The 56,982-nt window shown below is 45.4% G+C and carries 55 protein-coding genes and 1 other RNA gene (2 of these 56 only partly in view); 24 read left to right on the top strand and 32 right to left on the bottom strand.

The features are described from left to right. Positions 1 to 2,075: the 5' portion of a hybrid sensor histidine kinase/response regulator gene (locus tag XMD530_RS02675; RefSeq protein ID WP_173506689.1), read on the bottom strand. It extends 34 nt beyond the left edge of the window; 2,075 of the gene's 2,109 nt are visible here — the first part of the coding sequence; the start codon lies at positions 2,073 to 2,075; the stop codon falls past the left edge of the window. A 148-nt stretch (positions 2,076 to 2,223) separates the two neighbouring features. Between XMD530_RS02675 and XMD530_RS02670 the strand changes: the two genes are divergently transcribed. Continuing rightward, positions 2,224 to 2,772, top strand: a complete 549-nt coding sequence (locus tag XMD530_RS02670) for a YaeQ family protein (protein WP_173498814.1) — start codon at positions 2,224 to 2,226, stop codon at positions 2,770 to 2,772. 27 nt (positions 2,773 to 2,799) lie between these two features. On the opposite strand, the gene XMD530_RS02665 is transcribed toward XMD530_RS02670, so the two are convergent. The 7 genes from XMD530_RS02665 to XMD530_RS02635 all read right to left on the bottom strand — a co-directional run bounded on the left by XMD530_RS02665 (position 2,800) and on the right by XMD530_RS02635 (position 9,208). Then, positions 2,800 to 3,159, bottom strand: coding sequence for an outer membrane protein assembly factor BamE (locus tag XMD530_RS02665; protein WP_173495647.1), 360 nt, complete (start codon positions 3,157 to 3,159; stop codon positions 2,800 to 2,802). 23 nt (positions 3,160 to 3,182) lie between these two features. Then, complete coding sequence (locus XMD530_RS02660; RefSeq protein ID WP_173506688.1) at positions 3,183 to 3,953, bottom strand: heme ABC transporter ATP-binding protein; 771 nt, start codon at positions 3,951 to 3,953, stop codon at positions 3,183 to 3,185. 2 nt (positions 3,954 to 3,955) lie between these two features. Next, positions 3,956 to 5,002 carry an iron ABC transporter permease gene (locus XMD530_RS02655; RefSeq protein WP_173480166.1) on the bottom strand — a complete coding sequence of 349 codons (1,047 nt, stop codon included), beginning with the start codon at positions 5,000 to 5,002 and terminating at the stop codon, positions 3,956 to 3,958. Beyond that, a complete protein-coding gene (gene fur, locus XMD530_RS02650) occupies positions 5,002 to 5,412 on the bottom strand; it encodes a ferric iron uptake transcriptional regulator (RefSeq protein WP_173480167.1) in 411 nt (136 codons plus the stop codon). The genes XMD530_RS02655 and fur overlap by 1 nt, the downstream gene beginning before the upstream one ends. Before the next feature lie 44 nt (positions 5,413 to 5,456). After that, a complete protein-coding gene (locus tag XMD530_RS02645; RefSeq protein ID WP_173480168.1) occupies positions 5,457 to 6,554 on the bottom strand; it encodes an ABC transporter ATP-binding protein in 1,098 nt (365 codons plus the stop codon). An 8-nt stretch (positions 6,555 to 6,562) separates the two neighbouring features. After that, entirely contained in the window at positions 6,563 to 8,020 is a 1,458-nt protein-coding gene (locus XMD530_RS02640) for an ABC transporter permease (protein WP_371731490.1), read from the bottom strand. Between the two features lie 180 nt (positions 8,021 to 8,200). After that, complete coding sequence (locus tag XMD530_RS02635; protein WP_173480169.1) at positions 8,201 to 9,208, bottom strand: Fe(3+) ABC transporter substrate-binding protein; 1,008 nt, start codon at positions 9,206 to 9,208, stop codon at positions 8,201 to 8,203. A gap of 222 nt (positions 9,209 to 9,430) precedes the next feature. On the opposite strand from XMD530_RS02635, the gene XMD530_RS02630 reads away from it, so the two are divergent. After that, positions 9,431 to 10,528 (top strand): enoyl-CoA hydratase/isomerase family protein, encoded by a 1,098-nt coding sequence (locus tag XMD530_RS02630; protein ID WP_173506687.1) that lies wholly within the window; start codon positions 9,431 to 9,433, stop codon positions 10,526 to 10,528. Between the two features lie 65 nt (positions 10,529 to 10,593). Here XMD530_RS02630 and XMD530_RS02625 read toward each other — a convergent pair whose 3' ends face one another. Further along, a complete protein-coding gene (locus XMD530_RS02625) occupies positions 10,594 to 11,577 on the bottom strand; it encodes a rhodanese-related sulfurtransferase (protein WP_173506686.1) in 984 nt (327 codons plus the stop codon). A 142-nt stretch (positions 11,578 to 11,719) separates the two neighbouring features. On the opposite strand from XMD530_RS02625, the gene gndA reads away from it, so the two are divergent. Beyond that, positions 11,720 to 13,231 carry an NADP-dependent phosphogluconate dehydrogenase gene (gene gndA / locus XMD530_RS02620; RefSeq protein WP_371731658.1) on the top strand — a complete coding sequence of 504 codons (1,512 nt, stop codon included), beginning with the start codon at positions 11,720 to 11,722 and terminating at the stop codon, positions 13,229 to 13,231. A 4-nt stretch (positions 13,232 to 13,235) separates the two neighbouring features. On the opposite strand, the gene XMD530_RS02615 is transcribed toward gndA, so the two are convergent. Both XMD530_RS02615 and XMD530_RS02610 read right to left on the bottom strand, forming a co-directional pair. Beyond that, positions 13,236 to 13,544: a DUF1330 domain-containing protein gene (locus XMD530_RS02615; protein WP_173482747.1), complete on the bottom strand. Its 309-nt coding sequence runs from the start codon at positions 13,542 to 13,544 to the stop codon at positions 13,236 to 13,238. Between the two features lie 71 nt (positions 13,545 to 13,615). Further along, positions 13,616 to 13,954, bottom strand: coding sequence for a DoxX family protein (locus tag XMD530_RS02610; RefSeq protein WP_173489026.1), 339 nt, complete (start codon positions 13,952 to 13,954; stop codon positions 13,616 to 13,618). Between the two features lie 666 nt (positions 13,955 to 14,620). Here XMD530_RS02610 and XMD530_RS02605 point away from each other — a divergent pair. The 6 genes from XMD530_RS02605 (at position 14,621) to XMD530_RS02580 (ending at position 21,625) form a co-directional block, all read left to right on the top strand. Continuing rightward, the gene (locus XMD530_RS02605; RefSeq protein WP_173506685.1) at positions 14,621 to 15,307 is read left to right on the top strand and encodes an SOS response-associated peptidase; all 687 of its coding nucleotides are present in this window, start codon (positions 14,621 to 14,623) and stop codon (positions 15,305 to 15,307) included. A gap of 891 nt (positions 15,308 to 16,198) precedes the next feature. Further along, a complete protein-coding gene (locus XMD530_RS02600; protein WP_173506423.1) occupies positions 16,199 to 17,191 on the top strand; it encodes an ABC transporter substrate-binding protein in 993 nt (330 codons plus the stop codon). 105 nt (positions 17,192 to 17,296) lie between these two features. Next, positions 17,297 to 18,292 carry a TAXI family TRAP transporter solute-binding subunit gene (locus tag XMD530_RS02595; protein WP_173506422.1) on the top strand — a complete coding sequence of 332 codons (996 nt, stop codon included), beginning with the start codon at positions 17,297 to 17,299 and terminating at the stop codon, positions 18,290 to 18,292. A gap of 28 nt (positions 18,293 to 18,320) precedes the next feature. Continuing rightward, positions 18,321 to 20,237 (top strand): TRAP transporter fused permease subunit, encoded by a 1,917-nt coding sequence (locus tag XMD530_RS02590; protein WP_173506684.1) that lies wholly within the window; start codon positions 18,321 to 18,323, stop codon positions 20,235 to 20,237. Between the two features lie 52 nt (positions 20,238 to 20,289). Next, complete coding sequence (locus tag XMD530_RS02585) at positions 20,290 to 21,162, top strand: DMT family transporter (protein WP_173506420.1); 873 nt, start codon at positions 20,290 to 20,292, stop codon at positions 21,160 to 21,162. A gap of 79 nt (positions 21,163 to 21,241) precedes the next feature. After that, positions 21,242 to 21,625, top strand: a complete 384-nt coding sequence (locus XMD530_RS02580) for a group II truncated hemoglobin (protein ID WP_173506419.1) — start codon at positions 21,242 to 21,244, stop codon at positions 21,623 to 21,625. Between the two features lie 57 nt (positions 21,626 to 21,682). Here XMD530_RS02580 and XMD530_RS11495 read toward each other — a convergent pair whose 3' ends face one another. From XMD530_RS11495 to XMD530_RS02565, 3 genes are all read right to left on the bottom strand, one after another. After that, positions 21,683 to 22,267, bottom strand: a complete 585-nt coding sequence (locus XMD530_RS11495; RefSeq protein WP_173506418.1) for an antibiotic biosynthesis monooxygenase — start codon at positions 22,265 to 22,267, stop codon at positions 21,683 to 21,685. Positions 22,268 to 22,393: 126 nt separating this feature from the next. Next, positions 22,394 to 23,557, bottom strand: a complete 1,164-nt coding sequence (locus XMD530_RS02570; RefSeq protein WP_217364142.1) for a Gfo/Idh/MocA family protein — start codon at positions 23,555 to 23,557, stop codon at positions 22,394 to 22,396. Continuing rightward, complete coding sequence (locus XMD530_RS02565) at positions 23,541 to 24,470, bottom strand: PDR/VanB family oxidoreductase (RefSeq protein ID WP_173506416.1); 930 nt, start codon at positions 24,468 to 24,470, stop codon at positions 23,541 to 23,543. The genes XMD530_RS02570 and XMD530_RS02565 overlap by 17 nt, the downstream gene beginning before the upstream one ends. Before the next feature lie 185 nt (positions 24,471 to 24,655). Here XMD530_RS02565 and XMD530_RS02560 point away from each other — a divergent pair, with 185 nt between their 5' ends. From XMD530_RS02560 to XMD530_RS02550, 3 genes are all read left to right on the top strand, one after another. Then, the gene (locus XMD530_RS02560) at positions 24,656 to 25,936 is read left to right on the top strand and encodes a Rieske 2Fe-2S domain-containing protein (protein ID WP_173506415.1); all 1,281 of its coding nucleotides are present in this window, start codon (positions 24,656 to 24,658) and stop codon (positions 25,934 to 25,936) included. Positions 25,937 to 26,030: 94 nt separating this feature from the next. Beyond that, positions 26,031 to 26,864 carry a carboxylating nicotinate-nucleotide diphosphorylase gene (gene nadC / locus XMD530_RS02555; RefSeq protein WP_173506414.1) on the top strand — a complete coding sequence of 278 codons (834 nt, stop codon included), beginning with the start codon at positions 26,031 to 26,033 and terminating at the stop codon, positions 26,862 to 26,864. A 22-nt stretch (positions 26,865 to 26,886) separates the two neighbouring features. Further along, entirely contained in the window at positions 26,887 to 27,342 is a 456-nt protein-coding gene (locus XMD530_RS02550) for a MarR family winged helix-turn-helix transcriptional regulator (RefSeq protein ID WP_173506413.1), read from the top strand. Positions 27,343 to 27,394: 52 nt separating this feature from the next. On the opposite strand, the gene XMD530_RS02545 is transcribed toward XMD530_RS02550, so the two are convergent. The 3 genes from XMD530_RS02545 to XMD530_RS02535 all read right to left on the bottom strand — a co-directional run bounded on the left by XMD530_RS02545 (position 27,395) and on the right by XMD530_RS02535 (position 29,406). After that, positions 27,395 to 28,135 (bottom strand): class II aldolase/adducin family protein, encoded by a 741-nt coding sequence (locus XMD530_RS02545; protein WP_173506412.1) that lies wholly within the window; start codon positions 28,133 to 28,135, stop codon positions 27,395 to 27,397. A 274-nt stretch (positions 28,136 to 28,409) separates the two neighbouring features. Beyond that, on the bottom strand, positions 28,410 to 28,904 hold the full coding sequence (locus XMD530_RS02540; protein WP_173506411.1) for a MarR family winged helix-turn-helix transcriptional regulator: 495 nt from the start codon (positions 28,902 to 28,904) through the stop codon (positions 28,410 to 28,412). A gap of 202 nt (positions 28,905 to 29,106) precedes the next feature. Next, positions 29,107 to 29,406, bottom strand: a complete 300-nt coding sequence (locus XMD530_RS02535) for a hypothetical protein (protein ID WP_173506683.1) — start codon at positions 29,404 to 29,406, stop codon at positions 29,107 to 29,109. Between the two features lie 271 nt (positions 29,407 to 29,677). Here XMD530_RS02535 and XMD530_RS11490 point away from each other — a divergent pair, with 271 nt between their 5' ends. Further along, positions 29,678 to 30,964, top strand: a complete 1,287-nt coding sequence (locus XMD530_RS11490; protein WP_173506682.1) for an HNH endonuclease — start codon at positions 29,678 to 29,680, stop codon at positions 30,962 to 30,964. 477 nt (positions 30,965 to 31,441) lie between these two features. Next, a complete protein-coding gene (locus tag XMD530_RS02525; protein WP_173506681.1) occupies positions 31,442 to 32,068 on the top strand; it encodes a hypothetical protein in 627 nt (208 codons plus the stop codon). A 735-nt stretch (positions 32,069 to 32,803) separates the two neighbouring features. On the opposite strand, the gene XMD530_RS02520 is transcribed toward XMD530_RS02525, so the two are convergent. The 5 genes from XMD530_RS02520 to XMD530_RS02500 all read right to left on the bottom strand — a co-directional run bounded on the left by XMD530_RS02520 (position 32,804) and on the right by XMD530_RS02500 (position 37,134). After that, positions 32,804 to 33,301 carry a hypothetical protein gene (locus XMD530_RS02520; protein ID WP_173506680.1) on the bottom strand — a complete coding sequence of 166 codons (498 nt, stop codon included), beginning with the start codon at positions 33,299 to 33,301 and terminating at the stop codon, positions 32,804 to 32,806. A 243-nt stretch (positions 33,302 to 33,544) separates the two neighbouring features. Next, entirely contained in the window at positions 33,545 to 34,966 is a 1,422-nt protein-coding gene (locus tag XMD530_RS02515; protein ID WP_173506679.1) for a phage/plasmid primase, P4 family, read from the bottom strand. Further along, positions 34,966 to 35,160 (bottom strand): AlpA family transcriptional regulator, encoded by a 195-nt coding sequence (locus tag XMD530_RS02510; protein ID WP_173506678.1) that lies wholly within the window; start codon positions 35,158 to 35,160, stop codon positions 34,966 to 34,968. The genes XMD530_RS02515 and XMD530_RS02510 overlap by 1 nt, the downstream gene beginning before the upstream one ends. 122 nt (positions 35,161 to 35,282) lie before the next feature. After that, the gene (locus XMD530_RS02505; RefSeq protein WP_173506677.1) at positions 35,283 to 35,960 is read right to left on the bottom strand and encodes a hypothetical protein; all 678 of its coding nucleotides are present in this window, start codon (positions 35,958 to 35,960) and stop codon (positions 35,283 to 35,285) included. Further along, the gene (locus tag XMD530_RS02500; protein ID WP_173506676.1) at positions 35,947 to 37,134 is read right to left on the bottom strand and encodes an integrase arm-type DNA-binding domain-containing protein; all 1,188 of its coding nucleotides are present in this window, start codon (positions 37,132 to 37,134) and stop codon (positions 35,947 to 35,949) included. Before XMD530_RS02500 ends, XMD530_RS02505 begins: the two co-directional genes overlap by 14 nt. A gap of 486 nt (positions 37,135 to 37,620) precedes the next feature. Here XMD530_RS02500 and XMD530_RS02495 point away from each other — a divergent pair, with 486 nt between their 5' ends. Then, positions 37,621 to 37,995 (top strand): hypothetical protein, encoded by a 375-nt coding sequence (locus XMD530_RS02495; RefSeq protein WP_173506675.1) that lies wholly within the window; start codon positions 37,621 to 37,623, stop codon positions 37,993 to 37,995. Positions 37,996 to 38,015: 20 nt separating this feature from the next. Then, positions 38,016 to 38,483 (top strand): hypothetical protein, encoded by a 468-nt coding sequence (locus XMD530_RS02490; RefSeq protein WP_173506674.1) that lies wholly within the window; start codon positions 38,016 to 38,018, stop codon positions 38,481 to 38,483. 2 nt (positions 38,484 to 38,485) lie between these two features. Here XMD530_RS02490 and XMD530_RS02485 read toward each other — a convergent pair whose 3' ends face one another. After that, entirely contained in the window at positions 38,486 to 39,481 is a 996-nt protein-coding gene (locus tag XMD530_RS02485; protein ID WP_173506673.1) for a hypothetical protein, read from the bottom strand. Positions 39,482 to 39,654: 173 nt separating this feature from the next. Between XMD530_RS02485 and XMD530_RS02480 the strand changes: the two genes are divergently transcribed. After that, positions 39,655 to 40,209 carry a recombinase family protein gene (locus tag XMD530_RS02480; RefSeq protein ID WP_173506672.1) on the top strand — a complete coding sequence of 185 codons (555 nt, stop codon included), beginning with the start codon at positions 39,655 to 39,657 and terminating at the stop codon, positions 40,207 to 40,209. A 143-nt stretch (positions 40,210 to 40,352) separates the two neighbouring features. Here XMD530_RS02480 and XMD530_RS02475 read toward each other — a convergent pair whose 3' ends face one another. The 5 genes from XMD530_RS02475 to smpB form a co-directional block, all read right to left on the bottom strand. Beyond that, positions 40,353 to 42,470 carry a calcium-binding protein gene (locus tag XMD530_RS02475; protein ID WP_173506671.1) on the bottom strand — a complete coding sequence of 706 codons (2,118 nt, stop codon included), beginning with the start codon at positions 42,468 to 42,470 and terminating at the stop codon, positions 40,353 to 40,355. A gap of 244 nt (positions 42,471 to 42,714) precedes the next feature. Further along, positions 42,715 to 43,683, bottom strand: coding sequence for a hypothetical protein (locus tag XMD530_RS02470; RefSeq protein ID WP_173506670.1), 969 nt, complete (start codon positions 43,681 to 43,683; stop codon positions 42,715 to 42,717). A gap of 695 nt (positions 43,684 to 44,378) precedes the next feature. Continuing rightward, positions 44,379 to 45,710: a tyrosine-type recombinase/integrase gene (locus XMD530_RS02465; protein WP_173506669.1), complete on the bottom strand. Its 1,332-nt coding sequence runs from the start codon at positions 45,708 to 45,710 to the stop codon at positions 44,379 to 44,381. A gap of 115 nt (positions 45,711 to 45,825) precedes the next feature. Further along, positions 45,826 to 46,185: a transfer-messenger RNA gene (ssrA, locus tag XMD530_RS02460) on the bottom strand. Between the two features lie 43 nt (positions 46,186 to 46,228). Further along, positions 46,229 to 46,705 (bottom strand): SsrA-binding protein SmpB, encoded by a 477-nt coding sequence (gene smpB / locus XMD530_RS02455; protein ID WP_173480194.1) that lies wholly within the window; start codon positions 46,703 to 46,705, stop codon positions 46,229 to 46,231. A gap of 113 nt (positions 46,706 to 46,818) precedes the next feature. Between smpB and XMD530_RS02450 the strand changes: the two genes are divergently transcribed. Then, positions 46,819 to 47,250 carry a type II toxin-antitoxin system RatA family toxin gene (locus XMD530_RS02450; RefSeq protein WP_173494981.1) on the top strand — a complete coding sequence of 144 codons (432 nt, stop codon included), beginning with the start codon at positions 46,819 to 46,821 and terminating at the stop codon, positions 47,248 to 47,250. Between the two features lie 8 nt (positions 47,251 to 47,258). Next, complete coding sequence (locus XMD530_RS02445) at positions 47,259 to 47,558, top strand: RnfH family protein (protein ID WP_173494982.1); 300 nt, start codon at positions 47,259 to 47,261, stop codon at positions 47,556 to 47,558. 31 nt (positions 47,559 to 47,589) lie between these two features. Here XMD530_RS02445 and XMD530_RS02440 read toward each other — a convergent pair whose 3' ends face one another. Together XMD530_RS02440 and recN are read right to left on the bottom strand one after the other, a co-directional pair. Next, positions 47,590 to 47,910 (bottom strand): outer membrane protein assembly factor BamE, encoded by a 321-nt coding sequence (locus XMD530_RS02440; RefSeq protein ID WP_173480197.1) that lies wholly within the window; start codon positions 47,908 to 47,910, stop codon positions 47,590 to 47,592. A 67-nt stretch (positions 47,911 to 47,977) separates the two neighbouring features. Beyond that, entirely contained in the window at positions 47,978 to 49,654 is a 1,677-nt protein-coding gene (gene recN, locus XMD530_RS02435) for a DNA repair protein RecN (protein WP_173494983.1), read from the bottom strand. Between the two features lie 166 nt (positions 49,655 to 49,820). Between recN and grpE the strand changes: the two genes are divergently transcribed. From grpE to dapB, 5 genes are all read left to right on the top strand, one after another. Further along, on the top strand, positions 49,821 to 50,411 hold the full coding sequence (gene grpE, locus XMD530_RS02430) for a nucleotide exchange factor GrpE (protein ID WP_173480738.1): 591 nt from the start codon (positions 49,821 to 49,823) through the stop codon (positions 50,409 to 50,411). 105 nt (positions 50,412 to 50,516) lie between these two features. Next, a complete protein-coding gene (gene dnaK / locus XMD530_RS02425) occupies positions 50,517 to 52,442 on the top strand; it encodes a molecular chaperone DnaK (RefSeq protein ID WP_173489029.1) in 1,926 nt (641 codons plus the stop codon). Positions 52,443 to 52,556: 114 nt separating this feature from the next. Beyond that, a complete protein-coding gene (gene dnaJ, locus XMD530_RS02420; protein WP_173494984.1) occupies positions 52,557 to 53,687 on the top strand; it encodes a molecular chaperone DnaJ in 1,131 nt (376 codons plus the stop codon). A gap of 3 nt (positions 53,688 to 53,690) precedes the next feature. After that, positions 53,691 to 54,488, top strand: a complete 798-nt coding sequence (gene cysE, locus XMD530_RS02415) for a serine O-acetyltransferase (RefSeq protein WP_173494985.1) — start codon at positions 53,691 to 53,693, stop codon at positions 54,486 to 54,488. Between the two features lie 22 nt (positions 54,489 to 54,510). Then, entirely contained in the window at positions 54,511 to 55,320 is an 810-nt protein-coding gene (gene dapB, locus XMD530_RS02410) for a 4-hydroxy-tetrahydrodipicolinate reductase (RefSeq protein WP_173482666.1), read from the top strand. A 175-nt stretch (positions 55,321 to 55,495) separates the two neighbouring features. Here the strand turns inward: dapB and XMD530_RS02405 are convergent, their stop codons facing one another. Both XMD530_RS02405 and XMD530_RS02400 read right to left on the bottom strand, forming a co-directional pair. After that, the gene (locus tag XMD530_RS02405; RefSeq protein ID WP_173494986.1) at positions 55,496 to 56,728 is read right to left on the bottom strand and encodes a glycine betaine/L-proline ABC transporter ATP-binding protein; all 1,233 of its coding nucleotides are present in this window, start codon (positions 56,726 to 56,728) and stop codon (positions 55,496 to 55,498) included. Beyond that, on the bottom strand, positions 56,721 to 56,982 hold the final stretch of the coding sequence (locus tag XMD530_RS02400) for a proline/glycine betaine ABC transporter permease (protein ID WP_173482989.1). The gene runs 635 nt beyond the window's last position; 262 of the gene's 897 nt are visible here — the last part of the coding sequence; its start codon lies off the right edge, out of view — the gene reads right to left on this strand; its stop codon occupies positions 56,721 to 56,723. Before XMD530_RS02400 ends, XMD530_RS02405 begins: the two co-directional genes overlap by 8 nt.

Below are 56,982 nucleotides of genomic sequence, written 5' to 3'. Positions count from 1 at the left end.
AATTGGTCGAGATTCAAAGGTTTCGGCAAAACTCGATCGGCCCCTTTCGCCAGCAGGTTGTCCGCCTCATTACCCACCGTGGCACCGGTAACTCCAATAATCGGAAGCGTTGCACCCCAGGACCTAAGCGTTTCGGTCAGTTCATAGCCATCCATTATCGGCATCATGATGTCAGTAATGATTAGGTCAAAGCTCTGCTTAGAGTAGGCGTCTAGGGCTAATTGACCGTTCTCTACATCAACCACCTCGGCACCCTCGCGTGTCAGTATGGTTTTGCCCAGCATTCTTAATGTGGCGGTATCTTCGACCAGTAGTATCTTTTGGCCTTTGATTGCATGCTCTTTTGCTGCTGCTGCTGCTGCTTCTTCGTGTTTGGCCTGTTTGAGTGTGAAACTCAGGGTAAAGATGGCACCCCCTTCAGGGTTAGGGCTGAAGACCAAATCTCCATTAGATAAACTGCGTGCAAGTTCGCGACTGATATGCAGACCGAGACCGGTTCCGGACGCTTTAGTGTCGCCTCGTTCAAAGGCCTCAAAAAGTCGATCCACATCTTTGTCGGGAATGCCTTTGCCATTATCAATGATCTGCAATCGATATTCGGTTTCCTCTTCTGAAGCCTTATGACTTAGATCTAATGTGACCTGAGTGCCCTGACTGTGCACAATGGCATTTTTAGTCATATTAATAATGATTTGGCGAATCTGTTTTTTAAAACCAATATGATTCCCATCACTGTTGCCGCGCACCTGAATATCGACACCGTATTGATTGGCCGTGTAGTAGAGAGTGTGGCTAGCCTCTTTAATGATGCGATAGACCGAAAGTTGGGTCTCGACTCGACTCTCAGTGATTAATGATTTATCGGTGCCTACCCTCATATCATCCAGTACGTCGAGTAGGTGTTGGGACGTGGCATGTGCCTCTTCAACTCGCCGGTTTTGCCCATCTTGAAGTTGCAGCTCATTCAGTTGCATATTTAAGGCGGCAGCAGGGGTTCTTAATTCGTGTCCAATGATGGCAAACATCTTATCTTGCTGCTTTAGTGTTTTTGCAAGCGATGAGGAGGCTTGCATCGCTTGTTCTGAGGTCTCTTCAATCTGGTGAATGGCGCGCAACATAAACCGGAACATCAGTATTAAAAGAAACTGAGTCACCAATGCAAAGAGAATGGATAGCCCTGTTAGTTGATCGGTCCTATCATGTTCTGATGCCAATAAGCTTATATAGGTCTCTTCAGTAACATCATACAATTGCTCTATTTCGTCAAGGACCTCAGTTGCTTTTAAAAAGAGATCGAGATCGTAGTCTTTGGTTGGATCCCTCAACTCCATGAAACGGTATCGATATAATCGCTCAAAATGCTCAACGATATGCTGTTCGATGATTTCAAAATCGAGTAATAATTCTGACGGGGAGCTACTTGCATTGGCCTGTTCGAAGGCTTCTAAGGTGTTTCGGGTGTTGCTAAGGATCTCCGTAACTCGACCTTCTGCAATGTAAAGATTATTGCGTGAGACCAGGCCAGAATTGGATAATCCCGTTATGCCGCGAACGACACCCATTTTTTCAATCAGATCGGGTAGGTGTACAAAGATGGTTCGGCCGGCTGTGTACGAGAGGATGTTCTCTTCCAACTGTACTCCTGAATCACGGTAGATTTGAAAAAGTTCTGTTAACAGTTGCTCAGAATAGGCACTCTTTCTTAAAAAGATCTCGTAGTACTGTCCATCGACGGAGAGAATCTGATCGATCTCGGCGGCCGGGTAATCCATCGCTTCCAGCGCTTCGACTAGGTTAATACTGGCGCTTTCGCAGAGCTGAATGAGCTCACTAGAGGGTATGGGTTCAATTCGCGCCAGTGTGCAGAGCCCACGAAACTCCCCCAGTCTGGTGATGCTGTTGCGATAGAGCTTCTGCTGTTGCGTCGCTCGCTCATAAGCTAGATGTCTTTGGTGGTCTGAATAGAATTCTTGCAGCGTGATCCCTACCGCAAAAAAGAATAGACCTTGCATGGCGAGAATGACGACTTTCAGCCAATGAGGGATGCGTTTAATGCTGTCGAGCATGTGGACCATTGAGAGCACTCATATTTTGTTTATCTATGCGAAGGCAACACAACTTTCGCAATCAGTTAGAGTCAGCATAGACGGCTTTGTAGTAAAATCCAGTAAAGTCACAACTTTTTTATCTGTCACTAATGACAGTTTGTTTTAGGGAACAGATATGGCTCAAAACTCCACCGTTTTTAAAATCTATCTGCAAATTGCCGATATGGATCGCAACTACTACGCCGATCATTCGCTAACACTTGCCAGACACCCTTCAGAGACGGATGAGCGCATGATGATGCGCTTGTTAGCGTTTGTGATGAATGCTCAAGAGCGTCTGGAGTTTACCCGCGGCCTCTGTGAAGAGGATGAACCCGATCTATGGCTAAAGAGCTACGCTGATGAGATCGAACTCTGGTTAGAAGTGGGCTTGCCGAGTGAAAAGCGCTTGAAGAAGGCGTGCAACCGCTCACAAAAGACGGTTTTGATCACCTATGGCTCGGATCAGGCCTTCAACCCTTGGTGGGAAGGTGTAAAAAAGTTGGTCGCTAGCCAAAATAGTTTGATTATCTACCGCATCAACGAGGATCAAAGTGAGGCGTTAACCGCCTTGGCCGAGCGCGGTGCGCAAATCAGCGCGTCGATTACTGATGGGCAGATCTGGCTCAGTTCAGAGGCTGGCTCAGCGACCATTGATCCGCAACAGATCTACCCAGCCATTTAAAACTCGGCGGCATAAAAGCAACAGTGATTACTGCAGCTGTTGCACCAGATCGTTACAGGTCTGCAGCTCCTGCACAAAGGGTGAGTACTCAGTCGAGTTGACCACCGCTTTGATCGGCTTGTCATCATCGAATGTAATGACCAGCTCGCACTTCCCTTGGTTTGGGCTCTTATTGGGCATCATGTCTGAGTGGTAGGTCCAGACCCAAGTGTGTGGCCCCTCTTGTGCGATGGTACGCGGTTGTCCGAGCTGCATCTCGATGGTTGCTTTGTCCTTCTCAATAAGAAGGTCGCTGATCTCTTCGGTGGTTTTAAACCGAAGGTCCGGTGCTGTAGCACAAGCAGTGATACTGAGAGACGTGAGTATAAGGGCAGTGTGTCTAAACATGGTGATCTCCTTGAGCAGTAACATTAATCTCGTTTAGCCGTTTGCGGTAGGACAAAGGGCATGGATTCACTCGGTGTCCGATTCACTCGAACCGGCCACTGATAGGCGGTTGAAAGGTTGTCATCGGTTAACACAGCATCGGGCGAATCTTGGATCAGCAGTCGTCCTTTCTCAAACAGTGCAATGCTGTCCGAGAACATCGCGGCCAAGTTCAGGTCGTGCATGACGCAGATGACGCCACCGCCAGCGTTGGCATAGTCTCTAGCAAGTTGCATCACTTCGATTTGGTGGCCGATGTCCAAAGAGGAGACTGGCTCATCGAGCAGCAGCCAGTTGGCTTTACCATCGATCACAGGCTGCCAGACTTGTACCAGAATACGTGCCAGTTGAACGCGCTGTTTCTCACCGCCAGAGAGCTCTTGATAAAAACGTGATTCAAAGCCTTCTAAACCGACACGCTGGAGAGCCTGAAATGGACGTTCTGATCGGCGATCTAGGTTCGCCATCTGTACCACTTCCAACACAGTAAAGGGGAAAGCCAACTGGGTCGCTTGCGGTAGAATCGCGCGGCGTTTGGCGAGTGTTTGGTGTGAAAGATCAGCTAGGTTTTCGCCATCAAAATGAATCTCGCCTCGGTAATCAATTTCACCTGAGAGTGCCCTTAATAGGGTGGTTTTCCCCGATCCATTCGGTCCTGCAATCGAGACCAACTGCCCCGGTTCGGCGCGAAAATCGACCTTCGACAGTACCTCGGTTTGGTGGAATCCTACGCTGAGATCCTTGGTGATAATCATGATTAGAGATCCAGCAGATTACGATTACGCAGCAGCAGGTAGAGGAAGAATGGCCCACCCAATATCGCCATGACAATGCCGATGGGTAGCTCCGCCGGTGCAATCAGTGTACGACTGAGAATGTCGGCTAACATAAGAGCAATAGCGCCTAACAGTGCCGCGGCAGGCAGTAGATAGCGATGGTTTGGTCCTATGACCAGGCGCAGCAGGTGGGGCACGATGATGCCGACAAATCCGATCGCACCTGAAACGGCTACGGCGACCCCAACGGATAATCCAACCAGTAGGATAGCGGCTCGTTTAAGACGCTGCACCGAAACGCCTAAATGCATGGCAGCGGCTTCACCCAGCGCTAAACGGTTTAGGCCAGAAGCGAGTAACGGAGCTAACAGTAGCGAGATTAGCATCAACGGCCCAGCGACTTTCAGTGAGCTCCAACTAGCACCGGCAATGGAGCCAAGATTCCAGAAGGTTAGGTTACGCAACTGACTGTCGTTGGAGTAGTAGATCAACAATCCCGACAGTGCCGCAGCAAAGGCGCTGAGTGCTAAGCCAGCTAACAGCATCACGGCGACCGAGGTTCTGCCTTGACGCGTCGCGATCTTGTAGAGAATCAGCATACAGCCCCAGCCACCTAAGAAGGCCGCGATTGGGACCAGAAATCCACCGATACTATTTAAGAGTGAGATGGGTAACAGCCCACCTATGACAATGGCTGTCACGGCACCCAAACCTGCACCGGAGCTGACACCAATAAGACCTGGATCAGCCAAAGGGTTGCGGAACAGCCCCTGCATAATGGCACCCGAGACAGCTAAGCTAGCGCCGACCAATAGGCCCATGACTGTTCTGGGGGCGCGAATATCAAACAGGATGACCTGCTCTTGAATGCCGATGGCTTCGCCCTGCATTAACGCCCAAAGTGAGCTGGCGAGAGAAGTGTTTGATGAGCCAATGGTCAGGCTGAATAGGGCAACCAGGCACAGAGCCAACATCAATAGAGAGATGGTGAACTTTGCCTGTAAAGAGCGATCGCCCGTAGCCTGCATTAGCTCTTCTTAAGGCCGTAGATGTGAAGAGTTCGACCGGTCATCTCATAGCCGTGCTCTTTCGCGATCTCTTCGATGCGAGCGTTGATGATGGGGTCGTTAAACTCTTTAACTTCACCGGTTTTAACACAGACGATGTGATCGTGGTTGTCATCCGACGCCAGCTCAAAGACTGAGTGGCCGTTCTCAAAACGGTGACGCATAACAAGACCGGCCGCTTCAAACTGAGTCAGAACACGGTAGATCGTGGCTAAACCTATCTCTTCGCCCTGAAGCATGAGGTGCTTGTAGATGTCTTCAGCACTCCAATGGTCATTCTCATTGGCATCTTCGAGTAGCTGGTAAATCTTGATGCGCGGAAGAGTCGCTTTGAGTCCCGCTTTTTTAAGTTCTTGGTTGCTTGAAGACATAGTTGTTCTCGTCAATGTTTACTGTTCAGACGCTAAGAGACATCTTAGCGGGCCTCGTTTTTAGGTTCAATTTTACCTAGGTCATCCGTGACTAAAAATCGGTGTTGTTTCAATGCTAGATAGACCGTATCACCCACGCTGGGGGCTTGAACTGCATGACAGGTCACCGCAAGTGACTGGCCATCCTCCAAGAGCACACTCAATAGAGATTGCCCACCACGAAAACGCTTGGATTCTACCTGTGCGCTAACCTCGCTCTGTTCAACAATCTCGACATCATCCGGTCGTATAAATAGCTCTTTATTGTAGGGTGCCTCACTCACCTCGGTGGTTGAGCGGCTCTGGCCAAACAGAGAGTTCACATGCTGGGTATCGACGTACTCTGCTTTTATGAACTCACCTTCGCCGATGAATTCAGCTACAAACCGGCTTTTCGGCTCGTAATAGATCGCTTCAGGCAGGCTGATCTGTTCCAGCTTGCCTTGATTCATAACCGCAACGCGATCTGCAAAAGCAAAGGCCTCTGCCTGATCGTGTGACACCATCAGCGTGGTAATTTGCTCTTGCTTTAGTAGCTCGGCAATTTCCGGAATGAGCTCATCTCGCAGTGCGGCGTCCAAGCCAGAAAAGGGCTCATCGAGTAGCAGTAGATCGGGTTTGGGTGCCAGTGCTCTCGCTAAGGCGACACGTTGCTGTTGTCCACCTGATAGCTCATGTGGGTAACGACCGCCCATGCCTTGTAGGCCGATCATTGTAAGTAACTGCTCACTTCGGGCTTTAGCCTGTTGGCTTGACCACTCAAACAGTCCGAACTCAATGTTTTCCCTGACGCTAAGATGGGGAAACAGAGCGATGTCCTGAAACACCATACCGATGTTGCGCTGTTCCGGCGGGAGTTGAGACTTTCCATCATCCAGACGTTTTGTGCCCAGCATGATGCTGCCGCTAGAGAGCGCGTGAAATCCTGCAATGCAACGCAGTAGCGAAGATTTGCCACAGCCACTGGGCCCCAACAGGCAGATGAGTTCGCCCTGTTGAATGTTCAGTGTGACCCCATTCACAACCGACAGATCAGCATACCCGGCATAAGCATTCTCAATACTTAGGTGTGTAGATGTCGGTATGTTTGACTCAATACTCATAGAGTTCCTTAGTGCTTGTGGCGGCTTATGGCACGATTCAACAACAAAACTGGGACTAGCCCAACGGCAACGATCATTAATGAGGGTGGTGCCGCCTCGATAAGCTGTTCATCCGAAGCCAGCTCAAAGGCGCGAACGGCCAGGGTGTTAAAGTCGAACGGGCGCAGCATTAACGTAGCCGGCAGCTCTTTGAGGACGTCAACAAAGACCACCAGTAGTGCAGTTAGAAGACTGCTCTTCATTAAGGGCGCATGGATTTGTCGCAACACTTGAAAGGGGGATCGTCCCATCCCTTTGGCCGCTTCATCCAGGCTAGGGCTAATTTGCCCCAAGCCAGACTGCACACTGCCAAGCGCGACGGCTAAAAAGCGCACGGTGTAGGCGATCAACAGGGCAAACAGAGTGCCACTGAAGATCAACCCGCTCATACCTAAGCCGAAGCGTTCGGAGAGAGCAAGCAGACTCTGATCCACAAACACTAAAGGTGCTAAGACCCCAATGGCAATAATGGTACCCGGCAGTGCGTAGCCCAGTGCGGCGAACTGTGTGGCCTGTTTCACCAATGAGCCACTGTTAAAGCGTTGGGTGTACGCCAGCAGCGTGGCCAGAACAAGGGCGATTAGCGCTGCAAGACCTGCCAAATAGAAAGAGTTCCAAGAGAGGCTGAGGAAGTCACTCCAGGGCATTTGCGCATCAAACACCGACCAAGAGAGCAGTTGACCGGCCGGCAACAAGAAGCCAAAGAAAAACGGAATGAAACAAGCCAGAGCCGCCAGCCAAGCGCGTCCACCCTTAAGCTGAATTCGGCTAGCCATCGCTCGAGATCCTGCTCGGACGTTGTAGCTCAGTTTGCGTCGTGAATAGCGCTCGACAAAGATCAATGTCGCCACGAACACTAGCAACAGACTGGCTAACTGTGCCGCACCATTGGCATCACCAAAGCCATAGAAGGTTCTAAAGATACCTGTTGAGAAGGTCGGAATGCCAAAGTATTGCACCGTACCGTAATCGGCCAATGTCTCCATTAGGGCTAGGCTGACACCGGCAATGATGGCGGGTCTTGCCATAGGAATGGCGACTTTTAGAAAGGCCCTGAAGGGTGAGTAACCAAGATTGCGAGAGGCTTCAAAGCTAACGGCTGACTGCTCAAGGAAGGTCGCGCGAGCCATCAGGTAGACGTAGGGATAGAGCACCAGCACCAACATAGCAATGGCACCGCTATGCGATCGAATCTCCCAGAACCAGTAGTCACCATAGCCCCAACCGGTCAGTTCGCGCAGCAGGGTTTGTACTGGGCCGGCAAAGTCGAGCATACCGGTATAGGTATAGGCGATGACATAGGCGGGCATGGCTAAAGGCAGTAGCATTCCCCAATCGAGCCAACGACGACCGGGGAAGTCACACATCGCTGCCAACCAGGCAGCCGGTGCTCCCATAATGACGGTGCCGATACCGACACCGGCCATCAGGATTAATGAGTTGAGAACGTAGTCGGCGAGGACGGTATCAAGAAGGTGAGAGAAAGCCTCAGATCCAGCAAATAGGGACTGACTAACAACGGTTAGAATGGGAAGGGCAACCAGACCGGCGATCGATAAGGCTACCCAATTTGCACGGATACTATTGATAGTTAACTCTCATCTGTTTTACTTCCAGCCAGCACGATCCATAAGGCGAAGCGCTTCTTGGTTCAGTTCGCCAAGCTTAGACAGTGCAACGTCATCGCTCTTAGCTGTGCCAAAGGCTTTTAGTACATTGGATGGCTCAACGCCGGCTACGACAGGGTACTCATTGTTGACTTCAGCGTACCACTCTTGTGCTTCCTGGCTCACCATGTACTCAAGTAGGGCAACTGTTTCGTCACGATTCTTAGATGACGCCGTCAATGCAGCACCACTGATGTTGAAATGGGTACCGCGATCGTTCTGATTGGGCCAGAACACCGCTAGCTGATCAGCAACCGCTTTGTCACTCGCTTTATCAGAGCGAACCAAACGCGCTAAGTAGTAGGTGTTGGCAATAGCGATGTCACAGACACCCGCGGCTGCCGCTTTTAGTTGGTCAGTATCACCGCCAGCCGGTGGGCGAGCAAAATTAGCCACTAGACCTTCAACCCAAGCTTCTGTTGCTTCGACACCGTTAGCAGCAATCGCAGAGGCAATCAGTGACTGGTTGTAGACATTGCTTGAGGAGCGAATACAGATACGACCTTTCCACTGCTCATCGGTTAGTGCTTCGTAGGTACTGAGTTGTTCTGGATTAACTCGATCTTTGGCATAGATGATTGGGCGAGCACGACTGGTCATACCAAACCAGTGGTTGTCACTGTCGCGCAGGTTGGCAGGAATCGCCTCGTTCAATGCAGTGGATTCAACCGGCTGAGTTAGACCCATCTCTTTCGCGCGGTGAAGACGTGCAACGTCTGCAGTGATAAGAAGATCCGCAGGGGAGGCGCCACCTTCCATCTTCAAACGGCTTAACAGTGCATCATCTTTACCGGTGAGCAGGCGTACTTCGATACCTGTCTTCTCGGTAAACTGATTCAGTAATGGTTGAATCAGGGCCTCTTTACGTGATGAATAGAGGTTAATGTCAGCGACAGCAGTGGTAGTAAAGCAGAGTGCTGCTACAGCGCTAATACGACGAATCCACATGTTTGTTTCTCCTTGAAGGTACGAATTATAAACCGGCCTTACTCATCCTTTAAATAAGAGCCTTAGAACATTTGAGAATCATTACTACTCATTTATTGAAGTAATGATGCGATTCTACATGAGAATCATTTGCATTTGCAATAAGGTTTGGCAAATAGATTTTGACATCGTCCCGCTCTTAAGTAGGCTGTCCCTTGTCGTTAAATCATAAGAGTCATGACAATGAGCGTTGTTCAGTTTCACGAATACCCCACCCAAGATGGTTATAAGCTGTTAGAGATCTCCCTTAATGCTGAGAAATCACTCAATGCTTTGACGTTGGAGATGATTCAGCTGATCGAGCCTCGTCTAAATCAGGCGGCAAAGGATGACAGCATCAAAGCGGTGCTGTTAACTAGCGTCGGCGAAAAGGCATTTTGTGCCGGCGGGGATGTGGTTAGCCTCTACCGCTCGATCACCTCAGGCGATAACCCCAACTTCCCGACCGAATACTTCACACATGAGTATCGTCTGGACTACACCATTCACACCTTTCCCAAACCGATCATCTGTTGGGGCAGTGGAATAGTGATGGGCGGTGGTATGGGGCTGATGAATGGCTGCAGCCACCGCATCGTGACAGAGACGTCACACATGGCGATGCCAGAGGTGACGATTGGGCTCTTCCCAGATGTGGGTGGTTCATTCTTTTTGAACAGGATGCCGGGTCGCACAGGACTTTTCTTGGGTTTAACGGGTAACCCTATCTTCGCGGCGGATGCGTTGTTCTTAGGGTTAGCGGATCGCTTTATTGAATCGGCGCGATACACTGAGATGGTGACTGACCTGCAAGCAGCCGAGTGGCACTGTGATAGTGTTCAGACAGTCAACCAGACGCTTCGCCAGTTAGAGCAGCAGTCGCAAGCGGCGTTTCGACAAGAGTCACCGATTCAAGATCACTATGATTTCATTCAATCGGTGACGGATCAGGATGACTTAACTCAGTTGATGCAGGCAATGGCCAACATTCAGAGTGATGATCCATGGATTCAACGATCACAAAAGGCGATCACTCACGGGTCGCCTCTGTCGGTTCATTTAATTGCTGAGCAGTTGAAACGCACTCGTCATCTCTCCCTAAAAGAGGTGTTTATGTCTGAGCTAGTGTTGGCCGTGCAGTGCTGCCAACACCCCGAGTTTCCAGAGGGTGTTCGAGCGCTGTTGGTGGATAAGGATCGCAGTCCAAATTGGATGTTTAAGTCGGTTGATACTGTGGAGTCAGCCGTTGTTGAAGCGTTCTTTGAATCGCCATGGCCGGTGAATCCGCTGGCTGATCTTTAAGGCTTTCAGACAATAGGGTATCAATGCAGGATAAGATGGTGGTTATTCTGCATTGACCTCGGCCATTATTGGTTGGCCTTGCGCTGAGCTTCGCGTATTGCTTTTTTCTTTTGGCGACGCTGCTCGAAATCGTGCACTGCGTCTTTACCCAAGTGATGTTCGCCACGCGCTTTTGCCAATTCGAGCTGGTGCTGGCGCTCTTGAAAACGTTTACGCTGCTTATCGGTTACTTTGTCGTAGCAGTGGTGACAACTTAACCCCTCTTGGAAGTGCTCATTCTGACGATCTTCAGCGGATAGCGGCATACGACAGGCGTGACAGAGCTGGTAGTCACCGGGTTCTAAACCGTGTCCAACAGATACACGGTTGTCAAAGACGAAACATTCACCATCCCACATCGAGTTATCGGCAGGTACTTCTTCAAGGTATTTAAGAATGCCGCCTTCAAGGTGGTAGACCTCATCAAAGCCCTGTTCACGGAGAAACGCGGTCGACTTTTCACAACGGATACCGCCCGTACAGAACATGGCGACTTTTTTGTGTTTACTTGGATCTAGCTGCTCTTTAACGTAGTTAGGGAAGTCACGGAAGGTGTCGGTATGAGGGTTGATCGCGCCTTTAAACGTACCGATATCCACTTCGTAGTCATTACGTGTGTCGACCAACAGTACTTCTGGATCGGAAATCAGCTCATTCCACTCGTTAGGTTTGACATAGGTGCCGACGGTTTTCAGTGGATCGATGCCTTCAACACCCATGGTAACGATTTCACGTTTCAGTTTTACCTTGGTGCGGTAGAACGGTTGCTCATCAAAGAACGACTCTTTGGAGCTCACCTGATCCAGCGGTGGGTGCTCTTTAAACCATGCGTAGAGCGCATCGATCGCTTCACGGCTACCAGAGACTGTGCCGTTGATACCCTCTTTAGCTAGGATTAATGTGCCGCGAATATCTTGCTCGTTCAGGAACTCTAACAGAGGCTGACGCAGTGCTTCACACTCCTCGAAGCGAACAAATTGGTAGAGTGCGGATACAACGATATTGGCCATAATCTCCCCGGCGTAATCTGGATGGTTAAAAACCGCGCAATTTTACCAGATAAGGCATTGAGGTTTATAGAGTAGAGTTTTCAAGCTTGAAAAACGTTAGAATAACGAGGGTCAGATAAACAACTTTTTTGGGGCTTAGGTAGTGGCAGATAGAGAGATGATCGGTTTTATTGGGCTTGGCGTTATGGGTAAAAACTTGGTGCTCAACCTCGTTGATAATGGTTACCAAATCGCAGCCTTTGACCTGGATGCCAATAAAGTAGATGACGCGATCGCTCAAGCGGCTGATGAAGTTCCGGATCGTCCTCAACCGATTCAAGCCTGTTCATCGCTCGGTGAACTGTTAGCGGCTTTGCCTTCACCAAGAACCATTTTTGTCTCTGTGCCAGCAGGTGATCCTGTCGATGCAGTCTGCCGTCAGCTGATTGAGGCAGGCGTTGAAGGCGATGATATCGTTGTGGATACCGGAAACTCACTCTGGACCGACACTCGTGATCGTGAAGTGAACTATAAAGAGCACTTTACCTTCTTCTCTACTGCGGTATCGGGTGGTGAGGTCGGTGCACGCTTCGGCCCTTCTTTGATGCCATCTGGCGATCAAAAAGCTTGGTCACGTTTACGCCCTATTATGGAGGCGATCGCAGCGAAAGTGGATGCAACCACAGGACTCCCCATTGAGCGTCGTGAGCCCGGTAATCCAGTCACTGAGGGTGAGCCTTGTGCGACGTACATTGGCGATTCTGGTGCAGGCCACTACGTAAAAATGGTTCATAACGGCATCGAGTATGCCGACATGCAGTTGATCTGTGAGGTCTACCACTTCATGCGGTACGCCATGCAGATGGCTCCCTCCGAGATCGCTTGTGTATTCCGAGAATGGAGTCGTGGCCCACTGCACTCCTACTTGATCGAAATCAGTGCTGAAGTTCTGGATCAAGAGGATCAGTTTACCGGCCTGCCGTTGGTCGATGTCATTCTTGATAAAGCGGGTCAAAAGGGTACCGGTTTATGGACCGCGGTTAGTGCCCTTCAGCTAGGTACACCTGCGCCAACGCTGACCAATGCAGTCTTTGCTCGCTCACTATCCACCCTTAAATTGATTCGCGTTGAAGCGTCTAAAGTTCTGTCTGGCCCAACAGATGTTACTTTAGATACTCCCAAAGAGCAGTTAATTGAACAGCTGCATGATGCACTCTACTGTGCAAAAATTTGTGCCTACGCGCAGGGTTATCATCTGATGCAGATGGCAGCAAAAGAACAGGGTTGGGCGCTCGATTTATCCGCCATCTCAAGAATTTGGCGTGCCGGGTGTATTATTCGTGCAGCGTTTCTTCAGCCGATCTCAGCAGCGTTTCAGCGTAATCAGGATCTGCCAAGCCTGCTAATGGATCCGTTTTTCTCTGAAAAGTTGGCTAAACATCAACATAATTGGCGCGCGATTGTGGCGCAATCAGCTCTAGCGGGTATCCCTGCTGGGGCGATTAGTTCCGCCCTAGGTTACTACGACTCATTCCGAACCGAGGTGCTGCCTGCCAACCTACTGCAAGGTCAGCGAGACTATTTTGGTGCGCATACATTCGAGCGAACAGATCGTGATGATGGAAAATACCACGTGCGTTGGAGTGAGCCGGGTAGGCCGATGGAGAAGGTGTAAATACCTACTCCCCAGGTTGAGGGCCTTCGTAGCCCTCGACAACCACTAGATCAGCAATGCCTGCATGTTCACGTAGCGCTTTAGCATTTTGGTAGCCAGAGGAGTGGTAGCAATTCAACGCCTGTTGGTAACTCGGGAACTCAATGATCACATGGCGTGATCGTACGCTCCCCTCAACCTGTTGGTTATCGCCTGCACGGACTAAAAATTTAGCCCCATACTGTTTAAATGGCTCAGTATTAGCGGCCTGATAGAGTTTGTAACCCTCCGGGTCTGAGATATCGACATGAGCCATCCAGTAACCTTTAGCCATGGTGTTTTACCCTTTTGAATTTAATGATAACTAGACTAACCTCAGAACAGTCACTGCTCAAGATGCTGTATTTAGGCTGGGTTGATATCCTTCTTAAAACGTCTAGTGTTGATAAAGGTTAGGATTAGAATAGCCGTTGCAACGCCTAGCATCGGCCATTCAGCATTCAACAGATGAGTGGCCATGGCACCTATCATCACGCAGTTGAGCCCTACTGATGTGATGAATCGAAGCCGCTTAACCCAAATAACTAAGCCTCCGATCACTTCGACGACACCGGTGAAATACATAAACCAGAGCGGGTAACCCCAGCGATCAAAAGCTTCTAATTCAAACTCCAGACCCAGCAGCTTAGCACTGCCTGATGCAACGAAGATGAGGGTGATTAACGGGGTGATTATCTTATCCATCTGTTTCCCTTTAGGTGGGTGAGTATGGATTAAGTGTAGTTGAGGATTTTGGGTGTGGGGCGGGAGTGATTCTGGGTGGTCTTTTAAAAAGATCGAATTGTGGCGGGATTGATTCAGACCATCCTGGCCTTCACCCCTTTGGGGCAACACTTTGTGTTGTCCAAAACTACATCCTTGTAGTTTTGTCGAACCCGCTCCGCGGGTTCTCAAGCCGCGCCGAATACAAATAAAAAGGCCACTCCCTTTCGGGGTGGCCTTTTTATTTGTATATGGTGGAGGTGGCGTCAATCGAAATATGGTATTAAATACTTGATATTTATAGATAATATATCTTTATCTTAATTCGGGAGCCCCCGTAAAAGCCCCCGTATTTTGAGTGCTTTTTGTTTGCTGTGTATTCGATTGCGGATCAAAAAATAAGCTAAAAAGCATAATTCTTCGAATAAATCTTACACAAAACTAGGAGCGCAAAACATAGGCAACTCTAAAATGTGTTTTGATGCGAAGTGCGCAATTTTTCACACCCCTGCAATTGTGCACACTTCTTGCATAGATGCTGCGCACTTGTTGCACACATCCTGCGTACTTCTTGCGCACCCTAAATCTCTAATTAATTGCGCAACGACTCCTATCCGGTATATTCAAATAACTAGAAGGAGTGATTGAATGTGCGGTAGATACAATCTCGAGGATAACGACGATACACAAGCCCTGATGGATGACTTGGGTGTTTCATTTGGTCGCGCAAATATCCCTAGCTTCTTTAACTTGGCTCCAACTGAACAAATACCTGTCGTATCTGAAGAGGAAGGTATTAGAGCCCTAAGGCCTATGAGGTGGTGGTTAACGCCTGTTTGGGCAAAGGAGATCACTACTCAGTACTCTATGTTCAATGCCCGTGCTGAGACGCTAGATAAGAGCAAAGCATTCCAGGGTAGCTTTAGACACCACCGCATAATCATACCCATGACATCCTTTATTGAATGGCGTAAAGAAGGTGCTTTAAGGCAGCCTTACCTGGTTAGGTATGAGCAAGGTTGTATGGCAGCTGCAGGTGTTTGGTCTCAATGGACTGATGGTGAGATTGTTCTAGATACATGTGCGATGGTAACTACAAACGCTTGTAAGGACTTTAAAGCATTTCACTCTCGTCAGCCTTTGTTTCTGGATTCAAAACAGGCAAATACATGGTTAGAAGAGAGGGCTGATTTAAAGGATCTGCGAGAGCTCCTGAAAGCTCCTCTACCGCAAAGTATGCTTGTTAGAGCGATTGACCCATCAATTAATAATAGTCGGCTTAAAGATGCCCCTAGGTACCTTAACGATAGCCAAGAGATTATAGTTTCAAGCTAACCTCTGGATGACGGCTAATAGCTTTAGATTCAAATGAACAGCGCAACACACTAATCTAAATGTTGAAGAGTGTGGCTTAAAATACAGAAGACGAATCTACTATTCAGCTGCGCAAGGATAGGAAATCTGGAGTCAATGTAGGATATAGCCCCGCCGTCCCGCAAAAAAATTAGCAATAAAAATTTTTATTGCTAATTTTCTTCATGAGTGATGTAATGAGTGTAGACTTTATCTAACCATCTTTTGAACTAAAGCGACATTTTGTTTTTATTCATTGTAACTCGCTGAATATCTTACTGCTTAGTGGTCGTACTAACACAATAGATGACATTACGTATGTATTTCAAACGGACTAATTCCATCCGCTGACTTAGCCATCCTTGGGGCATTGGCGGTTTCTATGCCTTGTCAATGTCTTTCTTGGGGAAATGCCCCTAAACCAGCTGTTGCTGGTTTTTTTTTAAAATCAGTCTATTACGTTCTCTTGATGTTGTATCAAGCAATCGTATTGATAATTTTTTAAGACTGGAATATCAGGATAAGCCCCGAAAAGTTGTTGACTAACTTTTAATTTTGGAATATTGTCTAAAAAAATTAGATATCTAAGTTTTTATTGCTAAGTTTGCTTTGCGAGCCAAAATCTTAGCCAATTGGCATCGGTATATTACAAATATGTACCCAGATTTACGGGGGATTACCCTAATTGTAAGGTGCTAGAAGTACAAAAATAACGACGTTGCTGTACAAATAAATGGCAAGCCAAAAAGGCTCGATTTAAATTGAACAACAAGCAACTATCTTTGGCCTATTGCGGATAAACAGATAATCGCGATCGGCTCTTGAAATATTATTTAGCTAAAAATTCAAACTAGAAGTAGGCAAGAAGAAGATATGAGTAAGCTCAAACTATCAATAGCGGTTGGTAACTACGATCGCATACGCCCATTAGTAGATGGAGATGTGTTAATCGATGGCGTGGATCCAGTATTTATGCTGCATGATCCTGAAGAAATTTTCTTTAGAGCATTCAGGCATGCTGATTTTGATATCACTGAGCTTTCTATGAGCAGCTTTACAGTTAAAACAGCCGAGGGAAGTAGTCCTTACATAGGGGTTCCAGTTTTTCCATCAAGAGCCTTTAGACATACATCAATCTACATTCGTACCGATAAGGGTATCAACTCGCCAGCTGATTTGAGAGGTAAGCGTGTCGGTGTTCCAGAGTATCAGCTTACGGCTAATGTTTGGGTAAGAATGATTCTTGAAGAAGAATATGGTGTTAAACCAAATGAAATTGAGTGGGTAAGAGGTGGGTACGAAGACCCAGGTCGAGTTGAAAAAATCAACTTAAACCTAAGCGATGGAGTGCGTGTAAATAATATTCCAGAAGGGCAAACTCTTTCAGGAATGCTCGCTTCTGGTGAAATAGATGCAGTTATCGGACCTAGAGCTCCAAGTTGTTTTGTGGCAGGGCACCCTAATGTTGGTTATTTATTTTCTGACCCTATGGCAGAGGCTAAAAAGTGGTATGAAAAAACTCAACTATTTCCAATCATGCATGTTTTGGGAATTAGAAAAACATTAGTTGAGGAGCATCCATGGTTGCCGTTTTCCGTGTTTAAGGCATTTGAAAAGTCTAAGGAAGTTGCACTTGAGCGTTTATCTGATACGTCAGCAACCAAAGTTACTTTGCCATTTGTCGAGGATCAATTAAGAGCAGCGAAAACCATGATGGGAGAAGACTTTTGGTCTTATGGATTTGATCAGAATAAATACACATTAGAGCGTTTTTTAGCGCAACATTTTTCTGAGGGGTTATCAAAGCGATTGGTTGCACCTGAAGAGCTATTTCACAAATCTAGTATGGAGGGCTTCAAGATTTAAGTCGATATGACAGGCACTGACTGCATAATATTGTTTTGCAGTTGCAATTGGGTCAAATAAATAGATGGCGAATAGCCAAATTAAAAAAACAAAAGGAAATTCATTATGTTATCTAAACTTAGAAAATACATTGCAGCTACAGCTGCCTCTGTTGTTTTATTGCAAGCTCCTATTGCTCATTCTGAAGGCTATCAGATGACAGTTGCTGGAGCTTCTCCTGGCGGCTTGTGGAGCTTGTTAGGAGCCGGTATTGACGGTGCGGTACGTCAAAGCTATCCAGACTCTAAAATTACATATCAGACATCTGGTGGTGGTATTGCTAACGTTGGTCAGCTTGAACGTAATCAAGCTAATTTAGCAATTATCCATGATGCAGAATTGCTCTTAGCTAAAAAAGGTGATGCGCCTTTCCGTGAGCCTGTCGACTCTTTGCGAGTTCTTTCATACATGTACACTTGGGCTCCAATGCAAGCATTGGTTAATAATGACTTTGCTGCTGAATATAAAATTGAATCTTTCGAAGATATAGCAAAGGTTAAACCACCTATTACGATTGCTATCAACAAGCGAGGAAATATTGCCTCTAATGTTGCTATTGAGATGCTCAACGCGATTGGTGTTTCAGAGAAAGATATTGAAAGCTGGGGTGGTAAGATTATTTATGCAGCTTCAGGTGAGCAGATTTCTTTGATTCAAGACCGCAGGGCAGATCTTCTAATCAATTCACTGTTTGTGAAGCATAGCTCGATCATGCAGGCAGCTAGTAGTGTCGATTTAACGCTGTTATCTATGAATAAAGACACGGTAGACGCTGTAAATAAAGAAAGTGGAACAATTGCTTTCGATATTCCTGCTGGTACATATGAATGGTCCCCTAGTGCCGTGCACACTGCATCTCTTGGTGCAACTCTAGCTGTGCGTGAAGATATGGACGAGGAGCTAGCTTACAGTCTTACAAAAGCTCTTTTCGAAAATTATAAGTCAATTGCAGGTGTGCACTCTGCAATGAAGGCACTTACTCCTGAAGTTATGTCATCAGTGACGGTTGTGCCATATCACGAAGGTGCAATGCGTTATCTAAAAGAAGCTGGTTTGAAATAAGCTTCAATTTAAAAACAGGGATTTATAAATGAAAGAAATTCTATCGTCACTACTCCAGACGGGCTCAAGGCGCCAGCTTAGTCCTGGTTTGGCGAAAATTATCCAAACTTTAGGCGCAGTTATAGCTTTAGCTGTAATTTATACAACCACTGTAGTTTATGTCGATTTATTCGGCATGACGGTTGTTTTTCTATCGTCAATCCTTGTTTTACTTTTCTTGATGTATTCGGCTGGTCCTTGGGGCCGGTCGGATATGCCAGGGCCAACAGATTGGATACTATCTATTGCTAGTGCAGTAGTAGGCGCGTATTTCTTTATGGAGAGCGACCGAATTGTTGAGCGAATTACTCTACTTTACCCTTTAGAAACGCCCGATCTTATAGCTGGTTCTGCATTACTAATTTTAACCATAGAAGCAACTAGGCGCACTGTCGGCTTTGGTCTAACAAGTGTAGTCTCTGTATTTGTATTGTATAACCTATTTGGGCATAACCTACCATTTGGCCTTGGTTTTAGAGAAGTTGGGTATAACCACTTCCTAGATATTATGATGTTTACAAGCGATGGCTTATTTGGTGTTCCATTGCGTGTCGCAGCAACCTATGCATTTCTATTTGTATTGTTTGGTACTTTTTTATCACGTGCTGGTGGAGCAGATTTCTTCTACAACCTTGCATCAGCAGTTGCAGGTAGAAGAGTGGGTGGGCCTGCTAAAATTGCGATTGTTTCATCCGGACTTTATGGAACAATGTCGGGCTCCCCTACATCTGACGTTGTAACCACTGGATCAATCACTATTCCTATAATGAAAAGACTAGGTTATGGGAAATCATTGGCGGGAAGTGTCGAAGTGGCGGCTTCAACGGGTGGTAGCTTACTTCCTCCTGTAATGGGGTCTGCAGCATTTATTATGGCTGAATATACTGGTATTGAATATCGTGACATTGCTATAGCCGGGATAGTTCCAGCACTTCTTTATTATCTATGTGTGTATACCCAAGTTCATTTACGCTCCCAAAAAATGGGTTTAATGGGTATGGATGAAAATGAAGTCCCAACTGTCAGAAATGCGTTATCGAATGGCGGCTTATTTATAGTTCCACTTGTTGTTCTCTCTGCCGCACTTGTACTTGGATTTTCTCCAACCTATGTAGCAGCATTCGCTACACTAGGTGTAGTAGCTGTAGCTGCTGTGAAACCCTCTACTCGGATGGGGCTAAAGGCCGTCTGGGAAGCCTTAGGTGAAACGACTGTTCGTATGGTTTCTGTTGTGGCTGCTTGTGCTGCTGCTGGCTTAGTTATTGGAGGGATATCCATGACTGGGTTGGGTGGTAAATTTGCTGATTTAGTGTTTCTGGTTGCCGGTAATAGCACATTTTTAGTGCTTCTCGTATCGGCATTGTTGGCAATTATACTCGGTATGGGAATGCCTACTCCTTCAGCATTTATTCTAGCAGCTGTATTGATAGGCCCGACCCTAAGTTCCTTGGATTTTTCTGCAATGCAGTCAAATATGTTTATTCTTTACTTTGCAGTGTTGTCAGCGATGACTCCTCCAGTTGCAGTTGCGGCTTTTGCGGCCGCAGCCATCGCCGAGGATAAACCGCTCGGTATTGCAGTTGGTGCTGTAAAACTCGCTATAACAGCATTTATAGTTCCATTTGCATTTATGTATGGAGATGGTTTGCTTATGGAAGGCAGTATTCTAAATATTCTGGTTAGCTGCACTAGCGCTGTAATCGGAGTGATTTTGCTAAGCGCAGCTGTTGAGGGCTATCTTAAAAACAATCTAGATAGACTGATTAGAATGGCACTGTTTATTGCTGGATTATTATTTATTTTCCCTGGCATAGTGAATTTAATCTTGGGGTCATTATTTACACTAGTCGCAGTTCTTGCGACTCCTCATCTAAGAAAAGAAGTGAAAGGCTCGCTTGGCTTCTAGGTCTTGATAAAAATGAGATAGACGTCTATCTCATTAAACCGGCGAATATGTAATGGAAATTATTTGGGCACTTGCTTCATCATTAATGTTCGCCGGTACTTTTTTGCTTATAAAATTAGGTAGAGAAACCTCAACACATTTGAGCGTGTTATGGGTTACTCTAACAATTAACGTTTTCATATTATCCCTTCTTAATTTTTTCTTCGTACCTTCAATAGATATAGATCTTAGGGAATGGCAATATTTTATACTCGCTGGTCTATTTGCACCCTTGTTAGGTAGGCTATTTCAATTTATTGGTATGTCCGCGTTAGGTACCAACGTCACAACCGCTATTACGCTTACACACCCTCTAGTGTCCGTTGCATTAGGCGTTTTTTTTCTCGGTGAAACCGCCACGTACACTCAGCTAGAGGGTGCTATTGCTGTTATGTTAGGTTCTTTTTTAATTGGTATATCAACTCAAGCCAGAAGTTTAAAAGTTCCGGTTCTAAAGACGCTCTTTTCATTCTACGCCCCTATTCTCGCTTCGCTGGCTTATGGCGTATCTATATGGTTTAGAAAAATCGGAATTGAGAACGGCACTGACCCTATAGTAGCGAGCGCTGTATCAGTGATTACTTCATGGATAGTACTTACGCTATACGTTGTGTTTTTTGGGATCAAAATTTCATGTAATCGCCGAGAGCTTAGCTATTTTTTAACAGCTGGAATTCTGTCTAGCGCTGGCCCAGTGTTTCTCTACATAGCACTTGCTGCTGGTGCTTTGGTTGTCGTTGCGCCTCTTGCTGCAACTACACCTCTTTTCGTACTTGCAGGTACTTGGATGTATTCAAGGCAAAATGAAATTTTCAATCGTCACATTTTAGTAGGTGTCTCATCAGTTGTTTTGGGCGTGACTCTCCTAGCAGGTGATTTTGGATGAAGAGCAGTATTAACTTTTACGCATTGATTGTTCATTCTTTCAATATGTATTTTGATGATAATAAATAAGGAGCATTAACGTGGAAAGATACGAATCACCATACATTGCGCTTGGATCTCAAGGAATTAAGACTCTGGTAGATCAATTTTATGACCTAATGGACACGTCTCCCTATTATGCGCAGCTTAGAAAAATGCATGCGGACGACTTATCAGGAATAAGAAATAAGCTGTCGGAATACCTAATTGGATGGATGGGTGGGCCTCAACTGTATCTGCAGAAGTATGGATCTGTCTGTATGACAGGGCCGCATGCTGCGTTTCGAATAGGACCTAAAGAAACAGAATTATGGGTTGAATGTATGTATGAGGCGATGGAATCGATAGGATTGGAAAAAGAAGTTCAAATAATGCTAAAGGATCCGTTAGCGAGACTCGCTGACAATGTACGCAACTGCGATTAAGCATTTTTTCTTTTTAAATATCCTACGGAAACTCTACCTGGTAGATAAAGCTTTGATTCATCGGCGTGATAGCCAGGTAATCAATCTTTTGGAAAGCCAAGGGACTATATAGAACGTGGTAAGCCCCGTTAAAATCGAGACGATTAAAAATAAACCGATTGCTTCAGGTAGTTGAGAAGTAATGGGGCGCAAGAGATTTATCAGCAAAAACAATAGTGGGTAGACCGCTAAAATGCTGAGAACCCAGCGTTTCCAATGAAGAGGTGGTAATGGTTGAGATGGTAAACATGTTACCGGCTCGAACCAAATATTCGAACCTGACGCGTGTTCTCTTGAAATGTCAGTGATGGACATTTCCTCTATTGGACGCAGAGCTTCAATTCTTTGAGGTGAATTTTTCCAAGACTCTAGTGCCTTCAGCGATTTAAATCGGGTCAAAAGATAGAAGTCTACACCTTGCCCACCTTTTCTTCTTATGACGTCGATTGATTCGAATCCCGGCGTGCTTTTTAGTTTAGGAATGATCCTAGTTAATTGGTCACTAAGATGATACTCGTTTTCATAGCAAACCCTTAGTGATACGAGATAGGACGTTGATCCATTGGCGGTATGTTCAGCTGTTAAGGGTTTCTCTGAGGTCATGATTGAATTACCGAGTATAGATTAGTGATAGCTAACGATGTGACTGACTGTCATTATGTACTTCCACTTAAATGATATTTTGTGTGTAAGGTCTACGAAATTAGAAACTATTTCAGTTCCTATGCTTTACGTAGAATATTTGAGGTTGACTGATGCATCCAATGCTTCGCTTTCCAGAAGTGCATGACAGATTTCCAGTGAGGCGCGTCCCCATGCGCCATCCTGTAATGGTGGCACTTGATTTCGAATAGCTTCATAAAGTGTATCGAAAACCTCGGCTCTACTAGTTCTGAAAGGCGCACTATGGAAAGTGCGACCATTAATGTTGTGGACTTCTACCCCTGCAGCGGTAAGACGAAGGTCGCCCTTATCACCAAAGACTAGAACCTGCCCGAAATGCTCGTGTGTTTCAGCTTTTGGACAACTATCAAGCGATACGAAGCCCCGTGATGCCTTGAAATCGACTTCATTGGTTACCGATGCAAGTTTTTGCCGTGCTGTTTCACCTGTGTCGGGTGATTTGGGTATTCCAAGTTCCGAGATATCTCCCATTAAACGGTCACCATCAAAGTGTGCATATCCAGAGTATGTTAGGCTTGCAAACAATTTGTCTTCGAAGTCTATTAACATGGAATAGGCGCCTTCTGTGGGGCGCTTGGGATCCCATGCGCCGCCTGTTTTTGCGGTAACTCGTTTAGCAGGCTTGCCAGCAAGGCGTCTTACCAAGTCAATCTGATGTACGGCTTGACTGAACACGACTCCGCCACCGAGGTCAGTTGAGAGTTCCGCCGAGGTTCTAGGGCGATAAAGGAAGTCGGTTGCATAGAGCGCGTGAATCATGCGGACGTTTCCAATTTCCCCGCTTTTGATGAGCTTTTCAGCAAGCGCAACAGGTCCATCGAAACTGTGACTAGGACCAACAACAAGTTTAACATTAGCCTTCTTTGCGGCAGAGATGAGTTCAGAAGCATCATCTATAGCTATCGTCATTGGCTTTTCAACTAGAACATGTTTGCCCGCATTAATAGCCGCTAAAGCATGTTCCTTATGAAGTCCATGAGGTGTAGATATATATATGGCTTCGACTTCTGTGTTCTTCAGTAAATCAGAAATATCACTATATGTTGCTCCACCAAACTCTTTTACAAAAGATGCCCGGTGATGATTGTTGGGTTCAGCGGCAGCAATCAATTCAAAACCAGGATGAGCAGAAATCGCTGGTGCACTTAAGGAAAAAGCTCTCCCGAGGCCAACGGTTCCTAATTTAATTGGCTTATAGATCGAGGACAAGGCGCTCTCCTTTGGCTCTCGACACGCAGAGCATGATTGTTGAATCTTTCTCGTCATTCATAAGCACGATATCACGGTGATCCACTTCACCATCAATAACCTGACATTTGCATGTTCCACACGAACCATTTTCACAAGAACTAGGGAAGTTATAACCTGAATCACGAAGACCTTCCAATATAGTTCGATCGGAGGGGATTTTAATTTCGTCACCTGATTTATTTAGTACAACTGTAAATGATTTATCATCATCTCGAATTACATCTACTGGTTGGAATTCTTCAAAATGGATATGACCTTCCGGCCAGTGGCCCGTTACACCTTTGATTTCTTCCATTAGCCCGTTGGGACCGCAACAATACACATGTTCTTTAGTTGGGGACATTAACAAATCCCAGAAATCAAATTGGGTATTCCCTAATTCTTGAGAGAAATGCAGTGTCAATTTTTCACCACACAGTTCTTTCATTTCATTTACATATGCCGCCAAGTTTTCTTCTCGTGAACAGTAAATAACACGAAAATCTCTTCCTTCAGCGGATAGCTTTTGTGCCATAGAAAAAATTGGAGTAATGCCGATTCCACCAGCAATTAAGAGTGCTGGGTGTTTATCACCCAAAGGAAACTCATTGTCAGGTGTATCTACATCAAGAATTGTGCCTATAGATGCAAGCTCATGCATCGATTTGGAACCACCTCGAGACGCTTGTTCAAGTTTGATAGCCACTGTGTAGCTGTTTAAATCATTTCCTGGGTGAACTAATGAGTATCTTCTACGGGCTCCAGAGGGTGTGGTGATTGATATATGAGCACCTGGCTCTGCAATAGGCAAAACAGTTTTGTCTAGTGAAGACAGAGTGAATTCTTCAATTTCAGAGGTTAAAGCTCTTCTCGCAGTAACTTGTAGTTTCATTTTTAGGGCCCATTATTTCAATTATTTTAGATAGGTAAACACCATATTTACCATAGATTTGCGATCAATATTAGTATGCTAATTATTTTTAGTCAATATATTATTAGTATGCTAATTTTTATGTTGACATGGTTAAAATTAGCATACTAATATTGTCACCACATAATAATGATGAGGAAATTTTTATGCTTACACCTAAAGAAAATGAACTATTAACTCATGTCATGCCAGGGGACCCAATGGGTAACCTTATGAGACAGCACTGGACACCGGTTTGTCTTCTTGAAGAGATAGCTGAAAATGATGGAACTCCTGTGCTAGTAGAGGCATTAGGATCACGTTATGTTGCATTTCGTGATACAGAAGGACGTGTCGGACTATTAGATGAATTATGTCCACACCGATTAGCGTCATTGGTTTTTGGTCGTAATGAAGATTGCGGTCTGCGTTGTTTGTACCATGGTTGGAAATTTGATGTTGAAGGTAATGCCGTAGCAATGGCATCTGAACCACCGGAAACTGAAAAAAGCATGTGCTCAAAAGTTAAGCATAAAGCCTACAAAACAGTTGAGTGGGGTGGTTTCTTGTGGGCTTGGCTAGGAGAGGAAGGTAAAGAGCCAGAATTCCAGCGCCCTGCATTTGCTCCAAATGAAGACGTACAGGTGTCAATTCTTAAGATTCGAATTCCCGCAAACTGGGCACAAGTATTAGAGGGTCAAATTGACTCAGCACATTCGTCGTCATTGCATTCATCGGATATGGTGCCGGCTAAAGTGGATAGTGCAGCTGCTGACGATAAGAGTTGGTATCGTCCTTCTACTGATAAATCGCCTCGTATGCAGGCGGCAAGAACCGATTATGGATTTCAGTATGTTGCAATTCGTCGACCTATATCTAATGCGGCATCTCATGACTATCTACGCATAACTCAATATGTTGCACCATACTATGCACTGATCCCTCCAAATACATCCTACAATGTAGCTGCAGTTATTGTTCCAATTGATAACGAAAACTCGAATTTTCACTTTATAGCTTGGGGTAACCCTGAGTCTACGCCATCAACTAAGGATTGGCGGGAATTTACTCATGCTGTGCCAGGTAAAGATGTAGATCCAATTACTTGGGCCACGGTTGGTAATATGGAAAACCGTTTCCGTCAGGATCGTGTGAAGATGAAAGAAGGTGATTTTACAGGTATTCCTGGTATTCCTAATCAGGATATTGCTATGTGGGTGTCTATGGGTTCAATTGTAAACCGAACTGACGATATACTTGGGGCATCTGATCTTGCGATTGTAGAGTTCCGTCGCTTGATGGTTGAAGCTGCTCAGAATGTTGCGGATGGAAAGGCGGCTATTGGTACAGGCACTTCAAACTGTCAGCCTCATATAGCTTCATTCCAGGGGGTTGTTCCTAAAGAGTCTGATTGGCGTGAGCTATGGAAAGATAATCTGATTAATTAAAGACAAATTGATAGTCAGTGTGCTTATTAAAACCTAGTATGGAGGGTACGTTTCTTCTACTAGGTTTTCTAATTTCAGTATTAAAGTGAGAAAAATGATGTCGTTGTTACCTGATGATATTTTTGAAACTGTTCAGCTGGCCTTAAAAGAAGATGTTGGAAGTGGTGATGTTTCAGCTGACTTAATTTCAGATGATACCTTTGCTACAGCTCGCATTATTAGTCGAGAAATAGCTTGCCTATGCGGAACTGCATGGTTTGACGAGGTCTTTAGGCAGGTAGATGAAAGCGTTTCTGTGAAGTGGTTCTATTCAGATGGTGAAAAAGTTAGGCCAAACGATACAATATGTGAAGTAGTTGGCCCAGCTAGATCTCTAGTAACAGCTGAAAGAACAGCGCTTAATTTTCTTCAGCTTTTATCCGCAACTGCTACACAAACAAATGCTTATGCAGTTCTTATTCAACACACTTCTTGTAAGCTACTCGATACTCGTAAAACCATCCCCTGCCTTCGTAATGCGCAGAAATATGCCGTTACTTGTGGTGGTGGGCTGAATCATAGAATTGGTCTGTTTGACCAAGTATTGATTAAAGAAAATCATATTATGGCTGCTGGTTCAATCGCAGCAGCGGTAGAAAATGCGAGGAAACTACATCCGGGACTTAAGGTTGAAGTCGAGGCAGAAAATTTAAATGAAGTGCAGCAAGGCCTGCTCTCAGGAGCCGACATTATAATGTTAGATAATTTTGATCTTTCGATGATGGAGGAAGCAGTTAAACTCTCTGCAGGCAGTATTCCATTAGAAGCATCAGGAGGTGTCAACACTTCAACAATAAAAGGAATTGCAGAAACTGGTGTTGATTTTGTGTCTGTGGGCGATGTTACGAAAAACGTGCATGCAATAGATTTGTCTATGCGTTTTATATAACAAAAATTTTAACCTAGTACTTATGATTAACGACTCCAATGTACCCCCTTTAAGTCTCTCTAATGAGCGCCTTGCACACATTGTTAAGCAGCTATCGCGTGACTTTCATCAAGTCCTAGATGAAAAATTGCAGCCTTTCGAGGTTAATAGGGGGTTTTGGCCTTATTTAAGAGAGCTCTGGAATGAAGAGGGCTTGTCTCAGCGAGAACTCAGTGATCGTGTTGGGTTTTCTGGACCTACTACTAATGCATTTATTGGGCGAATGAAAAGTGCTGATCTTATTGAGCTAATACCAATTAAAAAGGGCAAGCCTCGAAGCCTTGTGTATTTGACTAAGCGTGGTCGGGAATTACGTAAGGAGCTTGAACCAATAGCTGAAAATGTAAATGCACTAGCAGTAAAAGATATGACCAAAGAAGAAATAGAGCTCTTCAAAAACTTCCTACTACGAGCGCATCAAAATTTGTCATCAAATTGAAGATATTACCTAACTTAAGGTTTCTGATTTTTCGATTGGACTAGACAGTAGGCTAATAAAAATCAATCCACTGTTTCTGTGCTTGTCTTGCGCGAGCTCTCCATAGTGCCCACGGTCTTTCTATCTGCCCCTCAATTACCTCTTGAGTTGTTTTTGTTTCACCTTCAGATAAGAACTCAACAGGCCCGAGGCTTAAAGCTTGGGATTGGAGTTTAGCGTTCACCTCAACATAAATCGCTCGGTATACGGCTTGTTTAATTGTCGGGGCGACTACTGTTGATCCATGACCTCTCATAAGAACTAGAGTGTCCTTTGAAAGAGTGTTTGATAGGGCATGACCTAATTTATTATTGGTTATTAGTAGTGATGAATCATCACCGGCATGATCACGTATCTCAAAAATTGGCACGTTGGTGCCTATAAAACCACTCATATGACAAAGAGGTTTCATTGGAGATGTTTTGACAACACTAAAAGGCACTACTGAAGGTGAGTGACTGTGAACTATGGCCATCACATCAGGTCGGGATTTGTAAATTTCGCTATGAATAAAACGCTCTAAATATACTTTTCGTGTGTCACCATCAGCCACTTCACCTTCGGTGTTGAATTCGATGATATCTTCTTTTGTGACAAGTCCTGGTGCCATATTTCTTGCTAAGAAAAAATTAGAGGGTTGCTCAGGGTTTCGAACACTGATGTGGCCAAAAGCGTCAAGTACACCCTCATTAAAGAGAATCAGATTTGCATCTACTAAGTCTTCTAGTATTTGAGGAATCTTGTTCTTATTCATTATTTTCTCCAATTTTTGCTAACTGAACAATTGGTTGTGTCGCTGTCATTCGTAACAGCTAACAGGAAACTCAAAAGAAAATATTAGCACTCTAATTTTGTAATTAGAACAAATTTAGCAACCTAATTTTATCCTCTCCAATGCGGTGTTAATAACTTTATATGGCAGATTTCATCTTAGGATCAATGAATCCAAAGAGCACCTGAAATGTATTAGTGATGGCTGACAGCCGCTAACAATTAGATGAAAACGGCTTAGATGGAGTCTGAATAGACTATGAGCGCTGAAATTTGATGAGATTTTTATGAATTAAAATTAAAGACTCTCGTAATAATGTAATTTGCTCTTCGGGTAAACCGTATGTTGCAACCTTATTAATTTCTTCAGCTTGTGGCACGAGTGCTTTTTCTAGATCACGGCCTTTAGGTGTCAGATAAACTAGTCTTCTAGGTTTTCCTTCAACTATTGGCTTTAGTTCTAACAGGCCGGCAGATTCCATGCGCTTAACAACTGAATTAGTTGTAGGCTCAGCTAACCCTACTCGTTCACTAAGTTCTCTTTGTGATAAGCCTTCTTCTGCCCAAAGCTCTCGAAGATATGACCAATAACCATGGTTGACTCCATGTGGCTGCAATCGGCTCTCTAAGCAAACTTGAAAGTCACGCACTACTTGTCTAAGTATGTGGGCCAGTCGCTCACTTTCAAAATTTTGGACGTCTAATTCGTTATGATCTTCTTGATTATGAGATATCGGGGCAACATTAGTCATATCGTAATATATTTATAAAATCTTAGAATACTCATTTTAGCATACTAATTATTCATCCGTGCAGCTTTGCTTCATTTTTAGCCCTCCTGGATTACCTACACGACCATACACCTAGTTTCCACGTACCCATCCAAGATCCTTTACATACAAACCTCTACACAGAACATGTTTTGACGTACAGGAAAGTACAGATAACTAGCGGCTATTCTTTGTCGAACACAAAGTCAGACATATCCGTCTTGATCACCATCGAAACTAGTCTGTACCCATCCTTAGGCAGTGCAGTAAACACCAAAGAGCTTGATTGATGCACCCAGAATTCTAGCCCTGGTGAAGGTATAGGCGTTATCAGCTGATATATCTCAGCGCTTTGCAGAACCTGCATCGCTTCATTAGTAGCAATTGTTTCATCACCGTCAGCCTGCTCTTTAATGAAGTACCTGATGACAAGCTTGGAGATTAATACTGGACCTAGGTTTGGTGTCTCAATAAGCGATAGCATAAAGCCTCCTAGATCTCTTGATTACCGGTTTGTATTTAACCAAATTGTAGAACCATTTACGGACGGATAACCAAATAGGTAGCAATACTTAGTCCGTTCACCTTATTTTAAGTTAAACTGAAAACATTTATGGCAATTTGGATCTATGCACTCTATGGCCAGCAAGAAGCAGAAAGCCAACGCTTTACGGAACCGGCTTGAGGAAGAGACACGACGCCACGCGCCAACAACAGGGCTGGTTCGAGCCCCGAAGCATAAACACGGCCCAGTAGTGCCGGTAAACGTTGATCAGTACATGGAAGAGCAAGGCTTTCATCCCGCGCCTAAGCGGACCTACCGTCACCCCAAAACGATCGCGGTTCAGGTCGAAGTCGGCAACCCCGAAACACTAAGCAAACTCTGGCGTGCTCGCTACAGTCTCATCGCCGATTGGAAAGACGCGGCGAGAGTCCTCGCGAAGATCGAGTTCATAGAGGGCAGAACGGACAGGATACTGACGCCCGAGGAGCTTAGCGACCATCCCAATATGCTCGAGTTTAAAAAGCACCGTGGAGTCAGTGCCGGCGATGAATACAGAACTGACCAGCCCGAATACGTTAACCCTTCGGTAATTCAAGAGCATATAGATAATGGCGAACTATATCCGCTTAAAATCCTATGGCGCCGCCGCGGTGTACTGATCGAGTGCTGGGAGGATGCCGCTAGAGTGTTCGCTGCAATTGCCTATCTGAAGGGCGAAGTAGATGAGATGCAGACTCCGGATGCGCTTTCCACTCACCCCCAAATCGTTGCTTTTATCGAGAAAAAGGCTACTCACCTCCAGCAAGAAAGCCCCGTTGAATATGATCATGATGAAGTATGGGATGAAGACGAGTATCTGACAAACCTGCAGATTCGTCAGGTTATCGACCGTGCTGACAAAGAGGAACTGAGCGAGCTCTGGAATAACAGAACCACTCAGATCTTATACAGAGATGATGCGGCGGCTGTACTGGCTCAGATGCGGTTTGTGTCTGGTATCGATGCTGTCAGGCAATCTCTAGATAATGTGTATGACCTTGAGATTCTCGATGATTTCGAGGAGCGCCCAATCGACGATCTTGAGATAGATATACAGTCAAAACCACGTCAATCACCACAGAATACGGTCACAAACTTGCCAGACGAGCCTACGGGCGAGAAACGCCGAAAGGAAACCACAATCACTTACCGTGAAGGGCAAGCTAAATTCCGGTCAGCGCTGATCTCTTATTACGGAGCTAGATGTATGATCACCGGCGAGACTGTAGCGCAAATCATAGAGGCTGCTCATATTCGACCCTACGATGGCAACAAAACCAATCACGTCACTAATGGTCTGCTGTTACGAGTCGACATTCACCGACTTTTCGACTGTGGCCTATTAAATGTCGACCCAACAACACTCAAGGTACTGGTGGACGAATCCCTGATGTCGAGCAGTTACGGGGCGTATCACAACACAGCACTCAACGTGGAAAGCCCTGTGATAGATCGAGAAGCACTCGCTGAAAGACTGAAAGCTAGTACAGAAAATTAAAATGGTCTAAAGGTGGGCAATCGGGAAGGTATCCTGTGTGGTGGCGAATCTGAACGTTGCAGCTTTTGCTCGTTTGGAATGCGGTGTCCGAACCCTAAATCGATGTTTGCCACTCCTAACGGAGTGTCATCATCTCTTATACTTCACGCTTATGGAGTGGCGTAGCTTCGTGTCGCTTCGCTAACTACTCTACTGCTCCAGCGCTCAGTAACGAGATGAACAGCCTTACTTCCTTGTTCTGAAGTTTAGTTTTGTTTTTATTTTAACTTGAAGAAAAATGGAACGATTTTGCCTGGCTGTTAATGTTGGACTGTTATCAAAACTAGGGGATATGCCCCTGGTACATACTTCCTAACCATTACTCCCTAGTTCCCCTTCAGTGCTAGCAAGGACCGCTATACGTAGAACCCCTCCTTTTGGTAAGTCCATTTCGTGTTAGGCCCCGTAAGCATTCACAAGAATAAAAACGGAGGCCACATGAAACACGCTATAAAACCCCTCTCTCTGCTTACACTGCTGGGTGTTTTAGCCGGCTGTAACGCCGATAAGCTCGAAGTGACCCTCAAGACAGATGAGATAAGATCCGTGGGGCAAGGCGAGCTGTCAACTATCTCTTTTGAAGCTGAGTTCTCTTTGATGTCGGAGCTAGACGCTGAGCAGCGCGCTGAGCTTGATCAGATTATTGCCACTGTTGAAGACTTTATGGATATCGACGATATCGAGTTGGAAAATACCGATATGGGTATCAATCTATTGATCGAGGGGCAGATGCCGATGAGCGGGACACAGGTATCAGCCCCTTGGTATGTCAGCGTGACTGATTCATACGTGCACAATGATCTCTACCGCATCGAGCTAGCAAATGGCACGGAGTTCGATCGCTTCCAAAACGCACTGCAGGGAATCAACTTTATGCTAGCGCCCAACGCAGTCCAACCGATTAAATATAAGGTCCGCGGTGAAGGTTTAGTGATGGCGCCGGGTGTTGATATCGATGGTTACACCTATCTGCTATTCGCCGGTGAGATCGATCGTCGTCTGACGATGAACTTCTCAGGTGGTCCTTGGGAAAATACCAGTGGGGGTTTCTTCCTGAATAAGTAATTTCGAAACAATAAAGGGAAGCGGCAGCCCCTAGCCGCTCCCTTAATTGCCAAAACTTTGACACTCCCCCAGCCCCATTTCTACGCTACCTAGCGAACTTCTGATACTCGACAAAGTGCGCAATTGCGCGTTTACACTTTTAAAATTCTGTCGTGACATTAACGACCTAGATCCCCTTCAGTGCCAGCCTGAACCTGCCATACGTTAAGCGCCAAATTTGGTATTACTTATATCTTTGATCTCTTATAGGGGTTCACCACTTGGACATGACTGCTCAGCACAGTGTTCAGGCGGGACCGGCCATACGGAAAATTGCTCGCGTTTAGTAAGTGGGTATTACTTATAGAAAAAATATAATTAATACAAATGCCCCCCCCCATAAGCATATCAAATGGCTGTATTTAAAGAGTGGCAGGAATCTGTGAACTAGGGGTTGAGTTACACCTAGCTACCGCGCTTCGCTTGCTGGATACCTTTACAAGCACCATTGGAAATGATGCTTGCTCGGCATCAGATATTTACTCCTTAGTTTTATGAACAGGAACTAGTAGGGTGTTTTTGATTTTTTCAGGATAGATGGCATAGCCATAAGAACGTTCTCAGCCTCTGCCGAGGCTTCGTCATCTTTACCCCTTAGTCTTTTGCTTACGGAACATCGAAGCACTTCGCTTCGCTCGGGTGCTTCTAGTTCCGACGCAACGACACGGGGTAAATCTGACCACTAGTTTAGGGGGGTTATGATGTTGTTTTCATGTCCTTCCAAATCTGTGCAACCCGCTTAAATTCATAGGGCGGTATAAACATGTAAGGGTTAAGCATGTAAGTACCAGGCTTTATTTGCTGCAGTACCTCTAGTTCCTGAAGCTTTGCCCCATTTTTGTTATCACTCATCCTAGTTCTGATACTCTTGTGAAGCTCGTTCTCTTTGTTTTTATCTAGAACGATCAGATTAGGATTGTGTACTCGACGCTTTCTATAGAAGTTCCAAATATTTTGGTTTACAAGTATGTCTTTCAGGTCAATCACGATACCCATCTGTTTGGGTGATAACTTGCTCAATACTCCAATAGCATCGATGGCTACATCTTCAGGAAATTCCTTCGATGCTTTGCCATTCCCTATAACTAGAAAGGGAGGCGTCTTTTCATTTTTCTTTTTGTTTACTAGGATCTCGTAGTGCTCGTTTGAGTCTAGATCCCCTAGTTTCTGTTTAAGTTCAATCATGCTGGTCATAAATAAATTCCTATAGTTTCAATAGATTTCGATCACAAAAATCGATAATCCTCATAGATCAAATCTATATTAAGTAACTGTTTTTAAAGTGTTTTTATATGTTATTTAAATAACATATAAGATATTGATACCCAGAAGGTGTTAGTTGAGGGTGGAGTGGCAGCAGTTTCCAGCTTGTACCTCACAAAAAGTTAACTGTCGATTGCTGTCACTCGTGTCACACCCGTCACCTAGATCCAACTCTTAGCAGAGTTGAACACCCTCGTAGCCTCGGTCTTTGTTAGTTCGGAAATCTTTAACTTTGCCTTTCATGTGGGTCTCGAAGTACCAACGTGCTCGCTTGCTAAAGCCTTGCTTGGACTCAGCGGACTTAAGGTTGGTTTCGCACCATTCTGTGTAACGTTCAAACAGCTGTTTGATCGGCAGTCTGCTCCCTAGTTTCTCTACAGTGTTCTCAGTCAGGAACTCTGTAACCGAATCTAGATCAACCCTGTACTGCTCGCATTCCTCTAGGATCTTCTGGGGTGTCTGTAGGCCATTTTCTTGCCAATCAGACAATCCTTTAAGGGCCCAGTTAAGAATGCCTGGTAGCTCGTCCTTGAGCTTCACAAGGAGGTTGGGGTCTCGGTCTGCTTTAGGTACAACATAGTCGAAGTGGATGAAACGGAATCGACGCCAGAATCCCTCATCATTGATGTTTCCGTATGGCTTGTCGTTACCGTACATCACTAATTTCACTGTGTTATCGAAGGTGATCCAGTTAGAGCGGAGGAATCGGCCCGTTAATCGAGCGTCACCAGAGATCGATTTTAGACTCTGCACATCAAAAGCAGTGTCGCCATCGTTGGTTTCGTCTGTAATCGCTAGTCGTGTTCCAGCTAGCATCGCCATGCTTGATTGAGCTCCTAGGTTTAGGGTTCCACTGCGCTTCTTCATGAAACTGTCGGAAGAAACCTTTGTGCTGTAATTGCCTAGGAGGGCTGTTATGAGATCTAGGAATGTCGATTTGCCATTGGCACCTGCTCCAAAGAAGTAATAGATTTCTTGCTCTTTGTAGCTTGCTGTCAGGAAGTACCCAACAAGGCGTTGCAGGTAATCGATCATCTCTTTATCGTCTTGCATCGCTGTTTTCAGGAAGTCTTCCCACTTTGGACACTCCGCGTCAGGGTCGTAGGTTGTACCCAGTGACTTCATTACAAGGTCACTAGCGAGGGCTGGTCTAATTGAGACCTCAGCAATGTCGTACACCTGATCTTGAATGCCAATCAGATTATGGTCAGCATCTAGCTTATCCATACTAAGTGCTTTTTCCTCTTCAATTATTTTGCGTACAGCTGCGATCTTGTTAGTGTTCATGGCACTAGTCAGCCATTTCTCATCCACAATGTTCAGATGTGGGTACTTGTAATCGGCGATGTTAGAGATGATCTCCTTGTGGAAGGCCACAAGCATTCTTCTAGCATCTTCAGCTCCGATCCAAGTGCCATTGCTGAACACACGCCATTGTTTTTTGCTGTTATCGAAGATGATATTTTCGCCATGCTCTTGGATGATCAGCTCTGCGATCATGGAGTCATGTTTACCTTCTAGCATTTCAGTCTGATTGTGGTTAGATAGTTCTAGATCGTTGTTGGTTGCAGCAATGTTTGTATTTAGTGAGTTCATTACGCTACCTCCTGATCACGAAGGGCGATACGAGAATCAATCCACTCTTCTAGTTCTGATTGCACCCAAGCGCTTGAGCGTTCGCTAAGTTTGATTGGTTTAGGGAATGCACCTTGCTGAGCAAGATGGTAGATGTATGAACGTGATAGGCCAGTAGCGGCGATTACGTCTTTGAGCTTTAGTAGTTTAGGCATGATATGCACCTTTTCCTTTTTAAGTTGCGCCGTTCGTTCGGCGTAGGTGCATTACAAATTTTTAGAGGTATTGCTCCCTCACAGGTGGGGGAAGAGGATTCCCCAGGTGGGGAAATTCCTATTTAGTTCTTTTGTGTCTCCAGGTACTTCATGGCTTCAGCTAGCAGGCGTTCATCGACTTTGCTTAGGCCGTAATTGTTAACGTCCAACTCAACGGCTAGCTCTAATAATAGCTCTTTAATCTGACTCTTGTTGGGGCTTGTGCCTGATGCGTATTTGGGGCTCTTAGCTAGGTGGTGCATTAATAAGCCAATCACTTTTAACGAAGTTGTAGATGGCTTTGTTGGGGTGTTTTCTGAAACCAGATCTTTAGCAATAGATGTAGCTGGATTTGGGTTGATAAATAGATTGTCAGTGATGGCATCATCATCTGATTCTCGATTTAAACTCGCCAGTACATAACCGTCTGGGGTGCCAAGATCAAAAAGCTCTTCAAAGTACAATCTGTTGTTGCCGTCGTTTTCGGCTTTCCATAAGCCCTTCAGATAACCATCGGTGAGTAGTATGAAATCGCAAATGTTGTAGGATTTTTCAACGCAGCTAGGTGCTTCGCGAAAGTTTTTATCAGTTACAGTGCCGTTGATGAAGTCCTCTTCGAGTACGTAAGTGACTTCGGCCCAGCGATCGAAAACATAGTAAAGCTCAACTTTGCCAGCTAAAGCTTTAGCCAGAACTTGGCGGTAGATCAGCTTTTCATTTTCACAGTAGACTGCGAGAGGTGTTAAATCATCTAGCTGCATTTTTTAATTCATCCAAATAGTCAGCCCAGCGCTGCATCATCTCAGTTCTTTGAGCTAGGTGCTTGGTGCGGTTGTAGGCGCGTCCGTTAGGGTCTTTAACGACGTGGGCTAGTTGCTGTTCAATCCACTCTATCCTGTAATCTAAGGCTTCGTCTAGCAGGGTTCGTGCCATTGCTCTGAATCCGTGTGCAGTCATCTGGTCGTTACTATATCCCATTGAGCGTAATGCCACTCGCAGCGTGTTTTCTGACATGCATCTAGAAGCGCCACGAGTAGAGGGAAAGATGTACTTTGATTTCCCTCTAATTGCTTCGAGTTGATTTAGAATTACTCTAGCTTGGCTACAGATTGGAATGATGTGCTGTTGTTTGGTTTTTTCAGAAACTAGCTCAACTCGGTCTTCTTCATGATTGATGTTTGACCACTCTAGGTGTCGTAATTCACCAGGGCGGCAAAACCATAGAGCTGAGAGCTTTAGTGCAGACTTAACATGAATTGATCCAGGGTACTCTTCAATAGCGACTAAAAGCTTACCTACTTCTTTAGGTTCTGTTATTGCTGAAAAATGTTTTTTAATCGGAGTCTTGAGTGCTGATTCAAGTCCTTCAGTTGGGTTTGAAGTTGTTTTACCAATAATCTTTGCGTGATTAAATATTTGGCTGGCAATTTGCTTGGTGCGATGCGCAGTTTCTATAGCTCCCCTAGATTCAATGATTCTTAAAGTTTCTAGTAGGGTAGGTGTATCAATGTTTCCAATATCTAGTTGACCCAGCCTTGGGATTAAGTCGTTTTCTATCGCTCTTGTGACTCGTCTTTGATGCCCTTCTGATTTGTCATGCATACGAGCTTGAAACCAGTCTCTAGCTACAGTTGCAAACGTGTTTGATTCTTTTGTTGGTACTCCGTTTCGTTTTGCCTTTTTGGCTGCGCTAGGATCTGTACCATCTCTTAATAATTGGCGTGCTTTTTCATGTTCAAGCCGGGCTGCTTTTAAAGATACTTCCGGATAAACCCCGATAGCTAGTTTCTTCTCCTTACCACTGAATCGGTATTTGTATCTCCAGTATTTTCTTCCAGTTGTAGTTACTTCTAGATAAAGCCCCTTTTCATCATACAGTCTGTAGATTTTTTCTTTTGGTTTGGCAGCTTTTGCTTGAATGTCAGTAAGGGGCATGAGAAGTCTCCAATTTATAATCTGGGGGCTTCTAATGTGTCGCCAATCTAAAAGGCCCCCTGATGAGCCCCCAAGATCTTCTGGTTGGTAGTGGATTTTGGAGGACGGTATAGGAAGGAGGTTATCCTCAAGGCCCTTATATTACAAGGCCTTGAGGGCTTCTTAGGACTATCTAAGATTTGAATTTGGTGGAGGTGGCGGGTGATTCTACGAATCGTTATAAGAACCCGCTAATCTTCTGTAATGCAAAGAATTTCTGAATAGTTAGGTACAAAAAAAGGGTACAAAAATTTAAGAAAATATCAATCAGGCGAGAACTTTTTAGTGTCATGCAGAATTTAATACGATCTAAGGTATATCCAGTCATCTTAATCGGAATAGTCTGGGTAATTCGATTGATTAATCCTCTATCGAATTAGCATATTATTGTTGTTAGTGTTTCATATAGGGTTTAATCTTAAGGTGTGGATTTATGAGGGGTCTATTATGAAATATTCAGTACTGTTGTTATTAACTTTCTCACTTTCTTCTATGACTGTAGAGGCAGGTTGTACGTCTAGAGAAATTGGTGGTTCAGTGTTTACAAATTGTGATGATGGTACGAGCTTCACTAGTAGAGATATTGGTGGAACTACATTTCATAGTGGGGATATTAACGGAACCTCAAGAAACATTGGTGGCACGCAGTTCCACAACATAAATGGTCAATCAGGTACTTCTCGTCAAATAGGAAATACTACGTTTCATCAGATTGGCAATGTTAACGGAACAAGCACAAATATTGGAGGTACAACCTTCAATAGTATTGGAGGGAGTAATTTTAGCTGTAGAGAAATTGGTGGAACAGTTTTTTGCGATTAACCTGCAATAATGGAGTTTCTATGAATAAGTTTGTTTTGTTGATTCCCATATCCATCACACTTATGGGTTGTATCAAGTCTGCAGAAGTTCGTAATGCAGAATCAAATTTAGAATCTTTTGAAAGACAGCAAGCTAGTCGTTACATTTCTGGATGTACATCAGAAGCGGCTAGGTTAGTTCCAGTGCGCATGGAAAGATTTAGACCTGACCCGCCATCATTGCAAAACTGTGGATACTACACAGATAACATGTCTAGGATGATCTGTGAGCAAGGTAATCAAAATGCCATTGCACTCAATGAGGCTATGTCCTACAAAACTTATGATGCAAATGAGAAACAACGTGCACAAGTGCGCGATGATTGTGTGTCTCAGTTGTTGAATAGCGATCCAAACTACGTGCAACAAAAATCATTACTTCTTCGGTCGTTACAATCAGCCGAAGATGCTCAAGCCTCTGACCCTCTGAAGGCATTTGGATTTAAGTAGGCTTACTCCCAATCAAACATTATGCTTAATTTTGCATCTTCTACGGACATACGTGCACCTAGTGCGGAGCTTTCATTAATTGAGGTAAACCAAATAACTTTCTTGTGTTCTGGAATATAGTATCCCGTATACGTGATATAAAATTTAGCACCATCTAATTCGGCAACAGTATTTGCCGTTATTCCTTTAAATCCCCTCCATCTATCTGGAACTGAAAGGCAGGTAGCGCCTGCATTTGTCATCGCACCTTCACATGATCCTTGGAGTGATTTTTCATAATCAAAAGGCGTATTTAGTGGCACGTGGAGCATACCGATAGCAAGGTAGTTATCTCCACTAATGGTTTCTGCTGTACTAATTCGCATTCCATTCACTATTTCGCTTGATACATTGAAGGGGTTTTCGGTAAGTAGCTTTAGATTCATATCAGCGATTACTTGTTCAGTCACCGACTGTCGCCAATTAGGATTAAGTAGATTGCTCAATCGTTCTTTTGAATTTTTAAAGCCGTTTAATACTTGGTTGATCATCTCTGCTGAGACGTAAAACGTTTGTCCTCGTGCCTCCATTGGAGTTCTGTTGGCTGCGGCAACCAATAATGAAGCGGTGTTTCGCTTTGCTTCAATGAAGTAATTGCCTAGTTTTCTTTCAAGCTCCTTCTCTAAGCTATCTAGCTTTGTGGATCGATATATACTCCGAAGCTCATAGCTTCTTTTGACTGAGACCCAGCCTTCATACGGGTATTCTAGAACTTGGTCTAAATCTATCAGTTCATCGAGAAACTGCTTTACTTCGTTTGAGCTTGCACCAGTGGAATATATGGCTTCCCAAAACTCATCGTGCAACTTTTGGTCCAGATAGCCATCCACGTTCACAACTGTGTATATGGTACTAAGAACTTTCTCTTGAGCCTGTATTAAGTGGGTGCTCTCAGCAGCTTTAGTATTAATAGTGGTAACTAGAACTACCCAGGCGACAAGTTGAATTATGATTTTCATTAATAATTCCCCATATCAATGGTCTTTATTAATGTTCTAACGACTTTTCAGGCACGTCACATGCTCATATCTAATAGGTTGTTTAATAGCATGCTCATAATTTTACATTTTAATGTTTGTAACATGGTGTTATGATGGTGCTCATAACTTAAGAGAATTGAGCAGGTGAATATATGACTACGTTAATTGGTTGGGCAAGGGTCTCAACACAAGACCAGTCGCTGGAACTTCAACATAAAGCACTTGAGGATGCAGGATGCAGCAAGGTGTTTGGCGGTAAGCACTCAGGAGTAAGTAGTAAGCACGATGACGAACTAGTCAAGTTAATTGATTACGTGCGTGATGGAGATACCGTCGTAGTTACTAAGCTGGATCGTTTGGGTCGTAGCCTAAAGCAGGTGCTTCAAACTATTGATGCGTTGAAAGCCAAAGGTGTGCATCTAAGGGCGTTGGAACAACCTATTGATACAAGCAAAGAGGATGCCTTTAGCAATGCCATGCTTCAGCTTCTGGGTGTGTTTGCAGAGATGGAAAGGACGTTCATAGTTGAGCGTACAAAGGCTGGTCGTGAAGCTACTGGTCGTAAAGGTGGTAGACCGCACAAGCTAGATGAGAGCGCACGTACAAAGATTGTTTCAGAGTTCAAGAAGGGCGCAAGCAAGAATGCTCTATCTCAAAAGTATGATGTGAGCCGTCTGACTATCAAGCGTATCGTTGAAGCACAATAACTTACTCGCCGTGTAAACCAAGGTGGGGTCTAAGGGTAGACGGGGGGTGTATCTACAAGACTTTGTATTCGTATGTTGCCTGTCAGATACAAGTTAGTTGATTAGCTGACAATTAATTGTAGTTATATCGTAACGTTTGGCCATCAAATCCAGAATATTGAAATGTCGTTTTCATCTAAAGTTCCATACTCTATATTGACTGTAATGACATAATCACCAATTAATACAGAATTCCCACTGAGTGTCGGTAATGCATCCACTTCTTCTTCTTCAAAGCCGTCCCTCAGGTAAAACTCTAGTTTATCTTCTCCTCTTACAAAGTCTGTTATGACGTCATTGCCTGAGCTTATCGTGAATTCAAACTTATCACTACCCGAGCCTCCTGAGAGAATGTCTGAGCCAGAACCTCCGTTGATTCGGTCATTTCCTGTTCCTCCCTCAATTAATTCTTCAAGGTCGCCGCCCCAAATGATGTCGTCCCCATCACCACCAATGAGCTTCATTCCTGATTGAGCATAAACAGTACTGGTGAAATCGATTAGATCATTACCAGCTCCGCCATTTATGATTTCAATATCCATAAATCGTGGCTTTAGCCCGAGGCTAACCCCAATGGTTTCAAGTTTGGCTGATATGTTGTGTGTGGAATAGAAGTCGTGAAGAGCTATAGCATCGTCTTCTGAACCAAAGAGCACAGTATCTGTGCCATTTCCGCCTAATATCTTTGCTGTTGATTGACCGTAAGCCCCATTGAGAGATACGGACTTGCCTGTGGCAACACCATTTCCACTTACATTTAAGGCAACAATTTCATCTATATTCCATCTGGAAGCAGTGTTTACCTTGATGAGGTCGTCACCATCGCCAGCATCTACGTATGCGTTTGTTGCAGCGTCTAGGCGGATTTGATCATTACCTAAGTTGCTGCGAATAATTGAGTTATTACCTGTTGAATTAACAACATCTATATCATCACTTCCTAGAACAGAAGAGTCATTCTCCATATAGATTAGAGATCTGTCAGGTATCTCAACATCATCGCCGTCCATGACTAGATACTCTGTGAATGCAGTATTTAGCGTTGATAGATCGAGGTCATTTACGATGGAGCTTTTCAGTATAATCGTGCCGTCTTCACGATCTACTCGTTCTGTCGTGATGATCATATCGGGCGAAATCATTTCTGTGAAAGCATCTCCAGTCGAGATGGCTCCTGGGATGTCTTCTACAAAACCAAGAAAATCAACGGATACAAACTTTGAGTAAAGAGTGTTTTCGATAACTTCTATGGTTACAGTGCCAAGATCATTGGCATATACCGCATTCATCCTATGGGAGCTTTCTAATCCAAGAGATTCACTAATGTTTACAGAGCCATTTGTACCAAATGTTGTATCTAGAGTTAGATCCGTATTGTATTTAGAAACAAACCAGTCAGTGTCATCATAGCTTGTCATGCTTTTCTGCGTTAAAACAAATAATGAATCGTTGTTGGAAACTATTCCTTGTATCCAGACATCTGGAATATGAATTGAAGATTCTTCTGATAGGGTTGTTTTGTCAAAACTAACTAAGGTCGAGCTTCTTGTACTAGCATTTGAGCTGCTACTTTCGAATGAAGCAAACAAACTATCACCAACGATAGTCATTTGATTGTTGAACTTTTGTGTTGTTCCAAGATTTGCAGAATCACTGAAACTTGTATCTGCAACTAAAGAGCCATAGAGATAATCCCCGTCTAGAGTAGTAACGTCATAGGCGGCAATTCTAGGTGTGTTTCCGTATGAATCTTTGTATTGATATAGGATCGACCTTTCATTGTCGAAGTAAGCGTCATAATATGCGTTGGTTTCTTGTAATGAACCAGTTACTACGGTTCTTGATCCACCAGGGCCGCTGAATTCTGGATAAATTGTTCCAGTAACAATATAACCGCTATCCCTTACCTCCCATGTGCTAAAAGAATCTTTATCATAGTAAGTAAAAGGTAACTCAAGTTTATTTAGGTCAGAGAAGTATCGTGGCTTATCGTTATAACCAAACACCATCGCTTGAGAGTTTGAGTAAGAATCGAGTAAAAGCCATGAATCGCCAGAGACATCAAAGGTCTCTAGTTTGTATGATCCTGTTCCAATGGTCCTAGTTACTTGGAGTAAAATATCCTGGGAAACCCAGAAACGGTCAATAGAGAAAGTGTTTGAGTTGAATACTTGCGTAGGAGAATCACTATTGGCTGATGCGGTTGATAGTTCTATGGCCATATTATTAAGTCTCTACACAACGCTATATGGGTTTAACTAGATAGTTATAAGTATATTATTGTAGATACAATTCTAGCAATTGTTCGATTATTGGACAATTGACGAGCTATTATGAATACTTGCTTTGCCTTTTGTTATCCATGAATTACGTCTTCGGCAATCTAAGTATTCCAATGCTCATTACTCAGATTAACACTGTACATGCTAGTGTCTATAGAGTTTGTCTAAGCGTACTACGTGTTCATTACTTACCCTTTCTCTTAGCTTTCTTTCTCTCTTTCTCAGTCTTTATTCTTGCTACTACAAGTGGTTGTTTACTGGATGCTACGTCAAGGTACTTAGTCTGCTTCGCATAATTCAAAACACCTTCTCTGAGGTGGTGCATCATCTCTTCTGTAGCTTCAGCATTATGAGTATTAACAGCGTATGCGTCGTGTACAGCAAGAAGAGGTATTTGATTCTGTGTACACCACTGCATCATATGAATTGATATGTCCCCCTCTATGCCTTGAAGCCATGCACCTCTGTCGTGATAGAACGCGTTGTGTTTCTCTAACCATGGATATTCTGAATACAGCGCAGATTCTATAGCTCTGAATTGGTCAGCAGAACATGGAATCTTCGCCTTGTGTGACTCTTTAGTGAGCATGCCCTTCTGAGAGAGGCTGGTGCTGCCTAATAGCTTGGTGGTGACGCTTTTAACTTGTTCGCGACTAGCACCGCTTCGCTTAACAATAGCCTCATAGGCGTCCTGTGGGAGCTCCTCACCCACTAAATAACTGAACATCCATAGGTGGTTTGCACTGAAGTCACATTCTTCAATGATGTCTCCATTGAGTAGGGTATTGGTTCTGACTTTGTAGCGTCTGTTAGCGATGTTCTGGTAGTAGTTATTAATGCGTCCACCTCTAGGTGAATACATGTTCATCGCTCTTGTTGAAGGGTTCTTCATAGCCCATGACTGGTCACGCATAAAGTTGTTGTAATCACGCAGTATCTTAATCTTATTTGCGTATGTGGCTATTGACGGAATGTCAGGTAGAAGGAAATTATTGAAGCGGTATAGATACTCATTTGTTAGTTCGTCCCAGCCACCAAAGTCTGTGTAGAGTGCATGGAAGAACAACTCAATGAACTTCTTGGTTGGAAAGTAGACTGCCGCATGACGTTGAGTACCATCTGCTGCCATGTAGCCATTGCAAACCATGAACATCCAGCCCGTATTAGGGTCTCTTCTTTCCTTATCTGTTTTGCCCTCAGATAATGCATCCCTAATTCGTTCAGTTATTCGTCTTGTAAACCCCAATCGGGTCATGTGGGTATTAATTAAGTTCCCATCGTCATTCATATCCTTGCCATAAGAATCCTCTGATACTCCTAGAGCAAGGCATTCCCAATTAAACATCGCATGAATCAAACTAAAGACAACGTGTTTCAGACACTTTCTATGACTGTCTTGAACATCGTGACGATTGCTCTTGATGACCTGTGGGAGAAGCTCCTCTATGAACTCCTTGAAGACTTGGTTGTTAACGCCAAATGTTTTGCTAGTTAGTGGTATTACAGGGAAAGATTCAGATTGATGAGGTGGCTTTCTAGAAACTAAGTCAGCAAGTAACTTAGCATTCTCATTCATTACATTGGTCATTCGTGCATCACCTTTAAAGATTATATAGGGCATGTTCCGTTTTTATTAAACTAAGAACATTCAGTAGATAATTAATAACACTAGTGATTTTTGACTTTAATGCAACGCTAGCTAGAATTTTATATAAGTAATTGATTTTATAGATATTATTTTATTTATTGCAGGCTGCATCAGTGCTGAATTTTCAGATAATTTAAACGTACTTTAAAGGTTGTCTGATGGTGGTTTAGGCTGCTGTACAGATTCACACATCTAAGGTTTTATAGAGAAAGTTCTAAGCTCAAATAGCTGATTTGATCTACGTATTGGAATAGTTGTTCAACAGGTGTTTCTGAGGCGTAGACACCATATGTCATAGTATGGATTTCGTGACCCACAATATCAGCAGCAATAACTTCAGGTGTTCCTACCTGTTTCAATTTATCTATAAATGTCATTCTTAGAGAGTGAAAGACTTTGCCTCTCTCAAACCCTAATGAGTCTTTCAAGCGACCAAACTTCTTACCTATTGATGAACTGCGTTCGCCATATTTATTGTTAACTTTTCCTGCATCAATAATGTAGCCAATCTTCCCTAGAACGATAGATTCCACAGTTTTGTGAATAGGTACTTTACGCCCAATACCCTTCTCAGTTTTTGAAATTGGTATTTCTAAATAAAAGCGTCCATCTGAAGTTTGTCTCACGTCTTGATCAGTTAGATTGCAGAGTTCCTCAATGCGACATCCAGTAAACAACCCTAATAGGAACAGATTGTTTAAGCCTTTATCTGGTCTTTTCTTAAAAACCAATGCAGTCCAAAGTGTTAATAACTCATCGTCAGTAAATGGCTTGCGATTAGTTCCACGTTTCCTTTGCTCTTTAGCAATCTGTTTCTTATTGATGTGTTCAAGCTGATCAAAATAATTTGGACGATTGGTATAGCCTTTGCGGATTAGCCAATCCATATATGATCTGCAATGCGAGCGATACTTTCTAAGTGTGGATGGAGCTTTGCCTGAAGATGGGGAATTTAATTTATCCCACCATTGCTGAACTTTGCTGAGTGAGAAACTCTTATCTATCACGGGGAATGAAGCAATTAACTGATTGTTGATTACGCCAATGTGTTCGCTTTGGCTTCTGCTTTCATGGTGTTTCAATTTCTCTTTTACATACTGATCTAGAAAGCTGGCTGGATAACAGTATTCACTGAAGGTCGCCCTTATCTGATCAGTTGAGGCAAAGACGTCTAAATGATCTTCCAATTGATCGTTGAGGTAAGCGAGGATTTGTTCCTCTGAAGGATCAAAAATGCCTGCTTGCTCTTTAAGTGATCTGACTGCGAACTGGCGATACTTCTCTTTGTCTTGGCTGAATTCGGCTAAATCAGTATTGAAGGTTCTTTCAACTCCATTAGATCGCTGGCGTTCCTTAAGTATCAGTCCCTTCCATTCTGAAAGGATTGAGCCAGCTAAAATCTCAGCTTCTTGTTTGGAAATATGACCCAGACTTTTCTTGAGCTCTCTACGCCCAAGTGAATTGCGGACATCTGCGGGTACGCCTAAGCGAACTTCCCATCGTCCAGTATCAAGCAGTCTAAGATTCTTCATGCTCAGATCGTAGCATCAAGATTATCGGAAGTACAAAAGAAAGGTACAAAATATGGGTACAAAGGCGGAAGTGACTGCTCTATAAAATCCTTACAGAACAGTCACTTATCGTATATGGTGGAGGTGGCGGGTTTCGAACCCGCGTCCGTCAATCCTCTGCCTCAAGCTCTACATGCATAGACATCTCTATTGAGTTAACCCGTCACGAGCCGAGAGTCAGGCTGTTATGGGCGAGCCTTTTTGAGTTTTAACCCTTTGCCTTAAGGCGAAGTCTCCGGGCGATTCTATCTCATATGACACTGCCGAAACTCTGAGTTATAGACACCTTAGAGGGCAGCGCTAGCAGGCTTAGGCTGCTAGAGCGTAGTTATCGTCGTTTGCAACTATAACTGTGTGATGAGGGATTTACGAGAATCATCACATTCTCGACATGCACCTAAGGGTTCGCAATCGGCGTCGAATCCAAGTCACCCCCAGAACTGGCCAGTATAGCGTTTGCTATCTGGGTTACAAGAACTCTATTGGTTCTTGCTGAGAACACGCTGTTTTTCACGGTTCCAATCGCGCTCTTTTTCAGTCGCACGTTTGTCGTGAAGTTTCTTACCTTTTGCTAAACCGATCTCACACTTAATTTTGCTCTCTTTCCAGTAGAGGCTCAGTGCAACACAGGTGAAACCTTTGGCCTCGACTGCACCGGCTAGGCGGTTCAGTTCTGTGCGGTTCAGCAACAGTTTGCGTGGTCTAACCGGATCTGCAACAACGTGTGTGCAGGCGGTTTTTAATGGCGAGAAGTGGGCACCTAATAGCCAAGCTTCACCGTTTTTAAAATCGATGTAAGACTCAACCAGTTGTGCGCGGCCTTCGCGTAGGCTTTTGACTTCCCACCCGGTCAGCACAAGGCCAGCTTCGAATTTATTTTCGATGCTGTACTCGAATCGTGCACGTTTATTTTGGCAGATGGTGTTTCCGCCAGGAGCTTTCTTCTTTTTTGCCATGCGGCGGATTATATAGAGCTGTTGTAAGCAAAGGAAGGAATCCTCTTGTTCAAAGCGTATATAAACTGGACAATAAGCAGCTTGTAACTGTTATTTGAGACTTGCCACCCGTTATGACGGTCGTAAATAGAACCGCCCTTGTATTACACACCGCTGAGCAGATGTTTGATCTGATCAACGATGTGCGTCGCTACCCAGAGTTCCTGCCTTGGTGCTCTGGCACGGAAGTGATCGCTGAGAGTGATGATATGCTCGAAGCGACACTGAAGCTCGCTAAAGGGGGGCTTAGTTATGATTTTACGACGCGTAATCGTCTGGTCCGTCCCGCTTCAATGACCATTGGTTTGGTTAATGGCCCCTTTAAAAGTCTTGAGGGGGTTTGGACGTTCACTGAGTTGTCAGATGAAGCTTCTAAGGTAGAACTCAATCTCAGTTTCGAGTTTGAAGGCAAGCTAACTGGAATGGCGATGTCTAAAGTGTTTAATAGTGTCGCGACAACTTTGGTGGATGCCTTTGTGTCGCGCGCTGATCAAATTTACGGATGAGGTGATCAGTGATTAACGTTGAAGTGGCCTATGCTCTGCCGACTGAGCAGAAGATCATTGCTCTGCAAGTAGAAGAGGGTACAACGGCATATGATGCGGTTGTTCGCTCGCGCATTGCTGAGCTGTATAAACAGATCGATATCAACAGTGACACAATGGGTATCTTCAGTCGTGCGATCAAGGACCCTAAAGCAGAGGTCTTGCGTGACGGTGATAGAGTAGAGATCTACCGCCCGTTAATTGCTGACCCTAAAGAGGTTCGCGCTCGTCGAGCAGCCGAAGCTAAAGCCAAAAAAGCCAACTCGTAAGTTGGCTTTTTTGTATTCGTTGAGCTCTGCGTTACTGAGGTTTCAGATCGCCTTCCAAACGCACCAGCTTGTCGTTTTCAAAGTAGACGCGAAACTGACGTAGCTCTACCACTTCATCCTCTTGTACCAACTGGAAGACATAGTCCCATCGGTTCTGGTTGAAGGTATCCGTTAACAGGGGTGTTCCTAGCACATAGCGAACTTGGCTCGGCGTCATTCCAGGGCGAAGCTGATCTACCATCTCTTGTGTCACCTGGTTGCCTTGCGGAACATCCATTTTGTACACGCCTGGAAAGGTTGTACAGCCGGTCACGAGAGTAGCAAGAAAGGCAGAGATGATGAGCTTGCGCATGTTCAGGTTGTTCCTGTTACTGTTCAAAGTGGCATTAGTTTACACGCCACTGTTTGAATCGACCAGTCTATAGCGCGCTGGTCAGCATCTCTTTAGCGTGCTCAAGGGTGGTATCAGTCATCTCAAGTCCACCCAGCATTCGAGCGATCTCATTAATGCGCTGATTTTCGGTGAGTGGTGTGATTTTGGTCTCAACCGAACCGGTGTCTGCGCCTTTGCTGACAAACAGGTGTTGGGTTCCTTGTGAAGCCACCTGAGGTTGGTGTGTGACACAGAGAATCTGTGCTCGTTCACTCAAATGACGTAACAGTCGGCCAACGACTTCGGCAATGCCTCCGCCAATACCGACATCGACTTCGTCAAAAATGAGTGTCGGGGTGTCAGTCGTCTTAGCCGTTACAACTTGAATCGCAAGGCTAATTCGTGACAGTTCACCACCCGAGGCAATTTTGGCCAGCGGTTTTGCGGTTTGGCCCTGATTGGTATTGATCAGGAACTCAATCTCTTCCAAGCCCTGAGCCGTAATGTATTTAGGATCGATATCACTCAAACTGGCTGTGAAACGCGCGCTGTTCATGCCCAGCATGGCAAGTTGTTCATTCACCTCTTTATCAAGCTGTTTGGCTGCTTTGCTGCGTAGTTTGCTGAGTTGGCGAGCTTTCTCAATCAATGCGGCATTAGCCGTAGCAACCTCGGATTCGAGTTGCTCTAAGTTCTCATCGACATGAGCCAAAGAGTCGAGTTCAGTATTTAGTTGGTCTTTTAATTCCGGTAACTGCTCTGGCGCAATGCGGTGTTTCCTGGCTAGATCGTAGATGCTGGTTAAGCGATCTTCCACCTCTTGTAAGCGCTCAGGGTCCAACTCAACTCGTTGAACAAAATGGCTCAACTCGCGTTCGGCCTCTTCCACTTGAATCAGAGCAGCGTTTAGCATCTCGGCGGTCTGCTGTAGTGCAGGTGAGTCCGCTTCGATGTCGCCCAATAGGTGCAGTGCTTGGTTGAGTACCGCTGTGGCGTTGCTCTCTTCACCCTCGCTAAGAAGCATCTGGATCTGTTGGCCACTGTTAAGGATTGACCCTGCGTTGGAGAGTATCTTCTGCTCCTCTTCTAAGGCTTGCAGTTCACCTGTTTGAGGGTCTAAACGGTTGAGCTCTTCCGTTTGATAGCTCAGCAGTTGCAGTTGCGCATTCGCCTCTTCACTCATGTCTTGAAGGCGTTTCAACTCACTCTGCTTTGATTGCCACTGGGTAAAGAGTTTACGTACTTCCTGTGCTGTCTCATTGGCTTTGGCGTAGTTGTCTAGCAGGGTGCGGTGAAAATCACGCTTTAATAGTCGTTGGTGTTCGTGCTGGCCGTGTATATCGACAAGCAGCTCACCCAGCTCTTTGACGCGGTTCAGTGGGCAGGGGTGGCCATTAATATAGCTACGGCTGCGACCGTCGGCACTCAGTGTACGGCGTAAAATACACTCGTTAATCTCTTCCGACTCTAGCTCATTCGCCTCTAACCAGCGTTTCGCTTCGGGTAGTGCTTGTATATCGAACGCGGCGCTAATCTCAGCTCGTTTTGCCCCTTCTCGGACAGAGTCGGCTTCAGCGCGTTTGCCTAAGGCTAATCCCAGTGCATCAAGCATGATCGATTTGCCGGCACCGGTCTCACCGCTGACGACGGTCATGCCCGATTTCAGTTCTAGGTCGAGTGTTGAGACGATCGCAAAGTTTCGGATGCTGAGTAGCGTTAACATGGCTTAATACCTGTTTAGATATACAGTTACTGTATTTTTAACCAATGTTTGTGTATTAGGCAATAGAAAAGTGCAGTCTTAGGTCAAAAAAGCGCGTGGAAGGGTTGAATTTCAGATGGTCGATACCACATAGGAGACAAGATTGAATGATTCTGGAGATAACACCATGGCGAATGAAGATCAGACACACCAAGATCAGGTTGAAGAGAGTCAAGTCGACGCGACGGCTGAAGAGAATCTTGTGGAGCCTGAACTGGTTGAGACGGAAGAGTTAACCGTTGAATCCCTTCAAGAAGAGCTAGCCGCTGCGAATGCGACGATTGCTGAGCTGCAAAAACAGCTGGCAGAGCTTGAACCTCGTGCCCAAGCGGAGATCGCTAACCAGCGCCGTCGTGCTGAGGTTGAGGTGGATAAAGCGCGTAAGTTTGCTGTTGAGAAATTTGCCGAAGAGCTACTGCCGGTCATCGACAGTCTAGAGCGCGCTATTGAAGCGAGCCAGGTTGAAGATGAGGTGGTTAAACCGCTTCGTGAAGGCGTTGAGATGACGCACAAAATGTTCATCGATGGCGTTGCTAAATTCAATCTAGAAGTGATCAACCCAGAGGGTGAGGCGTTCAACCCAGAGCACCATCAAGCGATGTCGATGGTTGAAGCGGAAGGTGCAGCACCAAACTCTGTTATTGCGGTGATGCAGAAGGGCTACCTACTTAATGGTCGCTTAGTTCGTCCTGCGATGGTGATGGTCGCTAAAGGTTAAGACCTTTTTATAAACCAGACTTGATATTTGAAAGACCACACCCATATAGGGGTTAAGGTAAAACAGTTTTAAGCACCCAACGCGGTGTCATTAGGAGATTTAAACATGGGTAAAATCATCGGTATTGACCTAGGTACTACCAACTCGTGTGTAGCAGTACTTGAAGGCGATAAAACTAAAGTTATTGAGAACGCTGAAGGCGATCGCACCACTCCGTCGATCATTGCCTACTCAGCAGAAGGCGAAACTCTGGTTGGTCAGTCGGCGAAACGTCAGGCAGTTACTAACCCAGACAACACTCTATTTGCGATCAAGCGTCTAATCGGTCGTCGTTTTGAAGACGATGTTGTACAGAAAGACATCAAAATGGTGCCTTACAACATCGCTAAAGCGGACAATGGCGATGCGTGGGTTGAGGTAAAAGGCGAGAAGCTAGCACCGCCTCAGATCTCTGCAGAAGTTCTTAAGAAGATGAAGAAGACTGCTGAAGATTACCTAGGCGAATCGGTAACGGAAGCGGTTATCACGGTTCCTGCTTACTTCAACGACTCTCAGCGTCAAGCAACAAAAGATGCGGGTCGTATCGCAGGCCTAGAAGTTAAACGTATCATCAACGAGCCAACCGCTGCAGCACTTGCATACGGCATGGATAAAGCAGCCGGTGATCGCACGATTGCAGTGTACGACCTAGGTGGTGGTACTTTCGATATCTCGATCATCGAAATTGCAGACGTTGATGGCGAGCACCAGTTTGAAGTACTTGCAACCAACGGTGATACATTCCTAGGTGGTGAAGACTTCGACCTTGCGGTTATCAACTACCTAGCAGACGAGTTTAAGAAAGAGTCTGGCATCGATCTACACAACGATCCGCTAGCGCTACAGCGTCTAAAAGAGGCGGGTGAGAAAGCGAAAGTTGAGCTTTCATCGGCACAGTCTACTGACGTTAACCTGCCTTACATCACTGCGGATGCAACAGGTCCTAAACACTTGAACGTTAAACTGTCTCGTTCGAAGCTAGAGTCACTGGTTGAAGATCTTGTACAACGTTCACTTGAGCCATGTCGCATTGCACTGCAAGATGCTGGCCTATCCGCTTCTGAAATCGACGACGTTATCCTCGTCGGTGGTCAGACTCGTATGCCAATGGTGCAGGCGAAAGTGGCTGAGTTCTTCGGTAAAGAGCCACGTAAAGACGTTAACCCAGACGAAGCGGTAGCGATGGGTGCTGCGCTTCAGGGTGCGGTACTGTCAGGTGATGTGAAAGACGTTCTTCTACTCGACGTAACACCACTGACTCTAGGTATCGAAACAATGGGTGGCGTTGCGACACCACTGATCGACAAGAACACGACGATCCCTACGCGTAAGTCGCAGACCTTCTCGACAGCGGAAGACAACCAGACAGCGGTAACCATTCACGTTGTTCAGGGTGAGCGTAAGCAAGCGACTCAGAACAAGTCGCTGGGCCGTTTCGACCTTGCCGATATCCCACCAGCACCACGTGGCATGCCACAGATCGAAGTGACCTTCGACATCGATGCTAACGGTATCCTAAACGTTTCTGCTAAAGACCAGGCGACTGGCAAAGAGCAGTCGATCGTTATTAAAGCCTCTTCTGGTCTAAGCGATGACGAAGTCGAGAAGATGGTTCAGGATGCCGAAGCGCACGCTGAAGAAGATAAGAAATTTGAGGAGCTAACGGCAGCTCGTAACCAAGGTGATGCCATGGTTCACACAGCACGTAAGACGCTAGAAGATGCGGGTGATAAGGCTTCTGATGAAGAGAAATCGAACATCGAAGCAGCCATCACTGCACTTGAAGAGGCGTTGAAAGGCTCTGACACTGCAGAGATCACAGCAAAAACTGAAGCGCTAACAGAAGCGGTTTCGGGTGTTGCTCAGAAGATGTATGCAGAGGCTGCACAACAAGCAGAAGCTGGCCAAGGCGCTGAAGCTGAAGCGGCTCGCGATGCAGGCGATGACGTTGTTGATGCTGAGTTTGAAGAAGTCAAAGACGACAAGAAGTAAGCTTAGCAAGCAATAACGAGAGTTAAGACTCTCACAAAATCGTGTGTCAGCGCGGGGGTCTTTACTCCCGCGTTGTCATATTCACGATAGCGTAATTACAGGTTTACACGCAGTATGAGCAAGCAAGATTATTATGAACTCTTAGGTGTCTCTCGTGATGCATCTGACCGTGACATCAAAAAGGCTTACCGTCGCTTAGCGATGAAGTATCACCCTGACCGCAACCCGGATGACGAGGCGGCTGAACTCAAGTTTAAAGAGATCAGTGAAGCGTATGAAGTGTTGTCCGATGCGCAGAAGAAAGCGGCCTACGATCAGTATGGTCATGCTGGCTTGGGTGGCCAAGGCGGCATGGGCGGTGGCTTTGAAGGTGGCTTCTCAGATATCTTTGGCGATGTCTTTGGCGACATGTTCGGTGGCGGCAGCGGTGGTCGTGGTCGCGGTCGTTCCAGCGTGCGTCGCGGTGCCGATCTGCGTTACAACCTCGATTTGAGTCTTGAAGAGGCCGTTCGCGGTTGTGAAAAGACGCTAAAAGTTCCAACCTACGTCTCTTGTGAAACCTGTGATGGTAGCGGTGCTAAGAAGGGTACTACGGCTAAGACCTGTGGTACCTGTGGTGGTGCCGGTCAGGTCCGTATGCAGCAAGGTTTCTTTGCGGTTCAGCAGACCTGTCCAACCTGTCATGGCGAAGGCAAAGTGATCTCTGATCCTTGTAATGTCTGTCACGGCCAGGGCCGCACGCAGAAGACCAAGACATTGGAAGTTAAGATCCCAGCGGGTGTTGATACCGGTGATCGTATTCGTCTATCTGGCGAGGGCGAAGCAGGAGCCCACGGCGGCCCTTCAGGCGATCTCTATGTTCAAGTGAGTGTTAAAGATCACCCAATTTTTGAACGCGACGGTGCCAATCTCTACTGTGAAGTGCCGATCAGCTTTGTCGATGCGGCGTTGGGCGGTGAACTAAACGTGCCAACACTGGATGGTCAGGTTAAACTGAAGATCCCGGCCGAGACACAGACTGGCAAAATGTTCCGTCTGAGAGGCAAGGGTGTGAAGCCAGTGCGCGGTGGCGCGTTGGGTGATTTGATGGTTCGCGCGGTTGTTGAAACTCCGGTCAGCCTCACTTCACGTCAGAAAGAGTTGCTAGAAGAGTTCCGTGACTCTACGGAAGAGCACCAGAAACATGGACCGAAGAAGCACGGCTTCTTTGATTCAGTAAAAAAATTCTTTGAGGATATGACCTAAGTTATGGGTGATCAGGCGGTTGCAGAGGTATGGCAAGCACTTCAGAGTGAGGCGAGTACATTAAGTGCTAACGAGCCGCTTCTGTCGAGTTTCTATCATACGACGATAAACAGCCATCCGACCTTGCGTTCGGCACTCTCTTATCTGTTGGCTGAAAAGCTGTCGGATGATGTGGTGCCGGCCGTGGCGATGCGTGAGATCTTTGAGGTCGCTTATGAAGCGGACCCTAAACTGATCGAAGCTGCCTGTGCCGATCTCCTTGCCGTCTACACGCGTGACCCTGCAATCCGTGACTACAGCACGGTACTGTTGTACTTAAAAGGGTATCACGCGCTTCAATCCTATCGAGTGGCTAACTATATGTGGCGTCAAGGGCGTCAATCCTTGGCAAACTATCTACAGAGTCGCATGAGCTCAACCCTGCAGGTTGATATTCACCCCGCTGCTAACATCGGTCAGGGTGTAATGTTTGACCACGCAACAGGCATTGTTATCGGTGAAACTTGTGTCATTGAGAATGACGTCTCGATACTGCAATCAGTGACCCTAGGGGGTACCGGTAAGGAGTCGGGCGATCGACATCCGAAAATCCGTGCTGGGGTTTTGATTGGCGCTGGTGCTAAGATTCTTGGCAACATCGAAGTAGGCCAAGGTGCCAAAGTGGGTGCAGGTAGTGTGGTTTTAGAGCCTGTAGAGGCGCATACGACGGTAGCGGGTGTCCCTGCCAAAGTGGTGGGTTGCCTAATGAGTGATATGCCAGCCTTGGATATGGACCAAGGGCTGAGTGTCACTGACGAATAGATTTTTAGTTAAGGAAAAAGAGATGACACGTATTGCCATCACGGGTGCCGCAGGGCGCATGGGGAAAACATTGATCGAAGCTGTAGACGCGGCAGAGGGTGTGACCCTAGGCGCAGCCATTGTGCTTCCTGATAGTTCTTTGATCGGTGCCGATGCAGGTGAGTTGGCAGGCGTGGGTCGTCTGGGTGTCGCAATTACTGGCTCGTTGGAGACTGTGACAGACGATTTTGATGTGTTGATCGACTTTACTAGCCCAGAGTCGACTCTTGCTAATCTTGAGATCTGTAAAGCGGCTGGTAAGTCGATGGTGATTGGTACGACGGGGTTAAACGAGTCGCAGAAGGCGAAGTTGGCAGAGGGCGGTGAGTCTATCTCCATTGTCTTTGCACCGAACATGTCTGTTGGCGTAAACCTCTGTTTCAAACTGCTTGAAGTGGCTGCCAAAGCACTGGGTGACGATGGTGGTTACGACATCGAAGTGATCGAAGCACACCACCGTCATAAGGTGGATGCGCCATCAGGCACAGCATTGCGTATGGGTGAAGTGGTTGCCGATGCACTGGGACGTGATCTGAAAGAGTGTGCGGTCTACGGTCGTGAAGGTCAGACCGGTGCGCGCCCTGAAAAAGAGATCGGTTTCGAGACCATTCGTGCCGGTGATGTGGTCGGTGATCACACTGTACTCTTTGCCACAGAGGGCGAAAGAATCGAAATTACCCACAAAGCGTCTAGCCGTATGACCTTTGCAAAAGGCGCTGTACGAGCAGCAGGTTGGTTGTCAGGCAAGGGTGCAGGTTTGTTCGATATGCAGGATGTTTTAGAGCTTCGTTAAGCCCGCTCCAGAGAGTTGAGGACTGTACTTTTCCTACCTCTCTCTGATATTATCTTCATGTTGTTGTTCCTTTTATGGGCCCGTGTCGAGTTACTCACACGGGCCCTGTTTTATTCAGGGCGAAAAAAAGCCAGCTACATGAGCTGGCTTTTTTGTGTCTGTATCAATGGGCTTGTTAAACCTTTTGATTCTCTACAGATTCTGACTCTGTTTCAGAAGAGTCGACCAGTACTTCCGCCAAGCTTGAGCGAGATAGCTCACCTTGCAGCTGGCCCTCCTCATCCACAACAGGGATTGGGTGATCCGCTTCAAGCGTCTCCGGGATAACCGTTTCAAGTACTGCATCAGAGGTGATGGTCGTTGTCTCGGTTAGATCGGCTTCTTCCCAAGTGGAATCTGCATTACCGCCCTTAGCTTCCTCTTCAAGCCATTCTTGAGTGACGGTGCCTTGGTAGCTACCTGAATCGTCCACCACGTGACCGTAATCGTAAGCGCCTCTCTTCATCTCTTTCAGCGCTTCACCGATGGTTTCAGCTGTAATACGGTGTTCCGGCTCCTTCATAACAGTCTCTACCGTCAATGCGCGGGCACGGTTCACATCCTTAACGAACGCTTCTACGTATTCATCGGCAGGGTTAAGTAGAATCTCTTCTGGCTCACCTTGCTGGACCAGCAGGCCATCTTTAAGAATCGCGATACGATCACCTAGGCGTAGTGCTTCGTCCAAATCGTGCGTGATGAAGATGATGGTCTTATTGAGCTTGTGTTGCAGTTCAATCAGTTGATCCTGCATCTCTGAACGGATCAGAGGATCCAGTGCCGAGAAGGCTTCATCCATCAAGAGGATTTCAGCATCAGTACAGAGTGCGCGAGCAAGACCAACACGCTGTTGCTGACCACCCGATAGCTGGTTTGGGTACTGCTCTTCATAGCCTTTCAGACCAACCGTCTCTAACCACTCAACCGCTTTCTGCTCACGAACTGACTTGTCGACACCTTGGATTTTAAGCCCGTATGCGACGTTATCGAGTACTGTGTAGTGAGGCATCAAACCGAAGCGTTGAAACACCATCGACATCTTGTGACGACGGAACTGTTCAAGCTCCTTAGTGTTGAGTTTCATGACGTCGGTGCCTTCAACAATGATCTCACCCGCAGTCGGTTCAATTAGGCGGTTGAAGTGGCGAATCAGTGTTGATTTGCCTGAGCCGGATAGGCCCATGATGACAAAGATCTCACCGCGATTGATTTCGAGATCGATCTCTTTAAGACCGACGGTGTGGCCAGTTTCCGCTAGGATCTCATCCTTGCTTTTACCCGCTTTAACCATCGGCATAACGCTTTCTGGTTTGTCGCCAAAGACTTTGTAAAGGTCTTTAACCTGAATCAATACGTCTGAATTACTCATGGCCACCTCCTAGGTGCGCCTGAGTGCGCTTTCCGTATGCCTGTGAAACGCGGTCAAAGATGATCGCAAGTACAACGATGGCTAAACCATTCAGAAGACCGATGGTGAAGTATTGGTTGGTGATCGATTTAAGTACCGGTTGCCCAAGGCCTTTTACACCGATCATAGAGGCAATAACGACCATGGCGAGCGCCATCATGATGGTCTGGTTGATGCCCGCCATAATTGTCGGCATCGCCAACGGCAGCTGAACA

Source organism: Marinobacterium sp. xm-d-530 (genome assembly GCF_013283365.1).
Lineage (GTDB): Bacteria > Pseudomonadota > Gammaproteobacteria > Pseudomonadales > Balneatricaceae > Marinobacterium_E.
This window is presented reverse-complemented; position numbering and strand designations above follow the sequence as displayed.

What these genes read in the sequence shown, in the direction of transcription:
- grpE (WP_173480738.1), top strand. Translation starts at nt 49,821, where the DNA reads ATGGCGAATGAAGATCAGACACACCAAGATCAGGTTGAAGAGAGTCAA.
- XMD530_RS02600 (WP_173506423.1), top strand. Translation starts at nt 16,199, where the DNA reads ATGAGTAAGCTCAAACTATCAATAGCGGTTGGTAACTACGATCGCATA.
- XMD530_RS02635 (WP_173480169.1), bottom strand. Translation starts at nt 9,208, where the DNA reads ATGTGGATTCGTCGTATTAGCGCTGTAGCAGCACTCTGCTTTACTACC.
- XMD530_RS02510 (WP_173506678.1), bottom strand. Translation starts at nt 35,160, where the DNA reads ATGCCTAAACTACTAAAGCTCAAAGACGTAATCGCCGCTACTGGCCTA.
- XMD530_RS02560 (WP_173506415.1), top strand. Translation starts at nt 24,656, where the DNA reads ATGCTTACACCTAAAGAAAATGAACTATTAACTCATGTCATGCCAGGG.
- XMD530_RS02655 (WP_173480166.1), bottom strand. Translation starts at nt 5,002, where the DNA reads ATGCAGGCTACGGGCGATCGCTCTTTACAGGCAAAGTTCACCATCTCT.
- XMD530_RS02450 (WP_173494981.1), top strand. Translation starts at nt 46,819, where the DNA reads ATGACGGTCGTAAATAGAACCGCCCTTGTATTACACACCGCTGAGCAG.
- cysE (WP_173494985.1), top strand. Translation starts at nt 53,691, where the DNA reads ATGGGTGATCAGGCGGTTGCAGAGGTATGGCAAGCACTTCAGAGTGAG.
- XMD530_RS02615 (WP_173482747.1), bottom strand. Translation starts at nt 13,544, where the DNA reads ATGGCTAAAGGTTACTGGATGGCTCATGTCGATATCTCAGACCCGGAG.
- XMD530_RS02490 (WP_173506674.1), top strand. Translation starts at nt 38,016, where the DNA reads ATGAATAAGTTTGTTTTGTTGATTCCCATATCCATCACACTTATGGGT.
- XMD530_RS02545 (WP_173506412.1), bottom strand. Translation starts at nt 28,135, where the DNA reads ATGAATAAGAACAAGATTCCTCAAATACTAGAAGACTTAGTAGATGCA.
- XMD530_RS02645 (WP_173480168.1), bottom strand. Translation starts at nt 6,554, where the DNA reads ATGAGTATTGAGTCAAACATACCGACATCTACACACCTAAGTATTGAG.
- XMD530_RS02505 (WP_173506677.1), bottom strand. Translation starts at nt 35,960, where the DNA reads ATGCAGCTAGATGATTTAACACCTCTCGCAGTCTACTGTGAAAATGAA.
- XMD530_RS02670 (WP_173498814.1), top strand. Translation starts at nt 2,224, where the DNA reads ATGGCTCAAAACTCCACCGTTTTTAAAATCTATCTGCAAATTGCCGAT.
- XMD530_RS02640 (WP_371731490.1), bottom strand. Translation starts at nt 8,020, where the DNA reads ATGGCCGGTGTCGGTATCGGCACCGTCATTATGGGAGCACCGGCTGCC.
- XMD530_RS02610 (WP_173489026.1), bottom strand. Translation starts at nt 13,954, where the DNA reads ATGGATAAGATAATCACCCCGTTAATCACCCTCATCTTCGTTGCATCA.
- dnaJ (WP_173494984.1), top strand. Translation starts at nt 52,557, where the DNA reads ATGAGCAAGCAAGATTATTATGAACTCTTAGGTGTCTCTCGTGATGCA.
- XMD530_RS02625 (WP_173506686.1), bottom strand. Translation starts at nt 11,577, where the DNA reads ATGGCCAATATCGTTGTATCCGCACTCTACCAATTTGTTCGCTTCGAG.
- smpB (WP_173480194.1), bottom strand. Translation starts at nt 46,705, where the DNA reads ATGGCAAAAAAGAAGAAAGCTCCTGGCGGAAACACCATCTGCCAAAAT.
- XMD530_RS02495 (WP_173506675.1), top strand. Translation starts at nt 37,621, where the DNA reads ATGAAATATTCAGTACTGTTGTTATTAACTTTCTCACTTTCTTCTATG.
- XMD530_RS02520 (WP_173506680.1), bottom strand. Translation starts at nt 33,301, where the DNA reads ATGACCAGCATGATTGAACTTAAACAGAAACTAGGGGATCTAGACTCA.
- XMD530_RS02440 (WP_173480197.1), bottom strand. Translation starts at nt 47,910, where the DNA reads ATGCGCAAGCTCATCATCTCTGCCTTTCTTGCTACTCTCGTGACCGGC.
- XMD530_RS02485 (WP_173506673.1), bottom strand. Translation starts at nt 39,481, where the DNA reads ATGAAAATCATAATTCAACTTGTCGCCTGGGTAGTTCTAGTTACCACT.
- nadC (WP_173506414.1), top strand. Translation starts at nt 26,031, where the DNA reads ATGATGTCGTTGTTACCTGATGATATTTTTGAAACTGTTCAGCTGGCC.
- recN (WP_173494983.1), bottom strand. Translation starts at nt 49,654, where the DNA reads ATGTTAACGCTACTCAGCATCCGAAACTTTGCGATCGTCTCAACACTC.
- XMD530_RS02540 (WP_173506411.1), bottom strand. Translation starts at nt 28,904, where the DNA reads ATGACTAATGTTGCCCCGATATCTCATAATCAAGAAGATCATAACGAA.
- XMD530_RS02405 (WP_173494986.1), bottom strand. Translation starts at nt 56,728, where the DNA reads ATGAGTAATTCAGACGTATTGATTCAGGTTAAAGACCTTTACAAAGTC.
- XMD530_RS02660 (WP_173506688.1), bottom strand. Translation starts at nt 3,953, where the DNA reads ATGATTATCACCAAGGATCTCAGCGTAGGATTCCACCAAACCGAGGTA.
- XMD530_RS02605 (WP_173506685.1), top strand. Translation starts at nt 14,621, where the DNA reads ATGTGCGGTAGATACAATCTCGAGGATAACGACGATACACAAGCCCTG.
- XMD530_RS11495 (WP_173506418.1), bottom strand. Translation starts at nt 22,267, where the DNA reads ATGACCTCAGAGAAACCCTTAACAGCTGAACATACCGCCAATGGATCA.
- XMD530_RS02665 (WP_173495647.1), bottom strand. Translation starts at nt 3,159, where the DNA reads ATGTTTAGACACACTGCCCTTATACTCACGTCTCTCAGTATCACTGCT.
- XMD530_RS02525 (WP_173506681.1), top strand. Translation starts at nt 31,442, where the DNA reads ATGAAACACGCTATAAAACCCCTCTCTCTGCTTACACTGCTGGGTGTT.
- XMD530_RS02480 (WP_173506672.1), top strand. Translation starts at nt 39,655, where the DNA reads ATGACTACGTTAATTGGTTGGGCAAGGGTCTCAACACAAGACCAGTCG.
- XMD530_RS02470 (WP_173506670.1), bottom strand. Translation starts at nt 43,683, where the DNA reads ATGTTCATGGTTTGCAATGGCTACATGGCAGCAGATGGTACTCAACGT.
- XMD530_RS02550 (WP_173506413.1), top strand. Translation starts at nt 26,887, where the DNA reads ATGATTAACGACTCCAATGTACCCCCTTTAAGTCTCTCTAATGAGCGC.
- XMD530_RS02565 (WP_173506416.1), bottom strand. Translation starts at nt 24,470, where the DNA reads ATGAAACTACAAGTTACTGCGAGAAGAGCTTTAACCTCTGAAATTGAA.
- XMD530_RS02630 (WP_173506687.1), top strand. Translation starts at nt 9,431, where the DNA reads ATGAGCGTTGTTCAGTTTCACGAATACCCCACCCAAGATGGTTATAAG.
- XMD530_RS02475 (WP_173506671.1), bottom strand. Translation starts at nt 42,470, where the DNA reads ATGGCCATAGAACTATCAACCGCATCAGCCAATAGTGATTCTCCTACG.
- XMD530_RS02595 (WP_173506422.1), top strand. Translation starts at nt 17,297, where the DNA reads ATGTTATCTAAACTTAGAAAATACATTGCAGCTACAGCTGCCTCTGTT.
- XMD530_RS02535 (WP_173506683.1), bottom strand. Translation starts at nt 29,406, where the DNA reads ATGCTATCGCTTATTGAGACACCAAACCTAGGTCCAGTATTAATCTCC.
- dapB (WP_173482666.1), top strand. Translation starts at nt 54,511, where the DNA reads ATGACACGTATTGCCATCACGGGTGCCGCAGGGCGCATGGGGAAAACA.
- dnaK (WP_173489029.1), top strand. Translation starts at nt 50,517, where the DNA reads ATGGGTAAAATCATCGGTATTGACCTAGGTACTACCAACTCGTGTGTA.
- XMD530_RS02500 (WP_173506676.1), bottom strand. Translation starts at nt 37,134, where the DNA reads ATGCCCCTTACTGACATTCAAGCAAAAGCTGCCAAACCAAAAGAAAAA.
- XMD530_RS02515 (WP_173506679.1), bottom strand. Translation starts at nt 34,966, where the DNA reads ATGAACTCACTAAATACAAACATTGCTGCAACCAACAACGATCTAGAA.
- fur (WP_173480167.1), bottom strand. Translation starts at nt 5,412, where the DNA reads ATGTCTTCAAGCAACCAAGAACTTAAAAAAGCGGGACTCAAAGCGACT.
- XMD530_RS02585 (WP_173506420.1), top strand. Translation starts at nt 20,290, where the DNA reads ATGGAAATTATTTGGGCACTTGCTTCATCATTAATGTTCGCCGGTACT.
- XMD530_RS02590 (WP_173506684.1), top strand. Translation starts at nt 18,321, where the DNA reads ATGAAAGAAATTCTATCGTCACTACTCCAGACGGGCTCAAGGCGCCAG.
- XMD530_RS02465 (WP_173506669.1), bottom strand. Translation starts at nt 45,710, where the DNA reads ATGAAGAATCTTAGACTGCTTGATACTGGACGATGGGAAGTTCGCTTA.